The 57,120-nt window shown below is 64.8% G+C and carries 51 protein-coding genes, 1 tRNA gene, 2 pseudogenes and 1 other annotated feature (1 of these 55 cut by a window edge); of the genes and pseudogenes, 28 read left to right on the top strand and 26 right to left on the bottom strand.

Annotated elements, in window-relative coordinates; translation table 11 throughout:
• The 5 genes from HXX15_RS12590 to HXX15_RS12570 form a co-directional block, all read left to right on the top strand.
• Window positions 1-716: the 3' portion of a flagellar motor protein MotB gene (locus tag HXX15_RS12590; protein WP_296516401.1), read on the top strand. Its footprint begins 109 nt before the window's first position; the window shows 716 of its 825 coding nt (coding positions 110-825); the start codon falls outside the window, past its left edge; it ends in the stop codon at window positions 714-716.
• A 292-nt stretch (window positions 717-1,008) separates the two neighbouring features.
• Complete coding sequence (locus HXX15_RS12585) at window positions 1,009-2,934, top strand: potassium transporter Kup (RefSeq protein WP_296516400.1); 1,926 nt, start codon at window positions 1,009-1,011, stop codon at window positions 2,932-2,934.
• A 193-nt stretch (window positions 2,935-3,127) separates the two neighbouring features.
• Window positions 3,128-3,463, top strand: coding sequence for a rhodanese-like domain-containing protein (locus tag HXX15_RS12580; protein WP_296516398.1), 336 nt, complete (start codon window positions 3,128-3,130; stop codon window positions 3,461-3,463).
• Window positions 3,464-3,471: 8 nt separating this feature from the next.
• A complete protein-coding gene (locus tag HXX15_RS12575; protein WP_296516397.1) occupies window positions 3,472-4,626 on the top strand; it encodes an aminotransferase in 1,155 nt (384 codons plus the stop codon).
• A gap of 10 nt (window positions 4,627-4,636) precedes the next feature.
• Window positions 4,637-5,749 carry a polyamine ABC transporter substrate-binding protein gene (locus HXX15_RS12570; RefSeq protein ID WP_296516396.1) on the top strand — a complete coding sequence of 371 codons (1,113 nt, stop codon included), beginning with the start codon at window positions 4,637-4,639 and terminating at the stop codon, window positions 5,747-5,749.
• Here HXX15_RS12570 and HXX15_RS12565 read toward each other — a convergent pair whose 3' ends face one another.
• The 12 genes from HXX15_RS12565 to serB form a co-directional block, all read right to left on the bottom strand.
• Window positions 5,750-6,682 carry a lipid A biosynthesis lauroyl acyltransferase gene (locus HXX15_RS12565; RefSeq protein ID WP_296516394.1) on the bottom strand — a complete coding sequence of 311 codons (933 nt, stop codon included), beginning with the start codon at window positions 6,680-6,682 and terminating at the stop codon, window positions 5,750-5,752.
• Window positions 6,682-7,704 carry a zinc-binding dehydrogenase gene (locus HXX15_RS12560; RefSeq protein ID WP_296516392.1) on the bottom strand — a complete coding sequence of 341 codons (1,023 nt, stop codon included), beginning with the start codon at window positions 7,702-7,704 and terminating at the stop codon, window positions 6,682-6,684. The genes HXX15_RS12565 and HXX15_RS12560 overlap by 1 nt, the downstream gene beginning before the upstream one ends.
• A gap of 103 nt (window positions 7,705-7,807) precedes the next feature.
• On the bottom strand, window positions 7,808-9,088 hold the full coding sequence (locus HXX15_RS12555; protein WP_296516391.1) for a beta-ketoacyl-ACP synthase: 1,281 nt from the start codon (window positions 9,086-9,088) through the stop codon (window positions 7,808-7,810).
• A gap of 28 nt (window positions 9,089-9,116) precedes the next feature.
• On the bottom strand, window positions 9,117-10,325 hold the full coding sequence (locus HXX15_RS12550; RefSeq protein WP_296516390.1) for a beta-ketoacyl-ACP synthase: 1,209 nt from the start codon (window positions 10,323-10,325) through the stop codon (window positions 9,117-9,119).
• Window positions 10,318-10,791, bottom strand: coding sequence for a 3-hydroxyacyl-ACP dehydratase FabZ family protein (locus HXX15_RS12545; protein WP_296516388.1), 474 nt, complete (start codon window positions 10,789-10,791; stop codon window positions 10,318-10,320). Before HXX15_RS12545 ends, HXX15_RS12550 begins: the two co-directional genes overlap by 8 nt.
• 11 nt (window positions 10,792-10,802) lie before the next feature.
• Entirely contained in the window at window positions 10,803-11,084 is a 282-nt protein-coding gene (locus HXX15_RS12540; RefSeq protein ID WP_296516387.1) for an acyl carrier protein, read from the bottom strand.
• Window positions 11,085-11,262: 178 nt separating this feature from the next.
• Complete coding sequence (locus HXX15_RS12535; protein WP_296516386.1) at window positions 11,263-11,595, bottom strand: hypothetical protein; 333 nt, start codon at window positions 11,593-11,595, stop codon at window positions 11,263-11,265.
• An 89-nt stretch (window positions 11,596-11,684) separates the two neighbouring features.
• Complete coding sequence (locus tag HXX15_RS12530; RefSeq protein ID WP_296516385.1) at window positions 11,685-12,569, bottom strand: ion channel; 885 nt, start codon at window positions 12,567-12,569, stop codon at window positions 11,685-11,687.
• A 28-nt stretch (window positions 12,570-12,597) separates the two neighbouring features.
• Entirely contained in the window at window positions 12,598-13,095 is a 498-nt protein-coding gene (locus HXX15_RS12525) for an MgtC/SapB family protein (protein WP_296516384.1), read from the bottom strand.
• 16 nt (window positions 13,096-13,111) lie between these two features.
• Window positions 13,112-13,690 carry a peroxidase-related enzyme gene (locus tag HXX15_RS12520; RefSeq protein ID WP_296516383.1) on the bottom strand — a complete coding sequence of 193 codons (579 nt, stop codon included), beginning with the start codon at window positions 13,688-13,690 and terminating at the stop codon, window positions 13,112-13,114.
• A gap of 52 nt (window positions 13,691-13,742) precedes the next feature.
• Window positions 13,743-15,494, bottom strand: a complete 1,752-nt coding sequence (locus HXX15_RS12515) for a DUF87 domain-containing protein (protein WP_296516382.1) — start codon at window positions 15,492-15,494, stop codon at window positions 13,743-13,745.
• Window positions 15,495-15,770: 276 nt separating this feature from the next.
• A complete protein-coding gene (serB, locus tag HXX15_RS12510; RefSeq protein ID WP_296516381.1) occupies window positions 15,771-16,661 on the bottom strand; it encodes a phosphoserine phosphatase SerB in 891 nt (296 codons plus the stop codon).
• Between serB and miaA the strand changes: the two genes are divergently transcribed.
• From miaA to ilvC, 6 genes are all read left to right on the top strand, one after another.
• Entirely contained in the window at window positions 16,639-17,598 is a 960-nt protein-coding gene (gene miaA, locus HXX15_RS12505) for a tRNA (adenosine(37)-N6)-dimethylallyltransferase MiaA (RefSeq protein WP_296516380.1), read from the top strand. The two genes, serB and miaA, sit on opposite strands and share 23 nt — an antisense overlap.
• A gap of 304 nt (window positions 17,599-17,902) precedes the next feature.
• Window positions 17,903-19,693, top strand: a complete 1,791-nt coding sequence (locus tag HXX15_RS12500) for an acetolactate synthase 3 large subunit (RefSeq protein WP_296516379.1) — start codon at window positions 17,903-17,905, stop codon at window positions 19,691-19,693.
• Window positions 19,694-19,900: 207 nt separating this feature from the next.
• Complete coding sequence (gene ilvN / locus HXX15_RS12495; RefSeq protein ID WP_296516378.1) at window positions 19,901-20,443, top strand: acetolactate synthase small subunit; 543 nt, start codon at window positions 19,901-19,903, stop codon at window positions 20,441-20,443.
• A 142-nt stretch (window positions 20,444-20,585) separates the two neighbouring features.
• Window positions 20,586-21,458, top strand: coding sequence for an EamA family transporter (locus tag HXX15_RS12490; protein WP_296516377.1), 873 nt, complete (start codon window positions 20,586-20,588; stop codon window positions 21,456-21,458).
• 9 nt (window positions 21,459-21,467) lie between these two features.
• Complete coding sequence (locus tag HXX15_RS12485; protein ID WP_296516376.1) at window positions 21,468-22,070, top strand: LysE family translocator; 603 nt, start codon at window positions 21,468-21,470, stop codon at window positions 22,068-22,070.
• Window positions 22,071-22,217: 147 nt separating this feature from the next.
• Window positions 22,218-23,237: a ketol-acid reductoisomerase gene (gene ilvC / locus HXX15_RS12480; protein ID WP_296516375.1), complete on the top strand. Its 1,020-nt coding sequence runs from the start codon at window positions 22,218-22,220 to the stop codon at window positions 23,235-23,237.
• Between the two features lie 60 nt (window positions 23,238-23,297).
• Here the strand turns inward: ilvC and HXX15_RS12475 are convergent, their stop codons facing one another.
• The gene (locus tag HXX15_RS12475) at window positions 23,298-23,768 is read right to left on the bottom strand and encodes a lipocalin-like domain-containing protein (protein ID WP_296516374.1); all 471 of its coding nucleotides are present in this window, start codon (window positions 23,766-23,768) and stop codon (window positions 23,298-23,300) included.
• A 187-nt stretch (window positions 23,769-23,955) separates the two neighbouring features.
• On the opposite strand from HXX15_RS12475, the gene HXX15_RS12470 reads away from it, so the two are divergent.
• Window positions 23,956-24,495, top strand: coding sequence for a hypothetical protein (locus tag HXX15_RS12470; protein WP_296516373.1), 540 nt, complete (start codon window positions 23,956-23,958; stop codon window positions 24,493-24,495).
• Between the two features lie 99 nt (window positions 24,496-24,594).
• Window positions 24,595-25,449: an SDR family oxidoreductase gene (locus HXX15_RS12465; RefSeq protein WP_296516372.1), complete on the top strand. Its 855-nt coding sequence runs from the start codon at window positions 24,595-24,597 to the stop codon at window positions 25,447-25,449.
• 9 nt (window positions 25,450-25,458) lie between these two features.
• On the opposite strand, the gene HXX15_RS12460 is transcribed toward HXX15_RS12465, so the two are convergent.
• Together HXX15_RS12460 and HXX15_RS12455 are read right to left on the bottom strand one after the other, a co-directional pair.
• Entirely contained in the window at window positions 25,459-27,018 is a 1,560-nt protein-coding gene (locus tag HXX15_RS12460) for an ABC transporter permease/substrate-binding protein (RefSeq protein ID WP_296516371.1), read from the bottom strand.
• Window positions 27,015-27,806 (bottom strand): ABC transporter ATP-binding protein, encoded by a 792-nt coding sequence (locus tag HXX15_RS12455; protein WP_296516370.1) that lies wholly within the window; start codon window positions 27,804-27,806, stop codon window positions 27,015-27,017. The genes HXX15_RS12460 and HXX15_RS12455 overlap by 4 nt, the downstream gene beginning before the upstream one ends.
• Before the next feature lie 105 nt (window positions 27,807-27,911).
• Between HXX15_RS12455 and HXX15_RS12450 the strand changes: the two genes are divergently transcribed.
• The 6 genes from HXX15_RS12450 (at window position 27,912) to HXX15_RS12425 (ending at window position 34,500) form a co-directional block, all read left to right on the top strand.
• Window positions 27,912-28,733: an ABC transporter ATP-binding protein gene (locus tag HXX15_RS12450; protein ID WP_296516369.1), complete on the top strand. Its 822-nt coding sequence runs from the start codon at window positions 27,912-27,914 to the stop codon at window positions 28,731-28,733.
• A gap of 241 nt (window positions 28,734-28,974) precedes the next feature.
• A complete protein-coding gene (locus HXX15_RS12445; RefSeq protein ID WP_296516367.1) occupies window positions 28,975-29,763 on the top strand; it encodes an ABC transporter permease in 789 nt (262 codons plus the stop codon).
• Between the two features lie 55 nt (window positions 29,764-29,818).
• Window positions 29,819-30,847, top strand: coding sequence for an ABC transporter substrate-binding protein (locus tag HXX15_RS12440; RefSeq protein ID WP_296516366.1), 1,029 nt, complete (start codon window positions 29,819-29,821; stop codon window positions 30,845-30,847).
• A 17-nt stretch (window positions 30,848-30,864) separates the two neighbouring features.
• Window positions 30,865-31,575 carry an NUDIX hydrolase gene (locus HXX15_RS12435; protein WP_296516919.1) on the top strand — a complete coding sequence of 237 codons (711 nt, stop codon included), beginning with the start codon at window positions 30,865-30,867 and terminating at the stop codon, window positions 31,573-31,575.
• Window positions 31,576-31,642: 67 nt separating this feature from the next.
• A complete protein-coding gene (locus tag HXX15_RS12430; protein ID WP_296516365.1) occupies window positions 31,643-32,677 on the top strand; it encodes a polyphosphate kinase 2 family protein in 1,035 nt (344 codons plus the stop codon).
• A 131-nt stretch (window positions 32,678-32,808) separates the two neighbouring features.
• Window positions 32,809-34,500, top strand: coding sequence for a methyl-accepting chemotaxis protein (locus HXX15_RS12425; protein ID WP_296516364.1), 1,692 nt, complete (start codon window positions 32,809-32,811; stop codon window positions 34,498-34,500).
• Between the two features lie 21 nt (window positions 34,501-34,521).
• On the opposite strand, the gene bioB is transcribed toward HXX15_RS12425, so the two are convergent.
• Complete coding sequence (gene bioB / locus HXX15_RS12420) at window positions 34,522-35,529, bottom strand: biotin synthase BioB (protein WP_296516363.1); 1,008 nt, start codon at window positions 35,527-35,529, stop codon at window positions 34,522-34,524.
• A gap of 472 nt (window positions 35,530-36,001) precedes the next feature.
• On the opposite strand from bioB, the gene HXX15_RS12415 reads away from it, so the two are divergent.
• The 7 genes and pseudogenes from HXX15_RS12415 to HXX15_RS12385 form a co-directional block, all read left to right on the top strand.
• Window positions 36,002-37,567 (top strand): 2-isopropylmalate synthase, encoded by a 1,566-nt coding sequence (locus HXX15_RS12415; RefSeq protein WP_296516362.1) that lies wholly within the window; start codon window positions 36,002-36,004, stop codon window positions 37,565-37,567.
• Between the two features lie 186 nt (window positions 37,568-37,753).
• On the top strand, window positions 37,754-38,755 hold the full coding sequence (locus tag HXX15_RS12410) for a TRAP transporter substrate-binding protein (RefSeq protein WP_296516361.1): 1,002 nt from the start codon (window positions 37,754-37,756) through the stop codon (window positions 38,753-38,755).
• Between the two features lie 207 nt (window positions 38,756-38,962).
• Entirely contained in the window at window positions 38,963-39,538 is a 576-nt protein-coding gene (locus tag HXX15_RS12405) for a TRAP transporter small permease (protein WP_296516360.1), read from the top strand.
• Window positions 39,535-40,860, top strand: coding sequence for a TRAP transporter large permease (locus tag HXX15_RS12400; RefSeq protein ID WP_296516359.1), 1,326 nt, complete (start codon window positions 39,535-39,537; stop codon window positions 40,858-40,860). Before HXX15_RS12405 ends, HXX15_RS12400 begins: the two co-directional genes overlap by 4 nt.
• A 125-nt stretch (window positions 40,861-40,985) precedes the next feature.
• Window positions 40,986-41,591: a Spy/CpxP family protein refolding chaperone gene (locus HXX15_RS12395; RefSeq protein WP_296516358.1), complete on the top strand. Its 606-nt coding sequence runs from the start codon at window positions 40,986-40,988 to the stop codon at window positions 41,589-41,591.
• Window positions 41,592-41,758: 167 nt separating this feature from the next.
• A tRNA-Lys gene (locus HXX15_RS12390) sits at window positions 41,759-41,834 on the top strand.
• 297 nt (window positions 41,835-42,131) lie between these two features.
• Window positions 42,132-43,084 (top strand): annotated as a pseudogene (locus tag HXX15_RS12385) (IS3 family transposase); the annotation flags it as partial.
• Window positions 42,416-42,532: a sequence feature (AL1L pseudoknot), on the top strand. Its footprint overlaps the pseudogene before it by 117 nt.
• Here HXX15_RS12385 and HXX15_RS12380 read toward each other — a convergent pair.
• Window positions 43,077-43,358: a hypothetical protein gene (locus tag HXX15_RS12380; RefSeq protein WP_296516973.1), complete on the bottom strand. Its 282-nt coding sequence runs from the start codon at window positions 43,356-43,358 to the stop codon at window positions 43,077-43,079. The pseudogene HXX15_RS12385 and the gene HXX15_RS12380 overlap by 8 nt on opposite strands.
• A gap of 62 nt (window positions 43,359-43,420) precedes the next feature.
• Here HXX15_RS12380 and HXX15_RS12375 point away from each other — a divergent pair, with 62 nt between their 5' ends.
• Entirely contained in the window at window positions 43,421-43,696 is a 276-nt protein-coding gene (locus HXX15_RS12375) for a hypothetical protein (protein WP_296516356.1), read from the top strand.
• A gap of 814 nt (window positions 43,697-44,510) precedes the next feature.
• Here the strand turns inward: HXX15_RS12375 and HXX15_RS12370 are convergent.
• A pseudogene (locus HXX15_RS12370) lies at window positions 44,511-44,962 on the bottom strand (LysR substrate-binding domain-containing protein); the annotation flags it as partial.
• Window positions 44,963-45,133: 171 nt separating this feature from the next.
• The gene (locus HXX15_RS12365; protein WP_296516355.1) at window positions 45,134-47,473 is read right to left on the bottom strand and encodes a Tex family protein; all 2,340 of its coding nucleotides are present in this window, start codon (window positions 47,471-47,473) and stop codon (window positions 45,134-45,136) included.
• Window positions 47,474-47,716: 243 nt separating this feature from the next.
• Between HXX15_RS12365 and HXX15_RS12360 the strand changes: the two genes are divergently transcribed.
• A complete protein-coding gene (locus HXX15_RS12360; protein ID WP_296516354.1) occupies window positions 47,717-48,970 on the top strand; it encodes an Hsp70 family protein in 1,254 nt (417 codons plus the stop codon).
• Between the two features lie 327 nt (window positions 48,971-49,297).
• Here HXX15_RS12360 and HXX15_RS12355 read toward each other — a convergent pair whose 3' ends face one another.
• The 7 genes from HXX15_RS12355 to HXX15_RS12325 all read right to left on the bottom strand — a co-directional run bounded on the left by HXX15_RS12355 (window position 49,298) and on the right by HXX15_RS12325 (window position 57,105).
• On the bottom strand, window positions 49,298-50,551 hold the full coding sequence (locus HXX15_RS12355; RefSeq protein ID WP_296516353.1) for an ABC transporter substrate-binding protein: 1,254 nt from the start codon (window positions 50,549-50,551) through the stop codon (window positions 49,298-49,300).
• Between the two features lie 77 nt (window positions 50,552-50,628).
• Window positions 50,629-51,435: an ABC transporter ATP-binding protein gene (locus tag HXX15_RS12350; protein WP_296516352.1), complete on the bottom strand. Its 807-nt coding sequence runs from the start codon at window positions 51,433-51,435 to the stop codon at window positions 50,629-50,631.
• A gap of 13 nt (window positions 51,436-51,448) precedes the next feature.
• Window positions 51,449-52,522, bottom strand: a complete 1,074-nt coding sequence (locus HXX15_RS12345; RefSeq protein ID WP_296516350.1) for a branched-chain amino acid ABC transporter permease — start codon at window positions 52,520-52,522, stop codon at window positions 51,449-51,451.
• A gap of 4 nt (window positions 52,523-52,526) precedes the next feature.
• Window positions 52,527-53,414 (bottom strand): branched-chain amino acid ABC transporter permease, encoded by an 888-nt coding sequence (locus HXX15_RS12340; protein WP_296516348.1) that lies wholly within the window; start codon window positions 53,412-53,414, stop codon window positions 52,527-52,529.
• A gap of 3 nt (window positions 53,415-53,417) precedes the next feature.
• Window positions 53,418-55,343, bottom strand: a complete 1,926-nt coding sequence (locus HXX15_RS12335; RefSeq protein ID WP_296516347.1) for an AMP-binding protein — start codon at window positions 55,341-55,343, stop codon at window positions 53,418-53,420.
• Window positions 55,330-56,121 carry an ABC transporter ATP-binding protein gene (locus tag HXX15_RS12330; protein ID WP_296516344.1) on the bottom strand — a complete coding sequence of 264 codons (792 nt, stop codon included), beginning with the start codon at window positions 56,119-56,121 and terminating at the stop codon, window positions 55,330-55,332. Before HXX15_RS12330 ends, HXX15_RS12335 begins: the two co-directional genes overlap by 14 nt.
• Window positions 56,122-56,340: 219 nt before the next feature.
• Window positions 56,341-57,105: an enoyl-CoA hydratase/isomerase family protein gene (locus HXX15_RS12325; RefSeq protein ID WP_296516343.1), complete on the bottom strand. Its 765-nt coding sequence runs from the start codon at window positions 57,103-57,105 to the stop codon at window positions 56,341-56,343.
• Window positions 57,106-57,120 lie beyond the last annotated feature (15 nt).

Here is a 57,120-nt window from a genome sequence, read left to right as displayed (position 1 = left end):
ATTCCACCCAGGACAAGGTGAAGCTGATGATCGTCGCCGGCTCAATGCGGGAGGCGTTCGGCGTGCAGAGCGAGTCGCGCTATTCGGGCATCATCGAATCCGACGGCTTGCCGACCCGCGGCAAGGTGAAGAACGCCGAGCACGTGTTGCCCGAGCACTCGACCAACAATCCCAGTCCGGGCGAGATCAGAAAAGACGAAGGCGTGAAGACCAAGGTCGATCGCGAATTCGCGCTGGCGTCGGCGTCGCTGCGGCAGGCGTTGCAGGACATGCCTGAGATCGCCGAAATTTCCAAGAACATCATGTTCGAGGAGACCAAGGACGGCCTCAATCTGGAAATCATCGATCAGGACGGCCGTTCGATGTTCGCCGAGGGCTCCAAGGTTCCCTATGAGCGCACCCGGCAATTGATCCAGAAGCTGGCGCCGCCGCTGCGGGCGACGCCGCTGCGGGTCTCGATTGTCGGTCACACCTCGGCCGGACTGCTGCCGCCGCGCAGCGACTACAACGCCTTCGATCTGTCGTCCGACCGCGCCAACGCGGTGCGCCAGATTCTGGAACGCGACGGGCTTCCGACCTCCCACATCTTCGCGGTGTCGGGCAAGGCCGACAGTCAGCCGCTGTTTCCCGACGACCCGTCGATGGCCGCGAACCGGCGCGTGACCATCACCCTGATGCGCGAGAGTCCGCCACTGCCCCCGGGCCTGAAACCGTAGTTGCCGCGCAGTCGGTGATGCCGTGCTGGCGGAACCACCTATTCATCGCGCTCAGCCGCTCGGCGACAACGCCACCGACTGTTTCCAGATCCCGATCGGGCGGGTCGTCGAGGTCGGCACCCCGGCTACGATCTGACCGACGCAGAGCCGGGAGCCTCTTTATAGGATTCCTATATCGTCGCGACGGGGCTCACCTCGAAATCCTATGACCGACGTGCCAATTCGTGATACGGGCCCACTGGAACAGGACCTTCCTTTATAGTGCGACCGAGCGATTCGAGGCGCTTTCAACATGTCGAGTGACACGATCGGACCCGCGGCGGACCCGCCGGCGGCGAACGGCCATGCCGACGCGCATTCGACCGCCAGTTTTAGCGCTCTGCTGATCGGCAGCATCGGCGTCGTCTATGGCGACATCGGCACCAGCCCGCTCTATGCGTTCCGTGAGGCGGTGGTCGCTGCCGAACGCGCGGTCGCAACCTCGGCCACCGACGCGGTGCTCGGCGTGCTGTCGCTGATCTTGTGGGCGCTGATCATCGTGGTCACGCTGAAATATGTGCTGATCCTGTTGCGTGCCGACAACCACGGCGAGGGCGGCACGCTGGCGCTGATGGCGTTGGCGCAGCGCGCGGTCTCCTCTGGCGGCGGCGTGATCGTGATGCTCGGGATCATCAGTGGCGCGCTGTTTTTCGGCGACGCGGTGATCACACCGGCGCTCTCGGTGCTGTCGGCGATCGAAGGCGTCAAGCTGGTGACGGCGGCATTCGAGCCCTATGTGGTGCCGCTGACGGTGGTGATCCTGGTACTGCTGTTCGCGGTGCAATCCCGCGGAACCGCGCGAGTCGCCGCCTTCTTTGGGCCAGTGATGTGTCTTTGGTTCGTCGTCATCGCCGTGGCGGCGGTTCCGCCGATCATCAGCCGGCCGGAAGTTCTGCTCTCGTTCAACCCGCTCTACGCCGTCTCCTTCATGATTCATCACGGCCTGATCGGGTTCATTACGCTCGGCGCAGTGTTTCTGGCAGTGACCGGCGCGGAGGCGCTGTATGCCGACCTCGGGCATTTCGGCAAGCGGCCGATCCAGGCCGCCTGGCTGGTGATCGTGCTGCCGTCGCTGGCGCTGAACTATCTGGGGCAGGGCGCCTTGGTGCTCGGCAATCCGGCCGCGGTCGAGAACCCGTTCTTCCTGATGTTTCCGGACTGGGCGCTGCTGCCGATGGTGTGTCTGGCGACCGCCGCCACCGTGATCGCCAGCCAGGCGGTGATCACCGGGGCGTTTTCGCTGACCCGGCAGGCGATCCAGCTCGGCCTGTTGCCGCGGGTCGAGATCCGCCACACCTCCGAAGCGCATTCCGGCCAGATCTTCGTGCCGCGCGTCAACATGATGCTGCTGGGCAGCGTGCTGTTGCTGGTGCTGCTATTCCGCTCCTCCAGCGCGCTGGCGTCGGCCTACGGCATTTCGGTGACCGGAACCATGGTGGTCACCGCGATGATGGGGTTTGTGGTGATCTGGAAGGTCTGGAAGTGGTCGCCGCTCGCCGCCGGCGCGCTGATCGCGCCGTTCCTGTTCCTCGACCTGACCTTCCTGACCGCCAACCTGCTGAAGGTGTTCGAGGGCGGCTGGGTGCCCCTGGTGATGGGCTCGGCCGCGATCCTGATGATGTACACTTGGCGCCGCGGCAGCCGGCTGTTGTTCGAGAAATCGCGCAAGCTGGAGTTGCCGCTGCTCGATCTGGTGGCGATGCTCGAGAAGCGGCCGCCGCAGCGGGTGCCGGGCACCGCGGTGTTCCTGACCAGCGATCCGACCAGCGCGCCGACCGCGCTGATGCACAGCCTGAAACACTACAAGGTGCTGCACGAGAAGAACGTCATTCTCACCATCGAGACCGCGCCGACGCCGCGGGTCGATCCGGCCGACCGGGTGCGGATGGAGCAGATCAGCGCCACCTTCTCCCGGGTGACGCTGCGGTTCGGCTTCGCCGAGTCGCCGAATGTGCCGCGGGCGCTGGCGATCGCCCGCAAGCTCGGCTGGCAGTTCGACATCATGTCGACCTCGTTCTTCCTGTCGCGTCGCTTGCTGAAACCGGCGGCGCATTCCGGGATGCCGCGCTGGCAGGATCTGCTGTTCATCGCGCTCAGCCGCACCGCCAACGACGCCACCGACTATTTCCAGATCCCGACCGGGCGGGTCGTCGAGGTCGGCACCCAGGTGACGATTTAATCGGGTCGCGATTTGATCTGGTCACGGATGGTCGGGCTGCGATTCAGGCTATCATTCAAGAATAATGGCGAACCTGTTGCGGAGCTTGATTTTCGTTGCGCAAGGCGCGACTTTGGCATGGCAATGCCAGGGTGCCGCCGTCCTCGTGGTTGCGGAATTGGCTGCGAGTCGCGCGACCGCCGGGGAGGCAAGAGTGAGTGTTCAGGGTCTTCGAGTTCACGATTTGACGGCGGATGAAGTCGCCAAGGGGATCGCCGAGGGGCACTATTTGCTGGTGGATGTCCGGGAACCCAATGAGGTGGCCGCCGAGGCCTATCCGGACTCCGTCGTGATTCCGCTGTCGAGCTTCGACCCGAAGCAGATCCCTGATCCGCAGGGCAAGCAGGTGGTGTTCGCCTGCCGTTCCGGCAAGCGCTCGGTGACGGCTTCGTTGGCCGCCCAGACCGCGGGGCTGGCCTACGACAAGCATTTGGCCGGCGGAATTCTCGGCTGGAAGGCGTCGGGCCTGCCGACCAAGCCTGGCCGCTGATCCGAGCGATGAACAAGGTCTTTGCCGATCTTCCCGTCACCGTGTTCGAGGCGATGTCGCAGCTCGCCCGCGACAACAACGCCATCAACCTCGGCCAGGGATTTCCTGACGATCCGGGCCCGGAAGACATCCGCCGCGCCGCCGCCGAAGCGGTGATGAACGGCAACAACCAGTATCCCTCGATGATGGGGATCCCGGAACTGCGTCAGGCCATCGCCACCCATTACGCGCATTGGCACGGCGTCAGTCTCGATCCGATGACCGAAGTGATGGTGACGTCGGGCGCTACCGAGGCGCTGGCCAGCGCGATTCTCGCCGTGGTCGAGCCCGGCGACGAGGTGATCGTGTTCCAACCGGTGTACGATTCCTATCTGCCGATCATCCGGCAGGCCGGCGGCATTCCGCGCCTGGTGCGGCTGGAGCCGCCGCACTGGCGCATTACCGAAGAGGCGCTTCGGAAAGTCTTCAGCCACAAGACCCGTGCGATCATCTTCAACAATCCGCTCAATCCCGCCGCCGTGGTCTATCCGCGCGAGGACCTCGAACTGTTGGCGCGGTTCTGTCAGGAGTTCGACGCGATCGCGATCTGCGACGAGGTCTGGGAGCACGTCACCTTTGACGGCCGCGCCCACATCCCGCTGATTGCGATCGATGGCATGCGCGACCGCTGCATCAAGATCGGCTCAGCCGGCAAGATCTTCTCGTTGACCGGCTGGAAGATCGGCTTCGTCTGCGCCGCCCCGCCGTTGCTGCGGGTGGCCGCCAAGGTGCATCAGTTCTTGGCCTTCACCACCGCGCCCAACCTGCAGGTCGCGGTCGCCTACGGGCTCGGCAAGGCCGACGATTATTTCCTGCAGATGCGCAAGGATCTGGCGAAAAGCCGGGATCGACTGGCGCAGGGGCTGTCGCAGATTGGTTTCCCTGTGATCCAATCGCAGGGCACCTATTTTCTCACCGTCGATCTCGCGCCGCTGGGGTTGAACGAAACCGATGAGGCGTTCTGTAAGCGCATCGTCACCGACTACAAGGTCGCCGCGATTCCGGTATCGGCGTTCTATGAGGAGGACGCCGTGACGTCGGTGGTGCGGTTCTGCTTTGCGAAGAAGGACTCGACGCTCGACACCGCCCTCGAGCGCCTGTCGGACGCGGTTCACGGGCGCTAGGACGACGACCATGCGTCGCAGGATTTTCCAGCCAGTGCGAATTGTGGGGGCGGTGTTGTGTCTGTTCGGTTTGCTCGCGCTGCCCGCGCAGGCGCAGGACCGTACCGTCAATTTCTACAACTGGTCGAACTATATGGCGCCCGGGGTGCTCGACGAGTTCACCCGCGAGACCGGGATCAAGGTCGTCTACGACACTTTCGACGCCAACGAGACGCTGGAAACCAAGCTGCTCGCGGGCAAGTCAGGCTACGATGTCGTGGTGCCGACCGCCTATTTCCTGCAGCGGCAGATCGCCGCGAAAATCTTCCAAAAACTCGACAAGTCGAAGCTGCCGAACCTGAAGAACGCTTGGGACACCGTGACCAAGCGGCTGGCGGTTTACGATCCCGGCAATCAATACGCCGCGAACTACATGTGGGGCACCACCGGCATCGGCTACAACGTCGCCACCATGAAGAAAATCATCGGCGAAGCCGGCACGATCGACAGCTGGGATCTGATCTTCAAGCCGCAGAATTTGGCGAAGTTCAAGGACTGCGGCGTGCACATGCTGGATTCGCCGGACGATATATTGCCGGCAGCGCTCAACTATCTTCATATCAATCCAAATTCCACCAATTCCGACGATCTCGAAAAGGCCGCCGACCTGATTGCCAAGGTGCGGCCGTCGGTGCGCAAGTTTCACTCCTCGGAATATCTGAGCGCGCTGGCGACCGGCGAAATTTGCCTGGTGGTCGGCTGGTCCGGCGACATCAAGCAGGCGCAGAGCCGCGCCGCCGAGGCCAACAACGGGATCACGATCGGCTATGCGATTCCGAAGGAGGGCGCCCAGATGTTCTTCGACAATCTGGCGATTCCCGCCGACGCCAAGAACGTCGCCGAGGCGCATGAGCTGATCAATTTTCTGTACCGGCCGGAGATCGCGGCGCGGAATTCGGACTTCCTGTCCTATGCCAACGGCAATCTCGCCAGCCAGGAATTCATCAATCCAAGGGTGACCAACGACAAAACGATCTATCCCGACGAGGCGATGCAGGCGCGGCTGTTCGTCATCACCGCCCGCGACGCCGCCACCCAGCGCACCATCAACCGGCTGTGGACCAAGGTGAAGACCGGGCGATAGTTATCGCCAGCGCCGATGCAGCCACAGCCACTGCTCGGGATGTTCGCGCACCCAGCCTTCGATCACCGAGGTCACCGCCTGCATGGTGCCCTGAATGTCGATCCGGCCATTGGCGTCGCGCGCCGGCGGGATTTCCTCGGACAGTTCGGCGCGGAAGCGGTTGTCCGGCAGCCGCACCAGCCGGACGCCGTGGATCGGGCACTCGATCTGCCGCAGCAGTCGGGCCAACATCGGATTGGCTTTCGCCTTGCGGCCAAAGAACGTGACGTCGACGCCGTTGGAAAAATGCTGATCGACCAGCATCGCGACATGCTTGCCGTCCTGCAGCGCCTGCGCCAGCTTGAACGGCGCACTGCTGCCTGCGGCGACCAGCGTTCCCATCTTCACCGCACGCAGCTCCTGGATGATGCGGTCGACCGAGGCGATGTTGGGGCGGCGAAACAGCACCGCGGTGTCGAGACCGTGCGCCACTGCGGCCACCGCGGGCAGCTCCCAATTGCCGAGATGGCTGGCGAAGATCAGCGCCGGCTTGCCGTCGAGCCGCAACTGCTCGAACAATTCGAGCGTGCGCGGCGTGATTTCGACCCGGCCGCGCTCGGGATGATCGGGATCGTAGTCCCAGACATGGTCGAGATGAGCGAATTCGGCGGCGACGCGGCCGAGATTTTCCCAGACGCCGGCGAGGATCGTCTCGATCTCCGCGGGCGATTTGTCAGGGAATGCGGCGGCCAGATTGGCGCGGCCGATCCGCTGCTCCGGCAGCAGCGGTCCGAACCGGCGGGTCAGGCCGCCGAAGAAATTCGCGGTCTTGATCGGATCGAAATGTCGGGTGAGGCGCAGCATCCCGATCGCCAGCCCGCCAACCAGAGACCCGATCACCGGCTTGATCGCCTTCTTGGCGCGCAGCTTGGCGCGGAGCAGTTGCAGTCGCATCAGAACCTGACGACGATCTTGCCGAACACCTGACGGCTCTCCATTCGCTTCAGCGCGGAGCCGACGTCGTCCAGCGACACTTCGGTATCGATCACCGGCAGCATCCCTGCCGCCATCTTGTCGAGGCTTTCGGCGATGTTCTTCATGGTCGCGCCGAACGAGCCGAAGATGCGGTATTGCTGCTGGAACAGCTGCATCAGATTGATGGTCGCGGTCGGGCCCGAGGTCGAGCCGCAGGTGACGAGGCGGCCGCCGCGCTTCATCACCAGCAACGAACCGTTGAAGGTGTCGGCACCGACGTGTTCGAATACGACGTCGACGCCTTTCTTCTTGGTGATCTTGCGGGTCTCGTGCTCGAAGCGATCGGTGCGATAGTTGATCACATAATCGGCGCCGAGCTTCTTGACGCCCTCGATCTTGGAATCATCGCCGACCGTGGTGATTACGGTGCAGCCGATCGCCTTCGCCATCATGATCGCGACGGTGCCGATCCCGGAGCCGCCGGCATGGACCAGGATGGTTTCGCCGGGCTGCAGTTTCGCATTGTCGAACAGCATGTGCTGCACGGTGGAGAACGCGATTGGCGCGCAGGCGGCGTCGCGCAACGACACCCCGGCGGGGACCGGGATCACCAGCCGTTCCGGCATGTTGAGCAACTCGCGGGCGAAGCCATCGACGTGGAAGCCGACCAGGCCGCCGACATTCTCACAGAAATTGTCGCGGCCTTCCAGGCAGGCCTTGCAGTGGCCGCAGGTCAGCGCGCCGTACATCACGACATCCTGGCCGGGCGCAAAGCGGGTGACGCCGTCGCCGACCGCGACGATGGTGCCGGAGGCTTCGGCGCCGACCACGATCGGCAGCTTGCGCTTGACGAACGCCATGCCGCGAAAGCCCCAGACGTCGATGTGATTGAGCGCGACCGCGCCGACGCGGATCTGCACCTCGCCGGCCGCGGGCGGCGGGGGAGGCGGCATCTCCACGACCTCCAGCTGGCGGTCGGCGATCAGGGTGAGCGCACGCATCGATCGTGTCCTCGGCAGGAAATTGCAGGTCTCTGGCGCTGGCGTATCGCCGCCGCCGCCATGGCGTCAACCCGGCGACCCTGTGAACGCCTCGCAGTGGCGGTTAAATTGGTTCTCGGGTCAGAATCAGCGACGCGTTCTGGCCGCCGAAGCCGAATGAGTTCGACATCACCGCGGTGACGCGGGCGTCGCGGGCGACATTCGGCACCACGTCGAACGGAATCGCGGGATCCGGTACGTCGTAGTTGATGGTCGGCGGAATCCGCTGATGCTCGAGGGTCAGGAGTGAGAACACCGCTTCCACCGCGCCGGCGGCGGACAGCGTGTGGCCGACCATCGACTTGTTCGACGACACCGGAATCGTCTTGGCGCGCTCCCCGAACACGGTCGAGATGCCGAGATATTCCATCTTGTCGTTTTCCGGCGTGCCGGTGCCGTGAGCGTTGATGTAGTCGATCTGGTCGACGCCGAGCCCGGCATCGGCCAGCGCGTTCTTCACGCAGCCGACGATCGGTTTGCCGTCGGGGCTGGAGCGGGTGCGGTGAAACGAATCCGCGAGTTCGCCGCAGCCTGCGACGATGCCGAGGATGGTCGCGCCGCGCGCGGTGGCGGCCTCGAGGCTTTCAAGCACCAGCGCGCCGGCGCCTTCGGCCATCACGAAGCCGTCGCGGTTCTTGGCGAACGGTTTGACGGCGGCCTCCGGCGGATCGTTCTGGGTCGACAGCGCCGACAACAGCGAGAACCGGATCAGCGCCTCGGGATTGACCGAGCCGTCGGTGGCGACGCACAGCGCGGCATCGGTCTCGCCACGGCGGATCGCTTCGACGCCGAGCTGAATCGCGCTCGCACCGGAGGCGCAGGCGGTCGACACCGAAATCGGCGAGCCCTTGGTGCCGAAGCTGTCGGCCAGATGATCAGCGACCGAGCCGAACATGAACCGATGGTGATAGGGCGCGAACCTGCCGCCGCCGGCGACGCGCAGCAACGCGTCGTAGTCGATCGCCGTATTGGCGCCGCTGGCGCGCGCCACGTCCTGGCGCGGCAGCCATTCGAGTTCGACCGGCGCCACGGCGAGAAACAGCGGGCCGGGGAAATCGCCCTTGCTGCCGATACCGGCCTGCGCCACGGCTTCCTCGGTGGCGATGTCGGCCAGCTTCTCGCCCAGCACGGTGGAGGAGAACGGCTCGACCGGCACGAAATCAATCGCGCCTGCCATGGTCGATTTCAGGCCTTCGGTCGGAAACCGGGTGATGGTCTTGATGCCGGATTCGCCGGCGGTCAGTCTGGCCCAGTTGTCGGTCTTGCCGATGCCGAGCGACGTCACCACGCCCATGCCGGTGACGACAACGATTGGTCTGCCAAATTTATCGCGCGTTACGGTCATGACGTCCCCATCGGTCGGGTGGTCGGATTCAACGAACGGCCTCGACCAGCGCCATGCCTTCGCCGCGCCAGTGCCCGGTCCCGGTCACCACAATCTGGGTCGGAGCGGCGGACATTTCAATCTCAACCCCGGTCGGATCGTTCGGTGGGAACAGCGCGCCGTGCGAGAGCGACAAGGCCGCCAGCGCGATGCCTAGCGGAAACTGCGCTTCCACGATCTGGCCGAACGCGGTCGCGGTGGCGCGTACCGGATGCTCCGGGTGCTGGCGCAGAAATGCGCGCTCCTCGGCGGTCGCGGGTTCGGTTCCGGGCGCGCCGGAAATGATGGCGGCGTCGCTGTGCACGGGGCCGAGCTTCGACCACAGCTTGTCCAGCGTCGCTGTGATCTCGCCGGGGTGCTGGCGCCGAGCCAGGTCGGACACCACATTGGTCAGCCGTGCATACGGCTTGGCGCTGCGCGCCTGGGCATGGGCCTTCGACTCGATCACCAGGAAGGCGCCGCCGGAGCCGAGCGCGAAGCCGCCCTTCGGTTCGCGCGCCCAGACCGGCTGGAACGTGTCCTTGAGATTGAAGTCGCCGAACTCGTAGAGCATCAACTGATCTTTGCGCTCGCCATTGTGCGCCGCGCCGACCAGCGCGATGTCACTCTGGCCGGCGGCGATCCGTGCCAATGCGATCCGCACGGCATCGACGCCCGCGGCCTCTTCGCCCATGAAGGTGCGCGATGAGCCGGTGACGCCATGGACGATGGCGATGTTGCCGGCCAAGAGGTTCGAGAGCTGCGCGAGAAACAGCGTCGGCCGCAGATCGTTCACCAGCCGCTCGTTGAGATAGCCGGGCGACGAATTACCTTGGGCTTCTGAACTCAGAATAGCGGAGTCCACCGCGAGATCGCGCTCGCCGCCGCCGGCGGCGACGATCATGTCCATCTTCGACAGGATGTCGGTGTTGCCCTTGATTCCGGCCGAATCCAGCGCCAGCCCAGCGGCATAGGTGCCGATCCGCTGCCAGGCTTCCATCTGGCGCTGATCGCCCTTTTTCGGGATCTGCTGGTCGAAGATGACCGGGGCTAGCGGATGCACCAGATAGGGCGCAAACGTCGTTGCATCGACGTTGATGCGACGCTGCGCCAGCGCATCCCAATGCGCGTCGAGCCCTTCGGCCAGCGAGGTCGTCAGGCCGATCCCGGTGATCCAGGCTTCAACCGGTTCGGCGCGGGTTTTTTCCATGTCAGCCATCGGTCATCGCCTGTTCCGGAAAACCAATACGCTTGGCCATCACGTCCATGTAGCCGCGCAACTCCGGGTTCGGGAACGGAACGTGCCGGAACGTCAGCGTCGCATTGCAGGCCAGCTTGCCGCCGCTCATGATGTTCGCCTTGGTCATGGTGAAACCCGATCCCTCGTGAATGATGGAGGCATCGATCGTCAGCTTTTCGCCGGGCGTGACGAAGGTTCGCATTTTGGCTTCCTTGACCGCCGCCAGAAACGGCATGCGCTGGAATTTCATCAGCGCGATCAGCAGCCATCCCGAAGTCTGTGCCATCGCTTCGATCAGCAGCACGCCCGGCATCAGCGGATAGCCGGGAAAATGCCCCTCGAAGATGGTGCTTTGCTCCGGCACGTTGGCTTCGACCGTGATGGTCCGATCATCGAGGCTGAGTCGGGCGATGCGATCAATCAGATGGAAATATTCGAGGTTCATGGCGCGGGCGACTAGGCGCCCTTGGCGGCGACCAATTCGTCGATGCGCGCGCTGAGATTGCTGAGGACGAAGTACTGCTCGGTGGTCGCCTTGCCGTCATTGACCTCCTGGGTCCATCTTTCCAGCGGCAGCTTGATACCGAACGCCTTGTCGATCGCGAAGGCGATGTCGAGGAAATCGAGACTGTCGATCCCGAGATCGTCGATCGCGTGGCTCTCCGGGGTGATCGTGTCGCGCGGGATGTCGCAGGTTTCCGCGATGATGGTGGCGACCCGATCGAATGTGGAAGTCATCATTAAGCCTTTGATAAGCTGAGGTAAATCGCCATCGGGCTGCGCCGGATCTGGCGCTTGGCCGGCCGCGTGGGGACAGGTGAATGCCCGTATATCGGAGCGCTGCCCTGAGTTCAATGGCGCGGAAAACAGGCATTCCGCCTGGTTCTGTATCTGCCAGCGCCGGCTAGGCTGGAACTCAACCTTGCGGCGAGGAAATATGGGCGCAATCCCGGCGGCCCATCAACACGCAATCCTGGTTTCGTCGCAAGTCGGCGATGCTGGTGGCGAGCCAGATCCCGATCGCGGTGAGCGCTACGGTGAAGGCGAAGGCCGCCGCGTTCGCCAGCATCCGGTGGCGGAAATCGTCCGGCTCGTCGCGGCCGCGCTCGTAGCGCGAGAGGTCGTTCTGCGGCTGCGGCCTCTGGAGCGGCATCGACTCGGGCGCCGCCGACGACCGCGCCGCATGGCTCGGCCGGAATTGGAGCACGCGGTGCTCGTCGTCGGGAATGCTTGAGCGTTGGTTCTTCATGGCCGCCCCGCGGCATTGGTTACAGCTTGATACCACATCGCGTCGGGTCAGGTCAGGAAAACTCGGCATCGCGCGAATTCGCCAATGGTCTACTCCAGCTCGGTTTGATGGAACCGGCCGTAGTCGATCCTGACCCGCCCGTCGTCGGTCGCGCCGACGATGTCAGCATAGCGGTGACCGTGGCGGATGTCGCGGCAGTCGTAGGTCTTGCGCGCATGAATGGTCTGGGCGGCGATCTCGTCATAGCCGGAGATCAGAACGATGAAACTGGCGTTCGACTCGCTCAGCTCCTCGGATCCCAGGCCATCGAGCGGGCTTTGCTCGTCGATGACATGAAACAGCGTCCAGCTCAGCGCCAGCGCGGGGCTTTCGCTGCGCAGCAGCGCCAGTTCGGAGAAGCGTCGAAACGTGCGTGATTCCGCGGTCGTCTCGGTCCTGACCATCCACAATCGCGCGGTCGCGTTGCTGATGATGTTGTGGCGCTCGTTAGCGAACCGTATCATCAGGGTCGGCAGGCCGTCGTGGATCGAGATCACCGGATGTTCGGCGAACAGCAGCCGTGCGTTCGGCCGCGAGAACCGCGCGAAAATCAATCCGGTCATCAGCGACATCGAAAAGATGCCGGTGAACAGCTCGATGGTGGCGATGAAATGTCCGTAATGGGTCTGCGGGTGCATGTCGCCGTAGCCGGCGGTCGAGAGCGTCTCGATGCTGAAATACAGATAGTCGATATAGGCGCCGCCCGGGACGTTCGAGATCGGGTTGTCGCCAATCCAGTAGAACGTCGCGAAGATCGCGTTGAACACCACAAAGATCACCGCCGCGCCGGCGATGAAACCCGGCCACGAGGCGGTCATGCAGCGGTGGCTGATGTCGGCCCAGAAATTCAGGTGCAGGCCCTCGGTGATCACCTCGCGATCGCCGAAGCGGATCACGTGCGGTTTCGCCGTCCTGGAATGCGGTGCCTTGCTCATGATGCCCGATCTTCGACGCCGTGCGGCGTCACAGCGGCGGCGGTTCGGTGGACGCCGGCTTCGGCGCCTTGTCAACGCCGTCGTCCTTGCCGCCGAGCAGGCGGTGCAGCGCGCGTTCGGTGGGGCCGCCGACGATCAGCACCACGAAGGTGATTGCCAGCGCCACCGTCACGATCTGCCATTGGCCGATGCCACAGGCGACGCCGACGCAGGCGGTGAGCCAAGTGCAGGCGGCGCTGGTCAGGCCGTGAATCCGGGCATGGTGTTCGGCGCGGAAGATGACGCCGGCGCCGAGAAAGCCGATGCCGGTGACGATGCCCTGGATCACCCGGCTGGTGGCGTCGGTGATCGCTCCGAGACGGCCGGAGGGATCGGCGATCATCACGATCATCGCGGTGGCGAGACTGACCAGCCCCAACGTGCGCAGGCCGATCGGCTTGCCGCGCAGGTCGCGGTTGAGGCCGATCGCGCCGCCAGCCAGCGTCGCGACGCCAAGACGCAAAACAATGTCCGGCCAGTCGAGCAATGTGAAATCTCCCGGCCTATTTCGGCAGCCGTCCCATCAGATAGAACTCGTCATTCGGGCGCATGCCGGTGACGTTGGCCATCCGGTTCGACAGCGCGAAGAACGCCGCGACCGCGGCGATGTCCCAGATGTCGTCGTCGCTGAAGCCGTGGCGGCCGAGCTCGGCGAAATCCGGCTCCACGACGGTCTCGGCGGCGCGGCTGACCTTCATGGCGAAGTCGAGCATCGCCTTCTGCCGCGGCGTGATCTCGGCCTTGCGGTAGTTGATCGCGATCTGGTCGGCGAGCAGCGGGTTCTTGGCGCGAATCCGCAGGATCGCGCCGTGGGCGACGACGCAATACAGGCACTGGTTGGCGGCCGAGGTGGCGACCACGATCATCTCGCGCTCGGCCTTGGTGACGCCGCTGTCCTTGTCCATCAGCGCGTCGTGATAGGCGAAGAAGGCGCGGAATTCGTCGGGACGAAACGCCAGCGACAGGAACACGTTCGGCACGAAGCCGGATTTTTCCTGCACCGCGAGGATGCGGGCGCGGATGTCCTCGGGCATGTCGGCGAGCGAAGGGGTCGGAAAGCGTTTCGCGGCAGGTTCGGTCATTGGCGGTTCCGCAGCGCGTGATGCGCGGCGGAACCTTAGGCCATCGAGAGGCTCAGCGCAGCGGCTTTTTCAACAGCGAGAAGCGATCCGGGTCGAGTCCCAGCGACGGCTGCAGCATCGGCGCTTCCACCGTGCGCGCCAGCGGCCGCTCCATCGGGCCGGGATCGTTCGGTACGTCGCGATGCGAGGTGGCGCCACGCCAGCGCTCGAGCACGGCGCTGACAAAGTGCATGTCATGGCCGGCCGCCGCCGACGGCACCGTCGAGATCGCGGCTTCCGAGCGCGGCAGCTGATGCAGCGGCACTTCCTTGAAGCGCAGCCTCGTCGGCAGCGCCACGCCTTCGCCGAACGCCAGCACTTCGCGGGTGCCGAGCGAGGGGACGAACGACAAGAGATTGGCGGCGGCGTCCGACACCGCCGAGCGCAGCAGCGCCTGGTCGCGATCATTGGCGAGCCGCATCGCGAACAGCGTGTTGCATTGCGAGATGATGGTGGCGTCGAGTTCGGCCGGGCGCTGCGTCACCAGCCCGAGATAGACGCCGTATTTGCGGCCTTCCTTGGCAATCCGCGACACCGCCTTGCGGGTCGGCCCGAAGCCGATGTTGCGGTCGGCGGCGGCGTAGCGATGCGCTTCCTCGCAGACGAACAGCAAGGGCGAGACGCCGTCGCTCCACAGCCCGAAATCGAACGCCATGCGGCACAGCACCGAGACCACGGAGTCGACGACTTCGGCGGGGAAGCCGGCGAGCTGCATGATGGTCATCGGCTTGCCATTGGCCGGCAGCCGGAACAGATAGCTGATCACTTCCGCCATGGTGTCGCCGCCGACATTGGCGTTGTCGAACATGAAGGCGTAGCGCGGATCGTTGCGCACGGTCTCGATCCGCGAGATCAGCTTGTGATAGATGATCCGCGATGAGCGATTTTCCAGTTTGCCCATTCGCTCGTCGATCAGCGAGATCAGGTCGACGAGGCGATAGGGCACCGGGGTGTCGGCGGTGTAGCCGATGGTCTTCGGATCGATCCGCTTCAGCCCGATGCGGTCGGCGTTCTGATACTGGGTGTAGACGCCCTTGGCGATCGGCACCACTTCGGCCAAAATATCCAGCTCTTCCGGTACGCCGGGTCGGCCGGCGAACAGCACGTCGACGATTTCCTCGAAATTGAACAGCCAGAACGGCAGCTTCAGATTGCGCGGGTTCAAGACCAGGGCGCGGTCGCCGAAGCAGCGGCCATATTCGTTGTGGACGTCGAGCAGGAAGATCCGCAGATTCGGGCGCGACTTGAGGATTTCGTTGAGCAGTAGCGAGACGCCGCTGGATTTGCCGACGCCGGTCGAGCCCAGCACCGCGAAATGCTTGGAGAGCATTTCCTCGATGTCGACATAGGCGATCACGGAGGGGTCCTGCTGCAGCGTGCCGACATTGATCTGGTCCGATCCGGTCGGGGCGTAGACGATCCGCAGATCCTCGCTGGAAATCAGGTCGACGGCGTCGCCGATGGTCGGGTAGTTGGTGACGCCGCGCTGGAATTTCGGACGCGTCCCGGTGTTGATGATCTCGCCGAGCAGATCGACCGCCGCGTTCGCGATATAGGGGTCGTTCGCCGGCATGTTCTCGCAGGAAACCTCGGTGATCATCGCGATGATGGTCGAGCTTGCGGTGCGAATGCTGATGAAGCGACCGACCGTCGCACGCACCGCCGAAGGCACCAGACGGCTTTCCGGCAGCAGGCCGACCCGAGCCAATGATCCACGGACGGAGATCACCTTGCCGAAGGATGCCAAGGGTGGGGTGTCTGCCATGTGATGAACTCGTATCGCTGGATTGCTGAAATCGGACTATGCCGATCGTTTGTTGGAGAAATTGTTAAGCGGCGGAGCTGCGGCATCCCGTGCGCGCGGGCGTTTGCAAACGCGCGGACGCCGGATCGGCGCAGCTTCCCGGCCCGGACGCCGCTTTCTGTGATGAAATGCCCCGATCGGTGCATTCCTCGTGGTCTCGGTCGTTCTCGGGATTAACTCTTTGTTGATCATGTCCCGAACTGAGTTCCACGGGTGCGCGCGCCAGCGCTGCACGCCTCAGTCGACGAACTCGCTGCGCTGATAGCCCTGCGCATAGAGCAGCGCGGTGAGATCGGCAAAATCGATCCGGCCGTGCGCGGCAACGGCGACCGCGGGTTTGGCGTGATACGCGATGCCGAGGCCGGCGGCCTGGATCATGCCGAGGTCGTTGGCGCCGTCGCCGGCGACCAGCGTGTCGATGGCGTCGAGGTCGTCGGCCTCGCGCAATTCCAGCAGCGTCGCCAGCTTGGCCTCGCGGCCGAGAATGGGTTCGGCGACGGTGCCGAGCAATTTGCCGTCGGCGACCAGGAGTTCATTGGCGCGGTGTTCCTCGAAACCGAGCCGGGCGGCGATCACCTGGGTGAACTGGGTGAAGCCGCCGGAGACCAGGCAGGTGCGGGCGCCGTGCGCGCGCATCGTCGCGACCAATTTGCGGCCGCCCGGCGTCAGCGTGATGCGTTTGGCCAGCACCTCGTCGATTACGCCGACCGCAAGGCCCTTGAGCAACGCGACGCGCTCGCGCAGCGCAGGTTCGAATTCGATCTCGCCATGCATTGCGCGTTCGGTGATCGCGGCGACATGCGCCTTCAGCCCGGCGAAGTCGGCGAGCTCGTCGATGCACTCCTGGCCGATCATGGTGGAATCCATGTCGGCGAGAAAAAGTTTCTTGCGCCGTGTCGCCGCAGGCTGCACGACAATGTCGATCGGCAGGTCGCCGCGCGCGGCGTGCAGCCGCTCGGCAAGGGCCTGAATATCGTCGGCGCTGGCGAAGGTAATATCGGCGGCGATGCCGTCGTGCAGCCAGGTCGCTTGGTTGGGCTGAGGCAGTACCGCGCGGGCGCCGTCGATCACGGTGGCATCGAGCGCGGGATCGTTCGGGTTGCAGATGAGCGTGGCGACGAGCGACATGGGAAAGCTGGGTCCTGAGCCGAAGGCGGTGCTTATCGCAGGGCCGACCGCCAGCGGCAAGTCGGCGCTGGCGCTGCGGCTGGCGCAGGCCCGCGGCGGCGTGGTGATCAATACCGATTCGATGCAGGTCTATCGTGACCTGCGCATCATCACCGCGCGGCCGACGCCGCAGGACGAGGCCGCCGCGCCGCACTGGCTATACGGCACCGTCGACGCCGCGGTGAATTTCTCCGCCGGCGCCTGGGTCACGGTCGCGACCGCGATGCTGGAGGTAGCGCGCGCGGAGAACCGGCTGCCGATCTTCGTCGGCGGCTCCGGCCTGTATTTCAAGGCGCTGACGCGGGGGTTGTCAGCGGTGCCGGCGATCCCGCAGCATGTTCGCGACGACGTCCGGGCCAGGCTGGAGCGCGACGGCGTTGGCGCCCTGCATGCCGAATTGGCGCAGCGCGATCCGGAATCGGCGATCCGGCTGCGGCCGGCCGACCGCAGTCGGGTGGCGCGGGCGCTGGAAGTGGTCGAAGCGACCGGGCGCTCGCTGACCGACTGGCATTCCGAGGGACTGCCGCCGCTGTTGCCGCCGGACGAGGTCACGGCGCTGTTTCTGGCGCCGGACCGCGATCAGCTTTACGCCCGGATTGACGCGCGGTTCGACGCCATGCTGCAGGCCGGGGCGCTCGACGAAGTGGCGGCGCTGAAGGCTCGAAACCTCGATCCGTTGTTGCCGGCAATGAAGGCGCACGGCGTGCCGGCGCTGATCCGGCATCTCGACGGCGAGATTTCGCGCGAGGAGGCAGCCGCGATCGGCAGCGCTGATACGCGGCACTACGCCAAACGGCAATTCACCTGGTTTCGGCATCAATTGCCGGAGTTTTGCTGGGTGAAGCCGGAAGAAGCGGGGGATTGGCTGGCGCAACAGTTTGAAGGCCTGCGCGCATAATTGAGTGCCGGCTTTTCCGGCTCGCGAAGCGGCAAAAACCCGGCTAAGGTCTGATCCTGCGCATGACTGTCCCGCCTTGACTTTCCCGGTTTGGCCAGTATGTTCCGCGCAACCTTTGGGAAGCCTGAGCCGCGATATGCGACATAAAATTACCGAACTGCTTATCGTCGTCGTACCCTGGCGCATCGCCGTGGGTGGCTGAGGCCATCCAGAACGGGCGGTGCGTGCCAGGGCCTCTCGGGCCCTTTTTTATTTTCCGAACCACTTGAGCAAGCCAGCGCGACCAGCGCATCCGGAGCAGCCAATGACCACCGCAGCCAGTGACACGAGCCACGACCCCAACCAGATGACCGGTGCGGCGATGATCGTCCGCGCCATGATCGACCATGGCGTCAAGCACATCTTCGGCTATCCGGGCGGCGCGGTGCTTCCGATCTATGACGAGCTGTTTATGCAGCAGGAGCATTTGCAGCACATCCTGGTGCGGCACGAGCAGGGCGCCGGCCACGCCGCCGAGGGCTATGCGCGCTCCACCGGCAAGCCCGGCGTGGTGCTGGTGACCTCGGGGCCGGGCGCCACCAACATGGTGACGCCGCTGGCCGACGCCTTGATGGATTCGATCCCGCTGGTTTGCATCACCGGGCAGGTGCCGACCCATCTGATCGGCAATGATGCGTTCCAGGAATGCGACACTGTCGGAATCACCCGGCCATGCACTAAGCACAACTGGCTGGTGCGCGACATCAAGGATCTCGCCCGCGTGTTGCACGAGGCGTTCTACGTCGCAACCAGCGGCCGGCCGGGTCCGGTGGTGGTCGACGTGCCGAAGGACGTGCAGTTCGCCACCGGGACCTATCATCCGCCGCGCAAGGCCGACGTCCATGTCAGCTACACGCCGCGGCTGAAAGGCGACGCCGCCCAGATCCGCAAAGCTGTGGCGCTCTTGGCCGGCGCCAAGCGGCCGATCATCTATTCGGGCGGCGGCGTGATCAACTCCGGCAACGAGGCCTCGAAACTGCTGCGCGAACTGGTCGAGGTCACCGATTTCCCGATCACCTCGACGCTGATGGGGCTGGGCGCCTATCCGGCCTCGGGCAAGAACTGGCTCGGCATGCTCGGCATGCACGGCACCTACGAGGCCAACATGGCGATGCATGATTGCGACGTCATGCTGTGCATCGGCGCGCGGTTCGACGACCGCATCACCGGCCGCACCGACGCGTTCTCGCCGAACTCCAAGAAGATCCACATCGACATCGACCCGTCCTCGATCAACAAGAATATCCGGGTCGACGTGCCGATCATCGGCGACGTCGCCAGCGTGCTCGGCGATCTGTTGTCCGTGTTCAAGGCCGAGGCCAAGAAGCCCAGGATCGATCCGTGGTGGTTCGAGATCGGCCGCTGGCGTGCGCGCAACTCGCTGGCCTACAAGAAGAACAACGACGTGATCCTGCCGCAATTCGCGATCCAGCGGCTGTACGAGGCGGTGCGCGGTCGCGACACCTACATCACCACCGAGGTCGGCCAGCACCAGATGTGGGCGGCGCAGTTCTTCGGCTTCGAACAGCCGAAGCGCTGGATGACCTCGGGTGGGCTCGGCACCATGGGCTACGGCCTGCCGGCGGCGCTCGGCGTCCAGGTGGCGCATCCGGACAGCCTCGTCATCGACATCGCCGGCGACGCCTCGGTGCAGATGACGATGCAGGAGATGTCGACCGCGGTGCAGTACGAATTGCCGATCAAGATCTTCATCCTCAACAACAACCATATGGGAATGGTGCGGCAGTGGCAGCAGCTGCTGCACGGCAACCGGCTGTCGCATTCCTATTCCGAGGCGATGCCGGACTTCGTCAAGCTGGCGGACGCCTATGGCGCGGTCGGCTTCCAGGTGTTCAAGCCGGCAGATCTCGACGGCGCGATCATGGAGATGATCAAGGTGAAGAAGCCGGTGCTGTTCGACTGCCGCGTCGCCTCGCTGGAGAACTGCTTCCCGATGATTCCGTCCGGAAAGGCGCATAACGAAATGCTGCTGCCGGCGGAAGCCAACGACGAAACCACCGCGGCCGCCTTCGCCGGCGGCAAGGCGCTGGTGTGAGGTGATTGTTACCAGGCGGCGCCTCATCTGATGCCGTCATCGCCCGGCTTGACCGGGCGACCCAGTATTCCGCAACGGCGCGGTTCACAACGAACGCCGCGGAATACTGGGTTCCCGCTTTCGCGGGGATGACGGGAGTGGATGAGGCGGCGCCACGCACAACCGATTAGTCCGACGGACCGGACCCAAGATTGACAGGGAATTCAGATGAACCAGCCCGCATCCGCCTACTTCATGGAAGAGCGCCACGATTCCAACGAGACCCACACGCTGTCGGTACTGGTGCAGAACGAGCCCGGCGTGCTTGCCCGCGTCATCGGTCTGTTTTCCGGCCGCGGCTACAACATCGAGAGCCTCACCGTCTCCGAGACCGAGGCGCAGAAGCACGTCTCGCGCATCACCATCGTCACCACCGGCACCCCGATGGTGATCCAGCAGATCAAGCACCAGCTCGACCGCATGGTGCCGGTCTATCGCGTGGTCGATATGACGCTGACCGGCCGATCGATCGAGCGCGAACTGGCGATGGTGAAGCTGCGCGGCACCGGCGAGCATCGCATCGAGGCGCTGCGGATGGCCGAAGCGTTCCGAGCCCGGGTGATCGACGCCACCACCGAGAGCTTCGTGTTCGAGATCACCGGCAACTCCGCCAAGATCAACCAGTTCATCGACCTGATGCGCCCGCTCGGCCTGGTCGAGGTCTCGCGCACCGGCGTCGCCGCGATCGGCCGCGGCGCTGAGGGGATGTGACTCTGGATTTTCGAGCGCGGCTGGAAGCGTTCCCGGGCCTTTCGTCCATGACGTGCGGATCAAGCTCGCGGCGCTGCTTGGGATCGAGTTCAGTGTCATCGCTGATGGGGCCGGCAATGCCTGACCGGTTCGATCGCGCAGCATGAAGCCATTCGATATCTTGCTGGCGCTCTGGGTCGCGGTGATCTGGGGGTTTGGTTTCGTGTTCACCCGCTACGCGCTCACCGAGATGACGCCGACGCTGCTGAATCTGGTACGGTTTGCGATCACCGCGCTGCCGTGCCTGCTGCTGCCGCGGCCGAAGCTGGCGTGGCCGGTGTGGATCGGCATCAGCCTGCTGTTGGTGTGGCAATATCTGACCCAAAGCTGGGGCATCGCGCAGGGCGTGCCGGCGGGCTTGACCGCGGTGATCGTGCAGAGCCAGGCGCTGTTCACCATCGCGTTTGCCGCCGTGCTGCTCGGCGAGCGCCCGACGCGGGTGCAGCTGATCGGGATCGGCGTCGCCGCCTGCGGGCTGCTGATGATCTGCTTCACCGTCGGCTATGATTTCAGCTTCTTCGCCTTCGCCGTCACCATGACCGCGCCGATCAGCTTCGCCTTCACAAATCTGTTGCTGCGCCGCGCCCGCGACGTGCCGATGCTCGATCTGTTCGCCTGGATCAGCCTGGCGTCGCTGCCGCCGCTGGCCGCGGTGGCGCTGCTGGCCGACGGGCCGGCGGCGATCGCGGCATCGTTGACGCAGCTGTCGCCGGGGGTGATGGCCGCGATGCTGTCGCTGTCGATTGGCAGCACGACGATCGGTTATTGGATCTGGGGCCGGCTGCTGCACGCCTATACGGCGGCGCAGGTGGTGCCCTTCGCGCTGTTGGTGCCGTTCATCGGGGCGGGGGCCTCCAGCCTGGTGTTCGGCGAGCAGTTCGGGCCGCTGCGCCTGTCGGGCATGCTGATCGTGGTCGCCGGCATCGCCATCATGCTGCTGTTCGGCCGTGCGCGGCCGCTGCCCGAAGTCGGCTGAGGGGCGCCGATGTCGCAGGAACTGCTGATCGCCTTCATCGTGTTCGCCGTCGCGACGCTGTTCACGCCGGGGCCGAACAACATCATGCTGCTGGCGTCCGGGCTGCATTTCGGCTTCCGCCGCACTGTGCCGCACATCGCCGGCGTCGCGATCGGATTTGCGGTGCTGGCCGCCGCGATGGGGCTGGGGCTGGGCGCGGTGTTCATAGCGTTTCCGCTGCTGCAAAGCCTGCTGAAATATGCCGGCGCGGCCTATCTGGTGTATCTGGCGGTGATGATCGCGATGGCGAAGCCCGCCGATCCGGGCGGCTTGGCGCAGGGCCGGCCGATGACTTTCACGCAGGCGGCGCTGTTTCAGTGGGTCAACGTCAAGGGCTGGGTGATCGCGATCGGCACCATAACGGCCTATGCGGCGATCGCCACCTATCCTTGGAACATCATGATCCAGGTGCTGACCCTGCTGCTGATCGGTTCGGTCTCCTCGACGACCTGGGCGGTGTTCGGCACTGCACTGCAAACGCTGCTGAAATCGCCCCGCGCGGTGCGCGCCTTCAATCTGGTGATGGCCGGGCTGCTGCTGGCCTCGCTGTATCCCGTGCTGCGGGAGCCATGAGCCCGGGGCAGGGGTAGAAATCACCGTCGCGGGCTTGTTTCGCGGCACCCGCCGCCCTAAAAACCGGCGGCAATTCAATGGTCGGCGCCTTAGGCCTGATCAATCGCAGGACTGGCGGCCGGGGGCCGTCGAAACAGAGGAACCACCATGCGGGTTTATTACGATCGCGACGCGGACATCAATCTCATCAAGGGCAAGAAGGTCTGCATCATCGGCTACGGCAGCCAGGGCCACGCCCATGCGCTGAACCTGAAGGATTCCGGCGTCAAGGACGTCGCGATCGCGCTGCGCAAGGGCTCGGCCACCGCGCAGAAGGCCGAGAACGCCGGCTTCAAGGTGATGGAAGTCGCCGAAGCCGCCAAATGGGCCGACGTCATGATGATGCTGACCCCGGACGAATTGCAGGGCGACATCTATCGCGAGCACCTGCACGACAACATGAAGAACGGCGCGGCGCTGCTGTTCGCCCACGGCCTCAACGTGCATTTCAACCTGCTGGAGCCGCGCGCCGATCTCGACGTGCTGATGATCGCGCCGAAGGGCCCCGGCCACACCGTGCGCTCGGAATATCAGCGCGGCGGCGGCGTGCCCTGCCTGATCGCGATCAGCAAGGATTCCTCCGGCAACGCCCACGACCTCGGCCTCAGCTACGCCTCGGCGATCGGCGGCGGCCGCGCCGGCATCATCGAGACCTCGTTCAAGGAAGAATGCGAGACCGATCTGTTCGGCGAGCAGGTCGTGCTGTGCGGCGGCCTGGTCGAACTGATCAAGGGCGGCTTCGAGACCCTGGTCGAAGCCGGCTACGCGCCGGAGATGGCCTACTTCGAGTGTCTGCACGAGGTGAAGCTGATCGTCGACCTGATCTATGAAGGCGGCATCGCCAACATGAACTACTCGATCTCCAACACCGCCGAATACGGCGAATACGTCACCGGCCCGCGGATCGTCACCGCCGAGACCAAGGCCGAGATGAAGCGCGTGCTGGAGAACATCCAGAGCGGCAAGTTCGCCCGCGACTGGATGCTGGAAAACAAGGTCAACCAGACCTCGTTCAAGGCCACCCGCGCCCGTCTCGCCGCCCACCCGATCGAGGAAGTCGGCGCGAAACTCCGCGACATGATGCCCTGGATCAAGAAGGGCGCGCTGGTCGATAAGAGCAAGAACTGAGTGTCAACGGCGGCTGGAGCGATCCAGCCGCCGTTCTGCTTCGGCGCTGTCCGCGCGCCGCTACTTCACTTTTTCCCAAATCAAGGTCGTGATGCTGACCTTGCCGTCGCCGGAGAACGGCGCCGGCCGCGTGGTGTAGATCAGCCGGTCGCCATCCTTGACGATGTCGCGAACGGTGGTGGTCCCGGTCCACATCTGATTGTACGACACGTCGATGTGGTGTTCGACCTTCTTGCCGTCGAACTTGTACGTGCCGCCATACGACATCATCGAATTGTAGAGCCCGACCTTGTCCGCGTCGGTGACCTTGGCGATATCGGCGGGCGCCTTTCTGTTGTCATAGGTGATCAGCGCGAGCATCCGGCCGTCGTTGCCGTACATGATGAAGCCGACGGGATTCTTGCCGTAGGTGTCGAGCACCTCGCCGGTGTCGACGATTTTGCGCTGGCTGCTGATCAGTCTGTAGGTGCCGGCGATGTTTTCCTCGGCCAGCGCTGCCGCGGCAAAGGTCGAGGTCGCAATGGCGCACATGATGGCGGTCCTTGAAAAATGCCTGGTCATCGTTCCTCCGAAGCCCTGTTCTTGTTGTCTCGCGGGGCCTTGGGCAAGGTGATCGCATCGCCCGGCGCGATTGTAAATCGGGTCACTCGCGGCGACGCGGTCGGGTTTGTCGCCGCGCGGTCTTGCTGCCGGCGCGCCGCGCCGGGTAGCATTCGGGATGAAGCTGATTTTCCTGCATGGCAAGCCGGCAAGCGGCAAGTTGACGGTGGCCCGCGCGCTGCTCGGGCGCGTGCCCGGGCGGCTGTTCGACAATCATGCGGCGATCGATTTCGCCCGCACCCTGTTCGAGTTCGGCGCGCCGGGATTTTGGGAGCTGGTGCACGAGGTCCGGCTGGCCGCGCTGGCGGCGGCGGTGCGGCAAAGCGTGCCGCTGGTGGTCGCGACGTTCTGCTATGCCGAGCCCGACGACCGGGTGGCGCTCGAGCAATTCGAGGCCACGGTGCAGCCGGGCGGCGCCTTGCTGCCGGTGTTTCTGCATTGCGATGCCGCCGAGACCGCGCGGCGGGTCGGCAATCCGGACCGCGTGGCGCGGCGCAAGATCAGCTCGATGCAGGGCCTCGATGCGTTCTGCGCCGGCTACAATCTGACACCGGTGCCGCGCGACGACTGCCTGATGCTGGATACGGCGGCGCTACCGGCGGAGGCGGCGGCGCAGACGATCCTGCGGCATTTCGGGCTCGATGGCGCGGATGGCTGACGACGGCGCGGCGCCTCCGCTTCTTGGCCGGTGGCTCTCGACCGCGGCGGCCGGCGCAGGCTAGCTTGGGCCGGCAATCGGCAGGGCAGGAGTTTTCCCATGCGATCCATCGTCATTACCGGCGTCTCCACCGGGATCGGCCACGCCGCCGCAAAACTGCTGCTTGAGCGCGGCTTCGCGGTGTTCGGCAGCGTGCGCAAGGCCGCCGATGCCGAGCGGCTCAAGGCCGAGTTCGGCGCGCATTTCACGCCACTCGTTTTCGACGTCACCGACGAGGCCGCGGTGCTGGTGGCGGCGCGCGAGGTGCGCGCGGCATTGCACGGCGAGACGCTGGCCGGCCTGGTCAACAATGCCGGGATTTCGGTGGCCGGTCCGGTGCTGGAATTATCGGCCGATCAGTTCCGCCGCCAGTTCGAGGTCAATGTGATCGGGCCGATCGTCGCGACACAAGCGTTCGGGCCGCTGCTCGGCGCCGACCGCGCGCTGAGCGGCCCGCCGGGCCGGATCGTGATGATCAGCTCGGTGGCCGGCAAGATCGGCAATCCGCTGATGGCGGCCTATTCGGCGTCGAAGCATGCGCTGGAAGGGCTGAGCGAAGGCCTGCGCCGCGAGCTGATGCTGTTCGGCATCGACGTCATCATTATTGGTCCCGGCGCGGTGAAGACCCCGATCTGGGCCAAGGCCGAGCAGGAGGATTTTTCCGCCTACAAGAATTCGCCGTTCTACCCGGCGCTGCAGCGGATCCTGCAATTCCTGCCGCAGATGGACGCCAGCGGACTGCCGCCGGAGCAAATCGCCGAGCGCATCCACTTTGCGCTGACCGCGGACAAGCCCAAGGTGCGCTACGCGATCTCGCCGTCGCCGCTGCGGCATCTGCTGATGATGTGGCTGCCGGCGCGGCTGGTCGACCGGATCATCGCCAAGCGGCTCGGGCTGTTGCCGCCGCAGCCGTGACGCATCGCGTCAGCGTTGGCCGATTCTGTCCCACAGCCAGCGCGCCACCGCGTCTTGCGAGCTCGCGCCGTCGCCGCCGGCGGCGCGCAGATTGGCCTGCCGCATGGTCGCGATGTCGATGCGGCCGAGCAGTGGCTGCAGCGCGGCGCGCAGCGCCGCGTCGCCGGCGCGTTGCGGTGCCAGCAGCACGATCGCGTCATAGGGCGGGATGGCGTGCCTGGGATCGTCCAGCACCACCAGATCATATTTGGCGATCAGCCCGTCCGAGGTGTAGCCGGCGATGACGTCGACCTCGCCGGAGCCGGCCGCCGCATACATGAAGTCCGGCTGCATCGTGCGCTGGGCGTGAAACGCCAGCCCGTAGGCCCGTTGCAGCCCGGCCCATTCGGGTCGCGAGAAGAATTCATAGTCGCCGGCGATCGACAGCGTCGCGGCATGCGCCGCCAGATCGGCGATCGAGCGGATCTTCAGCGCCTCGGCGCGGGCGCGCGGCATCACCAGCGCATAGGCGTTTTCGAAGCCGAGCTCGCCGAGCAGGGTGACCTTGGCTTTCGCCAGTTCGAGCTTCAGATCGGCGAGCAATTCCGCGCGCGGCTTGATATCGCTGTGATGAAACTGATTGGCCCATAGCGTGCCGGAGTAATCGACATAGACGTCGATATCGCCCGACGCCACCGCGTCATAGATCACGTTGGAGCCGAGTCCCTCGCGCGTCGTCGCCGACAGGCCGGCTGCGCGCAGCCGCTGCGCGATCAGCGCCGACAGCACATATTGCTCGGCGAAGGTCTTGGCGCCGACCATATAGCTCGACTTCGTCTGTCCCCATGACGGCGCCAGCGTCGCGGCCACCAGGGCGACGATGCCGATTCCACCGAGCGCGGCGCGGGCGCGGCTGCGCAGCCGCAATCCGGTTTCGACCAGCGCCAGCAATTGATCGACCGCGAGCGCCAGCACGGCGGCTGCGGCGCAGCCGAACAGCACCAGCACCCAGTTCTGGGTTTGCAGGCCGGCGAAGATATAGTTGCCGAGGCTGCTCTGGCCGATCGGCGTCGACAGCGTCGCGGTGCCGATCACCCACACTGCGGCGGTGCGGATCCCGGCCATCATCACCGGCAGCGCCAGCGGTAGCTCGACCATCGTCAGCGTTTGGCGCGGCGTCATGCCGACGCCCTGCGCGGCCTCAATCAGCGCGGGATCGACGCCGTTCAGGCCGGTGATGGTGTTGCGCAGCACCGGGAGCATCGAATACAGCGCCAGCGCCAGCACCGCCGGCAAGAATCCGAACGCCGAGAAGCCGACGCCGAACCATTGCAGCGACAGCGCCGCCAGCGCCAGCAGCAGCGGATAGAACAAGGCGAGCAGCGCCAGCCCCGGCACGGTCTGCACGATGCTGGCGAAGCCGAGCAGGGTGGCGCGCAGCGCCGGCCGGTTGCGCGCGATGATCGCCAGCGGCAGGCTGACCGCGAGCCCGAGCGCCAGCGCCGCGATGCTGACGCGGACATGGTTGCCGAGATAATCCGGCAGATGCGCCAGCGCCTCGCCCCAGCGTGGATCGGAGAACGGGTTCATGCGCGGTCGTCCCGCGGCAACAGCTCCGCCAGCCGTGCGGCCTGGCGGCGCGGCGTGCGCAGCAATTCGCCGACATAAGCGTCATCGCTGTGCGACAGCTCGGCGGGCGTGCCCTGCGCCAGCAATTGTCCGCCGCGCATCACGGCGACCCGGTCGGCCAGCAGCAGCGCCTCGGTGATGTCATGGGTGATCATGATGGTGGTGAGGCCGAGCCGTTCGTGCAGCGCGCGAAAATCCTCGCCCAGCGCGTCGCGCGTCAACGGATCGAGCGCGCCGAACGGCTCGTCCATCAGTACGATCTGCGGCCTCGCGGCGAGCGCCCTGGCGACGCCGACGCGCTGGCGCTGGCCGCCGCTCAGTTCCTGCGGAAAGCGGTCGCGGTGCGCGGCGCGGTCGAGCCGCACCAGATCGAGCAATTCGTCGACCCGCGCGGCGATGGCGCGCGCCGGCCAGCCCAGCAGTTTCGGGGTGATTCCGATATTGGCGGCGACGCTGAGATGCGGAAACAGCGCGGCGCTCTGGAACACATATCCGATCCGCCGCCGCAGCGCGATCGGGTCGGCGGTGCGAATGTCTTCGCCGGCGATTCGAATTTGGCCGCGGTCGGCGTCGATCAGCCGGTTGGTGAGCCGCAACAGAGTGGTCTTGCCGCTGCCGGAGCCGCCGACGATGGCGAGGAACTCGCCGGCGGCAACGCCGAGCGACACCGCATCGACGGCCTTAACGCGGCCGCCGTCGAAACTTTTGTCGAGATCGGCATAGGCGATCATTAGCGGGGCGTCGCTCATGCGATCCGCAATTATCACACCCTGCCGCATCGACAAAGCGACGCGGCGCTTGCATGTTGCGGCCAGCCGTGGATTCTGCGCACCACAGACCAGCGGGGGATACGCGTGCGGACAGGCGAGGCATCGACGGCGGTCGCGTTGCACGACGCGACGGTGGCGTTTCGCCTCGCCGATGCGCGGCTCTACACCGCGGTCGAGCAGGCGCGGCTCGCTGTCGCTGACGGCGAATTCGTCGCCATCGTCGGACCCACCGGTTGCGGAAAATCGACGCTGCTCAATGTCGCCGCCGGATTGCTGACGCCGGCCTCGGGCACGGTGCGGATCTTCGACGCGCCGCTCACGGGACTCAATCGCGAGGCCGGCTATCTGTTTCAGGCCGACGCGCTGTTTCCCTGGAAGACCGCGATCGATAATGTGGCGATCGGGCTGGAAATCGCCGGCGCGCCGCGGACGCACGCGCTACAGCGCGCGCAGGGCTGGCTGGAGTCGGTCGGGCTCGGCGGCTTCGCCAACCGCTATCCGCACATGCTGTCGGGCGGCCAGCGCAAGCGCGTTGGCCTGGCGCAGGTGCTGATCCGCGATCCGAAGATTCTCTTGATGGACGAGCCGTTCGGGCCGCTCGACGCCCAGACCAGACAGATCATCGGCAATCTGCTGCTGCAATTGTGGACCGCCGACCGCAAGGCGGTGCTGTTCGTCACCCACGATCTGGAGGAGGCGATCGCGCTGGCCGATCGCGTGGTGATCATGTCGGCGGGGCCGTCGTCGCGGATCATCGGCGACTGGACGGTCGCGCTGCCGCGCCCGCGGGACAATTTCGAGATCCGGCTGACCCACGAATTCCACGCCCTGCATCGCGAGATCTGGGCAGTGCTGCGCGACGAAGTGATGAAGGGCTACGCCCAGGCCGGCGAGGCGGTGGGATGATGGGCTCCATGTTTGCAGCGGTGGCCACTGGCGCAGAGATACCCCTCCCCCTTGCGGGGAGGGTCGGCCGAGCGACGGCGATGCGCAGCATCGACGGAAGCGGAGGCCGGGGTGGGGGTGCCGCGAGCACCGCCCCCGCGGCTACCCCCACCCCCGACCCCTCCCCGCAAGGGGGAGGGGAGAAGGGCGCGCTGCGGCGAGCCTGCGCTATGCGACCTTCAGCGGGCAGAGGAGCCTCGCGATGTCCCGCGTGACGTTGCTCGCGCTGCAGGTGCTAGTCGCCGTGGTGGTGCTGGGGCTGTGGCAGTTCTTCGCCTCGGTGCCGGTGTTCGGCAAGATGCTGCTGCCGCCGTTCTTTTTCTCCAATCCGGTCGATGTGGCCAAGCAAATCGTCGCCTGGTTCGTCTCCGGCGTGATCTGGAAACATCTCTTGATCACGCTGTGGGAATCGATTCTGGCGTTCGCGATCGGCTCGGTCGGCGGCGTACTGGTCGGGTTCTGGTTCGCGCGGCAGCCGCGCGTGGCGCAGGTGTTCGACCCCTACGTCAAGATGGTCAACGCGCTGCCGCGCGTGGTGCTGGCGCCGATCTTCACGCTGTGGCTCGGGCTCGGGATCTGGTCGAAGGTCGCGCTCGGCGTCACGCTGGTGTTCTTCGTGGTGTTCTTCAACGTCTATCAGGGCGTCAAGGAGACCAATGCGACGCTGGTCGACAATGCGCGGATGCTCGGCATGAGCGAACGGCAATTGGTGCGCCACGTGTTCTGGCCCTCGGCGCTGTCGTGGATGTTCTCGTCGCTGCACACCTCGGTCGGCTTCGCCGTGGTCGGCGCGGTGGTCGGCGAATATCTCGGCTCCGCCGCCGGCCTCGGCTATCTGATCCAGCAGGCCGAGGGCGTGTTCGATGTCGCCGGCGTCTTCGCCGGGATGTTCGTGCTGTCGGCCTTCGTGATCCTGATTGATCTCGGGGTCACGCTGGTGGAGCGCCGGCTGCTGGTGTGGAAACCGAAACTCGCAGAGCATGGCGGCTAGAGTCTCGGCCGAACTTGCACTATCGTCCGCGCGACCGGGACACAGGGAGAACGCCATGAGGATCGATCTGACCAGACTGCTCGCGCCGTTGCTGGCGCTGACGCTGACGAGCGGCGTGGCGACCGCGCAGAGCAAGGTCACCATCGCGGTCGGCGGCGGCGCCTGCCTGTGCTATCTGCCGACGGTGCTGGCGAAGGAACTCGGCGAATACGACAACGCCGGCCTGGCCGTCGAACTGGTCGATCTCAAGGGCGGCTCGGATGCGCTGAAGGCCGTGCTCGGCGGCAGCGCCGACGTAGTGTCGGGCTATTTCGATCATTGCGTCAATCTCGCCGCCAAGAAGCAGGAGATGCAGTCCTTCGTGGTCTATGACCGCTATCCCGGTCTGGTGCTGGTGGTGTCGCCCGGCCACACCGCCGAGATCAAGTCGATCAAGGATCTAGCCGGCAAGAAGGTCGGCGTCAGCGCGCCGGGCTCCTCGACCGACTTCTTCCTGAAATATCAGTTGAAGAAGAACGACGTCGACCCATCGAGCGTTGCGGTGATCGGCGTCGGCCTCGGCGCCACCGCGGTGGCGGCGATGCAGCAGGGCCAGATCGACGCCGCAGTGATGCTCGATCCGGCGGTCACGGTGCTGCAGGGCGCCCACAAGGATCTGCGGATTCTCAGCGATACCCGCACCCAGCACGACACCCAGGCGGTGTTCGGCGGCGATTATCCGGGCGGCGCGCTGTACGCGACCACGGCCTGGATCGGCGGCCACGCCAAGGAGGCGCAGGCGCTGACCAACGCCATGGTGGCGACGCTGAACTGGATCCATGGCCATTCGCCGGAGGAGATCGTGGCGAAGATGCCGCCCAACATCGTTGGCCCCGACAAGGCGCTGTATCTCGCCGCATTGAAGAACACCCTGCCGATGTATTCGCAGACCGGGCTGATGGACCCGAAGGGCGCCGCGGCGGTGCTGGCGGTGTTCAGCGAGAGTTCGCCGGACGTCGCCAAGGCCAATATCGACGTCACCAAGACCTACACCAACAAATTCGTCGAGCAGGCCGCCGCCACCATCGGGATGAAGGCGAAATAGTCCGGCAAGCCATGACGATGACCGAGCCGGTCGCGATTCATCGGGTGACCGAGCTCGACCTGGTCTGCGACGACTGGGTCTGGCCGTTCGCGACCGCGCGGCGCGCCGAGATCGACGCGCATTTCGCCGCCCGACAGGTCGAGAAGCCGAAGCTGTGGAACGGGCGCGTGCTGCTCGGGCGTAATACGGTGTTCAGCGCGGATCGGCTTCGCGCCGATTACTTCGAGACCGACTTCGCCAGTTTCCTGGCGTGGCGCGATTGGGGCTTTCCGGATCGTGACGTGTTCAACGGCTTCGGCATGGGCGCGCTGCGCGGCAGCGACGGCGCCTTCGCGCTCGGCGAAATGGGAAGCCACACCGCCAATGCCGGCCGGGTCTATTTCCCGGGCGGCACCCCCGACCGCAACGATCTGCGCGGCGCCGCGGTCGACATCGCCGCCAGCGTGGCGCGCGAGGTGGAGGAGGAAACCGGGTTCGCGCCGGCGGATTATCGCGCGGCCGGGCACTGGGACTGCGTCGTCACCGGCGCGCTGGTGGCGATGGTGCGGGTGCTCGACGTCGACCTGCCGGGCGCGGCGCTGCGCGACCGGATCGAGGCCAATCTGTCGCGGCAGAATTCGCCGGAACTGGCCGCGATACATCTGGTACGCGACCGCGCCGATTTTGCGCCGACGATGCCGCGCTTCGTCACCGCCTTCATCGACGCCACGATGGCGAACGGCGGCTGACACCTAACTAGCGGACGACGCGCCCACGCGGTAGCGTTGCCTCGATTGACCCGGAGCGCCGTCCACCATGAGCACCAAGAACAAATCCTCGCGATCGCTCGCTGCGAAACTGAAGCCCTATGTGGCGCCGTTCCGGGTCGACGGATCGCAGCGGTTTCGTCTCAAATCGCACAAGCCGGACGAGAAGGGCGGGCTCGACAAGGACAAGGCGGAGAAGATCATCGAGGCCAACCGCAAGCGGCTGAACGACTTCCAGGAGATGCTGTACGCTCAGGACCGCTGGTCGCTGCTCCTGATCTTCCAGGGCATGGACGCCGCCGGCAAGGACACCGCGATCAAGAGCGTGTTCGACGGCGTCAACCCGCAGGGCTGCGAGGTCTATACGTTCAAGACCCCGACCGCGCACGAACTCGATCACGACTACATGTGGCGCGCCGCCCAATGCCTGCCGGAACGCGGCCGGATCGGGATCTTCAACCGCTCCTACTACGAGGAAGTGCTGGTGGTGCGGGTGCATCCGGAGATTCTTGCCAGGCAGAAGATCCCGCCGTCGCTGGTGACCAAGAAGATCTGGCGCCAGCGCTTTTCCGACATCGCGTCATTCGAGCAGTATCTGGCGCGCAACGGCACCGTGGTGCTGAAATTTTTCCTCAACGTCTCCAAGGAGAAGCAGCGCGAGCGTTTCCTCGAACGGCTGGACGAGCCGGCCAAGAACTGGAAGTTCTCGATGGCCGATGTCACTGAACGTGGGTTGTGGGATCGCTACCAGGCGGCGTATCAGGACATGATCGCGCACACCTCGAGCTGGAGCGCGCCGTGGCACGTGGTGCCGGCAGACCACAAATGGTTCGCCCGGGTGGTGATCGGCTCCACCATCGTCAGCGCGCTCGAAGGATTGAACCTGCGGTTTCCGATCACCGACCCGGCGTCGAGACCTGAACTGAAAGCGGTACGCAAGGCGTTGGAGCAGGAAGGCAAGCGGCCGGCGAAGCCGCGCAAGGTGGCGTTGGCCCAGCCGTCGGCGAACTCGGCCAAGTCTGCTAAATCAGCCAAGTCCGCGAAATCGGCCGCTTCGAAAAAGGTCGGGTCGGGCGCCCGGTAATTCTACCAGGCGCAATATTAACCCTGCGTTGTCCGTGGCGGCCGATAGTCAATCTCTGCCGGCCTCATCATTTTCGATCATGCGAAGTCGTTCCGGTCGCAACACCGCTGCCGCTAGCCCAGGATTCAAATATGCGCGCGTCGCTCTCGATCCGTACCAAGATCACCATTGTGGTCTCGTTCCTGTTGCTGGCATTGGCCGGCATGGGTCTGCTGGCGATCGTCAATATGAGGGCTATCAACGCCGGCGCCGTGGACATCCAGTCCAACTGGCTGCCCAGCGTGCGCAGCCTTGGCGATCTGCGGTCGGGAACGATCACCTACCGCAATCTGGTCCGCAAACACATGCTGGGGGAAACCCTGGAAGAAAAGGCCAAGGCGCAGAAGCGACTGGACCAGACCGTCGGCGAGATCGTCAGCATCCGCAAGACCTATGAAACGCTGATCAGCGGGGCGAAAGAGCGGTCGATGTACGACCAGTGGAGCGCGGAGTGGGCCAACTACATCAAGGGCAGCGATCAAGTTCTGGACTTGTCGCGCAACAGCATCGGCAAGATCCCCCACGACGCCAATCAGCTCAACGAAACGGCGGTCAATAGTTTGGGCATGAAGGCCGACGATCTGCTGGACAAGATGATCGAATTCAACCGCGCCGGCGCTGACGTGGCGAGCGCGGCCGGGACCCGGACTTACGATACCGCGTTCCTGCTGATCGTGACGATCCTCGGCGTCGCCGTGGTGTTCGGGGTCGGCGTCGCGGTCTATCTGGTCCGCGACGTCTCCCGCGGCATCGCTTCGATCGTCGCGCCGATGCAATCGCTCGGCTCCGGCGACCTGACCGCGATCGTGTCGCATCAGGGCGAGACCACCGAGATCGGCGCGATGGCGGATGCGCTGCAGCTGTTCAAGCAGGCGCTGATCGCCAAGAAGGCGGCCGACGAGGCGGCCGCGGTCGAGGCCGAGGCCAAGATCGAACGCGGACAACGCGTCGACCGGATCACCCGCGACTTCGAATCGACGATCGGTGAGATCGTTGAAACGGTCGCTGCGGCCTCGACCGAACTGGAGGCGTCGGCGGGTACGCTATCGGCGACTGCGGTACGGGCCGAGGAATTGACCATCATGGTGTCCGCAGCTTCGGAAGAAGCGTCCACCAACGTGCAGTCGGTGGCGTCGGCGACCGAGGAGATGTCGTCGTCGGTCAACGAGATTAGCCGCCAGGTTCAGGAATCCGCGCGGATCGCCAGCGAGGCGGTGGAGCAGGCGCAGACCACGAACGACCGGGTCGGCGAGCTGGCGAAGGCGGCGGCGCGGATCGGCGACGTCGTCGAACTGATCAACACCATCGCCGGCCAGACCAATTTGCTGGCGCTGAACGCCACCATCGAGGCGGCGCGGGCGGGCGAAGCCGGCCGCGGCTTCGCCGTGGTGGCGTCGGAAGTGAAGGCGCTCGCCGAACAGACCGCGAAGGCCACCGGCGAAATCAGCGCGCAGATCGGCGGCATCCAGACCGCGACGCAAGATTCGGTTTCGGCGATCAAGGAGATCGGCGAGACCATCGGCCGGATGTCGGAGATTTCCTCGACCATCGCCTCGGCGGTGGAAGAGCAGGGCGCCGCGACTCAGGAGATCTCCCGCAACGTCCAGCTGGCGGCGCAGGGCACCCAGCAGGTCTCGTCCCACATCACCGACGTGCAGCGCGGCGCCAGCGAAGCGGGCCAGGCCTCGGGCCTGGTGCTGACGGCGGCACAGTCGCTGGCCGGCGACAGCTCCCGGCTGAAGACCGAGGTGCACAAATTCCTGAGCGCGGTGCGGGCCGCCTGACGCGGTCGCGCTGGCAGCGATCTAGCTCCGCTGCACGCCGCGATCGTCGCGCGGCGTGATGCCGAGGCGGTCGAACAGGTTGCGGTCCTTGTCTTCGCCGGGATTCGGCGTGGTCAACAATTGATCCCCGATGAAGATAGAATTGGCGCCAGCGAGGAAGCACAACGCCTGCATCTCGTCCGACATCGCGGTGCGGCCGGCGGCGAGGCGGACGTCGGACTTCGGCATCAGGATTCGCGCCAGCGCAATGGTGCGGACGAAGGCGATCGGATCGACCGGCGTCGCGATCTGCGCAATCGGCGTGCCCGCGATCGGGATCAGCATGTTGATCGGCACGCTCTCCGGATGCTTCGGCAGGTTGGCCAGCGTGCGCAGCATCTCGACGCGATCGGTCGGCTTTTCGCCGAGGCCCAGAATGCCGCCGCAGCACACCTTGATGCCGGCGTCCTGGACCCGCTGCAGGGTGTCCAGCCGGTCGCCGAAGCTGCGGGTCTTGACCACCGACGGATAGAATTGTTCGGAGGTGTCGATGTTGTGGTTGTAGTAGTCGAGGCCGGCCTCGGCGAGTTGCCGGGCTTGGTCGTCGCTCAGCATGCCGAGCGTCATGCAGGTCTCCATGCCGAGCGCCCGCACGCCCTTGACCATCTCGATCACCGGCGCCATGTCGCGGTCCTTCGGCGAGCGCCACGCCGCGCCCATGCAATAGCGCGTGGCGCCCCCGGCCCGCGCGGCCTTGGCGGCTTCAATCACCTCGGCCGGGTCCATCAGTTTCGACGCCGGCAGCGCGGTGTCGTGATGCGACGACTGGCTGCAATAGCCGCAATCCTCGGCGCAGCCGCCGGTCTTGATATTCAGCAACTGATTGCATTGCACCTGGTTGGGATCGAAGCTTTGCCGGTGAATGGTCTGCGCCCGATAGATCAGGTCCATGAACGGCGCATGATAGATTGCGGCGGCTTCGCTGCTCGACCAGTCGTGGCGGATTGTCGGGGTGGCTTCCGCCAGAGACGGCAAATCGATCGTGTTCAACTGATGCTCCGCTGCTTCGACAATACACTGGCGCGACCAATAGGGGATTTGCCAACCCGTTGAAACCCCGATGCCGACGCGCTGGACTCGCCGGAAATGGGACCGTTAGGTCAGCCTCACTGCCCATCTTTTGGCGTTGCGGGGATGCGCTATTCTCGTCTAGAAAGGCTGCGGTACGCCGTCGTCAACGAACCTTAAATGGTTGTGGCCGACGATGCGGGCCTGAAGGTGTGGCAATGCTGATTCGCGGCGACAGGGTTGGAGTTCACGGGATGGCGGTTCGCACCGCTCCCGAAGCGATTCCGGCTGCGCCCGAGTCCACCGTTAAGTCCAACCTTCCTCTTGGCGGGCTGCTGCTTCTTATCTGCCCCTGAGGGCCGACTGGGCACTTGTGCCTGGGCGCTCAGGGGTTCGCGAGACAGCCAGACCCCTTCAAGCGCCCGAACGGCGCCCTGACCAAAGGAATTCTTCCATGACCACCGAACCGAAGTCCGCCAAGGACCGCGTCGTCATATTCGACACCACCTTGCGCGACGGCGAGCAGTGCCCCGGCGCCACCATGACCTTCGAGGAAAAGCTCAAGGTCGCCGCGATGCTGGACCAGATGGGTGTCGACGTCATCGAGGCCGGCTATCCGTTCGCCTCCGACGGCGATTTCGAGGCCGTCCACGAGATCGCCAAGCGCTCGAAGAACGCGGTGATCTGCGGGCTGTCGCGCGCGGCGCACAAGGACATCGACCGCTGCGCCGAGGCGATCAAGCCGGCCGAGCGCGGCCGCATCCATACCTTCCTGTCCACCTCGCCGGTGCACATGAAGTACAAGCTGCAGATGGAGGCGGCGCAGGTCTACGAGATGGTGATCTCGTCGGTGACCCGCGCGCGCAACCACACCGACGACGTCGAGTGGTCGGCCGAGGACGCCACCCGCACCGAGTTCGATTTCCTGTGCCGCTGCATCGAGGCCGCGATCAAGGCCGGCGCCACCACCATCAACCTGCCGGACACCGTCGGCTACGCGGTGCCGGAGGAATATTGCGACCTGTTCAAGCGGGTGCGCGAGACGGTGCCGAATTCCGACAAGGCGATCTTCTCTGTGCATTGCCATGACGACCTCGGCATGGCGGTGGCGAATTCGCTGGCCGGGGTGCGCGGCGGCGCGCGGCAGATCGAATGCACCGTCAACGGCATCGGCGAACGTGCCGGCAATGCCGCGCTGGAAGAACTGGTGATGGCGATGCGGGTGCGGCAGGACAAGATGCCGTACTGGAACAACGTCGACAGCACGATGCTGACCCACGCCTCCAAGACGGTGTCGGCGGCGACCTCGTTCCCGGTGCAGTACAACAAGGCGATCGTGGGCCGCAACGCCTTCGCGCACGAGAGCGGCATCCACCAGGACGGCATGATCAAAAACGCGCAGACCTACGAGATCATGCTGCCGGAAACCGTCGGCGTGAAGGGCACCTCGCTGGTGATGGGCAAGCATTCCGGCCGCGCCGGGCTGATCCACAAGCTGGAGGAACTGGGCTACAAGCTGTCGCGCAACCAGATCGAGGACGTGTTCGTCCGTTTCAAGACGCTGGCCGACCGCAAGAAGGACGTCTACGACGAGGACATCGAGGCGCTGGTCGACGAGCAATTGCTGCACGGTCACGACCTGATCAAGCTGAAGTCGCTGACGGTGATCGCCGGCACCCACGGTCCGCAGCGCGCCACCATGAAGCTCGACGTCGACGGCCAGATCCGGATCGAGGAAGCCGAAGGCAACGGTCCGGTCGACGCGGTGTTCAACTGCATCAAGGCGCTGGTGCCGCACGAGGCCAAGCTGGAACTGTACCAGGTCCATGCCGTCACCGAAGGCACCGACGCGCAGGCCGAGGTTTCGGTCCGGCTCGCCCATGAAGGCCGCTCGATGACTGCGAGGGCGGCGGATCCCGATACGCTGGTGGCGTCGGCGAAGGCCTATCTCGGCGCCTTGAACAAGATCGTGATGAAGCGGCAGCGCGACATGCCGGCAGTTGCTGCTGCTGCGAGTTGATTGCTACAATCCAAAGCAGTGCCGTGCAGAATGCAGACGCAGCGCCATGGCGCTGCGTTTTGCGTTGCAGCAAAACACAAAGACCCTGCTAACGGGCAATGGCGTTTGCCCGTCGGTGACTGTAAGGGGTTGGGTCAGGGAGATAGAGCCGGTTACCGGTGGCTCAGAAAGTTGCAAGGAGGTTTCATGCGCAAGTTGATTCTGGCCGCGGCGTCGGTTGCCGTGCTGGCTCTGGTTGGGCCCGCGTCGGCGCAATCGCCGATCGTCATCAAGTTCAGCCACGTCGTCGCGCCGAACACGCCGAAGGGCCTCGCCGCGGAAAAGTTCAAGGAATTGGCGGACAAGTACACCGACGGCAAGGTCAAGGTCGAGGTCTACCCGAATTCGCAGCTCTACAAGGACAAGGAAGAACTCGACGCGCTGCAGCTCGGCGCGGTGCAGATGCTGGCGCCGTCGAACTCCAAGTTCGGCCCCAGCGGCGTGCGCGAATTCGAGGTGTTCGATCTGCCCTATATCCTTCCCGACCTCGCCACCCTGCGCAAGGTGACCGACGGCCCGCTCGGCGCCAAGCTGTTGAAGCTGCTCGAGCCCAAGGGCATGACCGGGCTGGCCTATTGGGACAACGGCTTCAAGGTGATGAGCGCCAACAAGAAGCTGGTGGCGCCGGAAGACTACAAGGGGCTGAAATTCCGGATCCAGTCGTCGAAGGTGCTGGAGGCGCAATTCCGTTCGCTCGGCGCGATCCCGCAGGTGATGGCGTTCTCCGAAGTCTACCAGGCGCTGCAGACCGGCGTGGTCGACGGCCAGGAGAACACGCCCTCGAACATGTACACCCAAAAGATGCACGAGGTGCAGAAGTTCACCACGCTGACCAATCATGGCTACATCGGCTACGTCGTGGTGGTGAACAAGAAGTTCTGGGACGGCCTTCCGGCCGACATCCGCGGCCAGCTCGAGAAGGCGATGAAGGAAGCCACAGCCTATGGCAACGGCCAGTCGGCCAAGGAAAACGACGATGCGCTGGAAGAGATGCGGAAATCCGGCAGGACCGAACTGGTGAAGCTGACGCCGGAGCAGGACGCCGCGATGCGCAAGGCGATGGAGCCGGTCTACAACGACGTCGCCTCGCGGGTCGGCAAGGCGCTGATCGAAGAATTCGTCAAGGAAACCAAGAGCACCACCAACTGAGGCCGATCGACATCCATCGCCGTCATTCCGGGACGCGCGCGGTCGGCGAAGCCGATTCAGGCGTGATCCCGGAATTCATTTGCTCCACAAGGGATATGGATTTTGCGCTGGCGCGCTGCTTTCTGCCCGGCGACGGCGGCGGAGTCGGCGCAAGAAAATGAAGATCGCCATACGGCGACACGCGGCTGATCCGCATGGGGGGACTTGATGTTTCTGCGCATCCTCGACCGGCTTGAGGAGCTCCTGATCATGACCATGATCGGGGCGGCGACCCTGATCATCTTCGTCGCGGTGGCGCACCGCTACCTGGTCGGGATTCCGCTGTTCTATCCGCTGCTGTTCCCGATCAACCTGTCCTGGGCGCAGGAATTGTGCATCTACATGTTCGTGTGGATGGCGAAGTTCGGCGCCGCCTATGGCGTGCGCACCGGCATCCATGTCGGCGTCGACGTGCTGGTGAACATCATGCAGCCGCGCTGGCGCAAGGCCACAATCATGTTCGGGTTGCTGTGCGGCGCGTTCTTCACCTCGGTGATCGGCACCATGGGGGCGAAATTCGTCTACGGCCTGATCGACACCAACCAGACCTCGCCCGATCTCGAACTGCCGAGCTGGATCGTCTATCTTTGCATTCCGCTCGGCTCGTTTCTGATGTGCTTCCGCTTCTTGCAGGTCGCCTGGCATTTCTGGCGCCATGACGAACTGCCGCATCACGACCATGCCTATGTCGAGGGCATCGAGGCGGAGATCCCACCCACCGGCGGGCGGGAGGTGATCCTGTGAACAGCGCCCTGATCTTCACCCTGCTGATCGTCCTGATGCTGACCGGGATGCCGATCTCGATCGCGCTCGGCCTCACGGTGCTGTCCTTCGTATTCTTCATGACCAACGTGCCGATTGAGGCGGTGTCGCTGAAGCTGTTCACCGGCATCGAGAATTTCGAGATCATGGCGATCCCGTTCTTCATCCTGGCCGGCAATTTCCTGACCCATGGCGGCGTCGCCCGCCGGATGATCAATTTCGCCACCTCGATGGTTGGGCACTGGTATGGCGGCCTGGGGCTGGCGGGCGTGGTGGCCTGCGCGCTGTTCGCGGCGGTGTCGGGATCGTCGCCCGCGACGGTGATCGCGATCGGCTCGATCATGCTGCCGGCGATGGTGAAGCAGGGATTTCCGAAGCGGTTCGGCGCCGGCGTCATCACCACCTCGGGCGCGCTCGGCATCCTGATTCCGCCGTCGATCGTGATGGTGGTCTATGCGGTCGCGACCGGCGGCAGCGTCGCGCTCGATCCGAACGGGGTACGCGTATCCTCGGCCTCGGTCGGACAATTGTTCATGGCCGGTGTGATCCCCGGCATGATGCTGGCGACGCTGCTCGGCCTCACCACCTTCTACCGGGCCTGGAAGAACGACTATCCGCGGCTGCCGCGCGCGACCTGGGCGGAGAGCTTCGTCGCGTTCCGTAAATGCATCTGGGGATTGTTGCTGATCCTGATCGTGCTCGGCGGCATCTATGCCGGCGCCTTCACGCCGACCGAGGCCGCGGCGATGAGCGCGGTCTACGCCTTCGTGATCGCGGTGTTCGTCTACAAGGACCTGTCGCTGCGCGACGTGCCGAAGGTGCTGCTCGGCTCCGCCAATATGAGCGCGATGATCCTCTACATCATCACCAATGCGGTGCTGTTCTCGTTCCTGATGGCGAACGAGAACATCCCGCAGCAGATCGCCAACTGGATGTCGAGCGCCGGCGTCAACTGGGTGGTGTTCCTGTTGGTGGTGAACGTGCTGCTGTTGCTCGCCGGCAATGTGATGGAGGCGACCTCGATCGTGCTGATCATGGCGCCGATCCTGTTTCCGGTCGCGGTCAAGCTCGGCATCCATCCGGTGCATCTCGGCATCCTGATGGTGGTGAACATGGAGGTCGGGATGTGCCATCCGCCGGTCGGGCTGAACCTCTACGTCGCCTCTGGCATCGCCAAGATGGGGATCACCGAACTCACCATCGCGGTGATGCCGTGGCTGCTGACGATGATCGCGTTCCTCGGCCTGGTTACCTACGTACCGGAGCTGTCCCTGTGGCTGCCGCGCATGCTGGGGATGCTGTGAGGGTTTTCGAGTATCGCGATAGCGGCAACATTACATCTTGGTAACACGGGGCTTTCTGTCCAAACCTTAAGTTGAACGGGTGCGGCGGAGCGCTCATCTTCAGGCGACCTTCAAAGGAGGCTCGCATGAAGAAAGTCATTCTCGCCAGCGTGGCCGTGCTGGTGCTCGCCGGCTCGACCGCGGTCTATGCCCAGCATCGGCCGTGGTGGTTCAACCACGGCATGTCGCGGATGAATCCGGAGGATCGCGTCGCCTTCGCCGATGCGCGGATTGCTGCGGTCAAGGCCGGCCTCAAACTGACGCCGGACCAGGACAAGCTGTGGCCGCCGGTCGAAGCCGCGGTGCGCGATTTCGCCAAGCTGCGGATCGAGAGCGCCAATGCCCGGATGAAGGCCTGGCGCGACGACGACGACAGCGGCAAGCCGGTCGATCCGGTGGCGAAGCTGCGCGAGCGCGCCGACACGATGGCCAACAGTTCGGCGGCGCTGAAGAAGATCGCGGACGCGGCAGAGCCGCTCTACAAGACCCTCGACGACGGCCAGAAGCGCCGGCTCGCGGCGTTGACCCATATGGACGGCCGGTTCGGCGGCAGGCACTGGCGCGGCCACGGCATGATGTATCGGGGCGATGACCGCGGCGACGACGGCGATCGTGGGCGCGGCCCCGGTCGTGGCATGATGGGTCGCGGCCCCGGCATGATGGACGGCGGCCCCGGCCCGGACCGGCTATAACACCGCGCCATTGCCCCAACATTTCAGAAAACCGCCGGTTTCCGGCGGTTTTTTCGATCTGGCGAAGATTTGCAAATCCCCCCGGAATATCCCGCCAGCTTTGCTGGACATCCCCGGTCCGCTTTGCTAAACGACGCCGTCCCGCAAGGGATTTCCGGACTGGTTCCGGGCGCATAGCTCAGTTGGTAGAGCAGATGACTCTTAATCATCGGGTCCCAGGTTCGAGCCCTGGTGCGCCCACCAAGCTTAAGCCTTTTGGGCGCAAGGCTTTTTAAGAAATACCCTCACAGAACAAAGCGGAACGGACAATGCGGTTTGCACCGTAGTTTGCAGTTCTCGTTCACGAACCGTACTGCGCGACCAGCTTCACGATGGCCTGATCCGCAAGCTCCGCCTGACCGCCCATGTAGTTTGCTTCAAGGATCGTCTCAACGTCCTTCAGGCTGTGACCGGTGATCGCGGCTATCTGCGGAACGGTGCAGCCGGCGAGTGAACCGCCCCGGGTTTTCCGGAGGCTCCAACTCCTGAGAGGATGGGGCCATGACAAGCAAGACGACGAACAAATTTTCACCCGATGTCCGGACCCGTGCGGTTCGGATGGTTCTGGATCACGCGAGCGAGCACCGCTCGCGCTGGGCGGCAGTGACATTGATCGCGGCCAAGATCGGCTGCACGCCGCAGACGTTGCATGACTGGGTCAAGAAGGCCGAGGTCGATAGCGGAAAGCGGGCTGGCGTTCCGAGCGACATGGCCGACAAGCTGAAGGCCCTTGAGCGGGAGAACCGCGAGCTTCGGTAAGCCAACGAGATTCTGCGCAAGGCAAGCGCTTATTTTGCGACGGCGGAGCTCGACCGCCGGTACAAGCCATGATCGCCTTCATTGACGATCATCGCGGGGCGCATGGGGTCGAGCCGATCTGCAAGGTCTTGCCGATCGTCCCCTCGACCTACCATGCACATGTGGCCAAGCGGCGCGATTCCGCCAAGCTGTCGGCGCGCGCGAGGCTGGATGCCAGGTTGAAGATCGAGGTTCGGCGCGTCTTCGATGAGAACTTCCGGGTCTATGGCGTGCGCAAGGTCTGGCGACAGCTCAAGCGCGAAGGCTTCGGTGTTGCCCGTTGTACGGTGTCGCGACTGATGCGGACCATGGGCCTACAAGGGGTAATCCGCGGCAAAACCGTCAAAACCACGATCAGCGACAAGGCCGCGCCATGCCCGCTGGATCAAGTCAACCGCCAGCTCAAGGCGCCAAGGCCGAATGTCCTCTGGCTCTCCGACTTCACCTATGTGGCGACCTGGACCGGCTTCGTCTACGTCGCCTTCGTGATCGATGCCTATGCCCGTAGGATCGTGGGTTGGCGAGCATCATGAACGGCGCACGCCGGCTTCGTGCTCGATGCGCTGGAGCAGGCATTGCATGATCGACGGCCGGTCCATCGCGGCGGCCTCGTGCATCATAGCGACCGGGGCAGCCAGTACCTCTCGATCAAATATGCTTGCGGTCGATGAGCTTCAGCGCTCCCTCAAAAACCTTTCCCGTCGTTCCGTCGATCGAAACCTGATCCCCCTCCAGAAATTGCCTTCCTTCGATCGTGCAATTCCGTCGCTCCAAATCGATCTCGATAGGCCGCTGAACCGCCCCGGGTTTGCCGGAAGGGCGGATGTGATGAAGCCGATGCGCAGGGAGCAGAGGCCGGTTTTTCAATGGCGTATCAAGCTGAGGCTGCGGCGACGCTCTTGCTGGCGTGAGCCTTGTGCTTGTCGTCATAGCTTGCCTGCTCGGCCGCCGAAACCTTGCCGTCCTGGTTCGTGTCCGCGGTATCATAGACCTTGTTGCTACTGCTCGATCCAGAGCTGCTGCTGGACTTCGAGCTGTCGCTGCTTCCCGCGCCCGAGCTCGTATCGCCGCTGCCGGATGCCGAACTCTTGCCGCTTTCCGAGCTACCCGGGCTCGCGCCGGTATCGCCACTGGATGTCGATGCGCTGGAACTGCCATCGGCGCCGCTACTGACGGCGACGCTGCCGGCCGTGGCGGACGACGAACCGTCCACCGCGCTGGACGCCTGCGCATCCAGCAGTACGCTCATCACGGCGCTGCTGACCTGACCCGATGGGCTCGACGCCGTAGCGCCCGAGCTCGACGAGCTTGCGGTACTCGCCGCTGCACTCGATTGCGTGTTGGCATCCGCCGACGCTTGCGTCGTCTCAGTTGCGGACGTGCTGTTGGCAGTGGTCGTATTGAGCAGCGTCAAGAGAGCATTTGCTGCGCTGGAAGAACTCGCACCGGTGACCGACATATGTTGCTCCCACGAAACCATCTTCACGAATGGACAGAATCTTTCCGACCTGTCTCGGTCGTATAAGCCAAGCTGCTTAAGGAACCGTCTCGTTGGTGGGGGCTGGGCGCTCGGAAAGCCATCCTCGACGGAATCGATAGCGCCCCGCGCGAACGATCATTTCTATTGATGTATTAATGTTTCGATTTGTTGCTTAAGGCGCGTCAGCCTTTGCGATGATGGAATCTTCTGGCATGCTCGCGCGTGTGAAGCGGAGGTTGATCATGGGCAGGCTAGCTCTCGCAATTGCGATTACGTTGTGCGTGACGAATGGCGCACTGGCTCAGCCGTTTCCGCCGCCGGTCGGACCTCCGGGATTCGGGCCACCTCCGCCCCCACGTCCTCCGTTGAGGTGCGTGGCGCTTCCTCCTGGGCCGCCGGGACCACCCCCGATCATTTGCCGTGCGCCTCCAGCACCTCCTGGCGCGCCGTGCCGATGTCGCGGTCCGTTCGGGCCGATACCCGGGGTCGTTCAGTAGCGCGGTGCCGATGTCGGTCTCGGGCGTTGTGTCTCCGGGATTTGACCTGCCGATCGAGTCGCTGAGTTCAGGCGGACGATTGCTCAATCGTGAGTCCGGGCGCCGTCACTTTCGCTTCGGGCGCACGGAAGTCCGGGTGATCCGGACCCGGCCATGGGTTCGCGGCAGGAACTGGGCGCCGCGCGCAGCCAAAAATTCCAGCATCGCGCGGGCCGGCGGCAGCAGTACCTTGTCCTTGCGCGCGAGCACGAACCATTGCCTGACGACGGGCAGGCCCGCCACGTCCAGCGTCACCAGCCGCCGTTCGTCGAGTTCGGTCGCTACCGTGTGCGCGGAGATGAAGGCGATGCCAGGCCTGCGATGACAGCCTGGGTGATAGTTTCGTTGCTGCTCATCGCCATGCCGAGGTTCGGACGGACACGTGCGGTTTCGAACAGTTGTTCCATCCGGCCGCGGGTGCCGGAACCGGGCTCGCGCAACAGAAATGTTTCGCCGGCGAGATCGCTCAGGGCGAGGCGGGGTTTTCGCGCCAGCCGGTGGCTGGTCGGTGCGATGATGGATTGGACCGACTGAGGATTGACGCAGCGTTCTTCATAACGCGCGGGGCTTCCCAGGTTCGAGCCCTGGTGCGCCCACCACCTGAACCACTATCATCCAAAATTCTAGGCCACAGAGGCGGCCACAACCGCCTTGAGTCGCCTCGCATGTTTGCCGCGGTGCCAAAGCCGTTAGCGCGGTCCGCTCTTGCCGCTCTCGGCCGCCTTCTGAAACGCCTCCGCGAACGGGTTGCTGCTGGCCGCTTGCTTCTGCGCCTTGTGCTGCGCCGCGGCAGGGCGGGCATTGCCGCGCGGGGCTTGCGCCGCGCGATCCGGCTGGCGATCCGGCCGGGCGCCGAGCTCGTCGTCGAGACGCAGCGTCAGCGCTATCCGCTTGCGCGCGACGTCGACCTCCAGCACCTTGACCTTGACGATGTCGCCGGGCTTCACCACCTCACGCGGGTCTTTGATGAAGGTCTTCGACATCGCCGAGATATGCACCAGCCCGTCCTGGTGCACGCCGATATCGACGAAGGCGCCGAACGCCGCCACATTGGTGACCGCGCCCTCCAGGATCATACCGGGCTTGAGGTCCTTCAGCGTCTCGACGCCGTCCATGAACACCGCGGCCTTGAACGCAGGTCGCGGATCGCGGCCGGGCTTTTCCAGCTCGCGCAGGATGTCGGTCACGGTCGGCAGACCGAAATGATCGTCGACGAAATTCTGCGGCCGCACTTGCCGCAGGATCTCCGCATTGCCGATCAACGCCTTGATATCGCTCTTGGTCGCCGCAAGAATCTTTCGAACTACTGGATAAGCTTCTGGATGTACCCCGGAATTGTCCAGCGGGTCCTTGCCGCCGGCGATCCGCAGGAAGCCGGCGCATTGCTCGAACGCCTTGGGCCCGAGCCGCGGCACCTTCTTCAGCGCGCTGCGCGAGTCGAACGGGCCGTTGGCGTCGCGATGCTGCACGATGCTTTGCGCGAGGCCTGCGCCGATGCCGGAGACGCGCGCCAGCAGCGGCGCCGAAGCGGTGTTTGCGTCGACTCCGACGGCGTTGACGCAGTCTTCCACCACGGCGTCGAGCGAGCGCGACAGCTTGGCTTCGCCGAGGTCGTGCTGATACTGACCGACGCCGATCGACTTCGGGTCGATCTTGACCAGTTCGGCCAGCGGATCCTGCAGCCGCCGCGCGATCGACACCGCGCCGCGCAGGGTGACGTCGAGATCGGGCAATTCCTCCGAGGCGAAGGCCGAGGCCGAATAGACCGAGGCGCCGGCCTCCGACACCACGATCTTGGCCATCTTCAGCTCCGGCAACTCTTTCACCAGTTCGGTGGCGAGCTTGTCGGTCTCGCGCGAGGCGGTGCCGTTGCCGATCGCAATCAACTCGACGCGATGCTCGCGCGCCAGCTTGGCCAGCACCGCCTTGGCTTCGTCCCAGCGCTTCTGCGGCTCGTGCGGGAAGATCGCCGTGGTGGCGACCACCTTGCCGGTGGCGTCGACCACCGCGACCTTGACGCCGGTGCGGAAGCCCGGATCGAGCCCCATCGTCGCCCGCGCGCCAGCGGGCGCCGCGAGCAGCAGGTCGCGCAGATTCGAGGCGAACACCCGCACGGCTTCCTGTTCGGCGGCGGTCCACAGCCGCATCCGCAGATCGATATTGAGATGGACCTGGATCTTGGTGCGCCAGGCCCAGCGCACCGTCTCCAGCAGCCAGCGGTCGCCGGGGCGGCCGCGATCGGAAATCGCGAAGCGGTTCATGATCCGCAATTCGAACAGGCTGACCGGCGCCGGCGTCGCCGACACCGGCTCGGGCAGCACGTGCAGATCGAGGATCTCTTCCTTCTCGCCGCGGAACATCGCCAGAATCCGGTGCGACGGCAGCTTGTGTAAGGGCTCGCTGAAATCGAAATAGTCGGAGAATTTCGCGCCGGCTTCCTTCTTGCCGTCGCGCAGCTTCGACGTCATCAGCCCGGCCGACCACATCTGCTCGCGCAGGCTGCCGATCAGGTCGGCGTCCTCGGCGAAGCGTTCGACCAAGATCGCGCGCGCGCCGTCGAGCGCGGCGGCGACATCGGCGACGTTCTTGTCGGCATCGACGAACGCCGCCGCTGCCGTCTGCGGATCGCTCTCGGGCGTGGTCAGCAGCAATTCGGCCAGCGGCTCGAGCCCGGCTTCGCGGGCGATCTCCGCCTTGGTGCGGCGCTTCGGCTTGTAAGGCAGATAAATGTCTTCGAGCCGGCCCTTGCTGTCGGCAGCGAGGATCGCGGCTTCCAGCGTGGCGTCGAGCTTGCCCTGTTCGCGCACCGAATTCAGAATTGCGGTGCGGCGCTCCTCGAGTTCGCGCAGATAGGTCAGCCGCTCTTCCAGCGTGCGCAATTGCGCGTCGTCGAGCGCGCCGGTGGCTTCCTTGCGATAGCGCGCGACGAACGGAACGGTGGCGCCGCCGTCGAGCAGCGCGACGGTGGCTTCCACCTGCTGCTCGCGCACACCGAGCTCGTTAGCGATCTGTCGAATGATATTTGCCACGCGCGAATCTTTCGTCGAGAGAGCGAGGCCGGTGAACCGAACGCCCGGGGAGACGGCTTATGGACCAAAGCCGGCCCACGCATCAAGCCCGTTGCGATGCAGTCGCCAGAGCTGTGGATGGCGTGGCTTCGCCTTGAAAATGCATGCCGTTTGGCGCCATTCGCGCCCGCAATTGAGGCAAAAATATAGTTCTGGATCGCCGACTGCGATGTGTGTAGACGAACGTTCCTTTTGGGATCGCTGATGTCGTCGTGTGGATTGGACTTTGGAACATCGAACACGACGCTCGGGAGCATCATTGGCGACGCGCCGGTGCTGTGCGCGCTGGAACCCGGACACAGCACGATTCTCAGCGCGATCTTCTACGAGGTCGATGGCGCGGTCCTGATCGGACGTAAGGCGATCGACGCCTATGTCGAGGGCGCGCCCGGCCGCCTATTGCGCAGCCTGAAATCCGTACTCGGCACCTCGCTGATCGACGAGACCACCATGGTGGGCCGCCAGCGCACCGGGTTTCGCGACATCATCGCCTATTATATCGGCGCGGTGAAACGCCGCGCCGAACAGGCGAGCGGCCGCGAATTGCGCAATCTGGTGCATGGCCGTCCGGTGCATTTCGTCGACAACAATCCGCTGGCCGACCGCAAGGCGGAAGCGACGCTGCGCGAGATCGCGCGCTCGGTCGGCTTCGACGAGGTCACTTTCCAGTTCGAGCCGATCGCCGCGGCGCTCGATTACGAGCGCGAGGTGACGCGCGAGGAAATCGCGCTGATCGCCGATATCGGCGGCGGCACCTCGGACTTTTCCATCGTACGTTTGAGCCCGGAGCGCCATCTCAAGGCCGACCGCAAGGCGGATATTCTGGCCAATGACGGGGTGCGGATCGGCGGCACCGATTTCGACCGGCAGCTCAGCCTTGGCACGGTGATGCCGCTGTTCGGCTTTCGCAGCCCGATGAAACGCGCCGGCCTCGACGTGCCGTCCGGCTACTTCCACGATCTGGCGACTTGGGCCAACATCAACCGGATGTACGACCCGAAGGTGATGATCGAACTGCGTCAGGTGCGCCACGAGTCAAAACATCCGAAGCTGCTCGACCGCCTGGTGCGGGTGCTCGACGAGCAGCGCGGCCATACGCTGGCGATGGAGGTCGAAGCCGCGAAGATCGCGCTGGCGGATGCCAAGACGGCGGCGATTCCGTTCGAATGGGTCGAGCCGGGATTGAACGTGGCGATCGCGCGGCCCGACCTGGTCCGCCACACCGCGCAATTGGCGAAGCGGATCGGCGCCCGCATCGACTTGTGCCTGGGGCAGGCGCAGCTCGCCGCGGACGGGGTCGACGCGGTGTTCCTGACCGGCGGCTCGGTACGGCTCGCGCATGTGCGCAAGGCGATCACCGCGGCACTGCCGGCGGCGCGCGTGGTCGAAGGCGACACCTTCGGCGCGGTCGGCAAGGGGCTGACGATCGAGGCGTCGCGACGCTACGGGCCGGGTTAAGCGCCTCGTTGAGTCAGTCGACTCGCCTCAAAAGCTCGCGGTCATTCCGGGGCGCGAGCCCATCGGGCGAGCGAACCCGGAATCTTGCGACAAGGCACGGCACCTGAGCGAGATTCCGGGTTCGCTCGCAGCAAAGCTGCGCGCGCCCCGGAATGACGGCGTTTTTCGATCAAGGCATCGAAATGCACTAAGCACCGGGTTCCTTGGCGTGCAATGCGGCGATTGCAGAACAACAATGTGACAGCGCCGCCGGAGCGATGCTCCGACGGCGCAGCGTCGATCTTGCATGGTTGACTCCGAAGCAGGGGCTTCGGACTCGGGTCCTTGCTACTTGTTGGCTTCCGACTTGGCGTAGTCGGCCGATTGCTGCTTCACGACGCTCCAGACTTCGTCTGGAAAGCCGGCGATCCAGTCGGTCTGCGGCACCCATTTGGTGCCGTCCCATTCCTCGATCCGGGTCTTGCCGCCACCACCGTGATCTTCCGGGGTGACGGTGATCGGCGCCATCAGGCCGTTGGCGTCGTAGTTCTTCAGGCTCTCGAAGCCGTTCTTCAGCTTTTCCGGCGTCAGCGGCCAACCGTCCTTCTTGATCGCGAGCCGTGCGCCCTCGAAGACGATCGAATAGATCGCCAGGCCGGTGTTGTAGTAGACGTCCTCGGTGAACTTGCGGTCGCCGTTGCCCTTGCCCTTGTCGTAGACCTCTTTGAGGATTTCCTGCACCAGCGGTTGGTTCGATCCGCCGGCGACGTTGGTGCCGCGCTTCAGACCCTTGGCGGCGTCGGCGCCGATGTTCTTGATGTCGACCTCGTTGAACCAGTTCACCGCGATGTACTTGCTGATCGGGATGCCGTTCCGGGTCATCTCGCGCGAGGCGATCACGTGCATGTTGGACAGGCTCCAGCTGATGATCCAGTCCGGATTGTTGCGACGGATCTGGGTCCAGGCGGAGGCCTGGTCGTTGCCGGGCAGCGGGTAGGGCACCAGCTGCAGGTCGAAACCTTCCTTCTCGGCCAGCGTCTTCAGGATACCGATCGGTTCCTGGCCGAACGGATAGTCGATATACAGGAAGGTGATCTTCTTGCCCTTCAGGCTGCCGCCTGATTTCTGCTTGATGTATTCGACGTCGTTGGCGGCCTGGCCCCAATAGGTCGGGCCGATCGGGAACACCCATTTGAATACGGTGCCGTCGATCGCGTCGCCGCGGCCGACCAGCGACTGGATCAGGATGTTGCCGTCCTTCATGATGCGCGGCAGCACCGCGCGCGACACCGGGGTCGACAGCGTGTCGAACACCATCACGCCCTCGCGTTTCAGTTTTTCATAGCATTCGATGCCACGCTGCGGCTCGTTGCCATGGTCCTGCACGATGATCTCGACCGGATGGCCTTCGATGCCGCCCTTCTGGTTGACCAGTTCGGCGTAGTCGCGGGCTGACTGGGCGATCTGCGGCGTGATGAACGTATAGACCTTGCTGAGATCCAGACACATCGCGAAGCGGACCGGATCGGCGGCGTTGGCCGGAAGCATGCTCATCAGACTGAGCGCCAGTCCCGATGTGAGCGAAGCCAGTTTCAATTTCATAAGTAGACCCTCCCTTGCTTGGATCCGGCATTCTCTGCCGTATCGGTTTGGTAGCGTGTCCCGGCGATGGGCCGGCGTCAGGTCAGCCAGCGTTTGCGGCGGCTGTAGTGCTTGATGTCGCGGAAGTCCTTGCCCTTGGCGCCGCCCAGATAGAACTCCTGGATATCCGGGTTTCGCTTCAGCGCCTCCGTGCTGTCGTGCATCACGATGCGGCCGTTCTCGATCAGATAGCCGTGCGACACAATATCGAGGGCGGCGACCGCGTTCTGTTCCACCAGGAGCACGGAAAGTCCTTCGTCCTTGCTGATGGTGCTGATGATCTGGAAGATTTCCGCGACCAGAAACGGCGCCAGCCCCAGGCTCGGCTCGTCGAGCATCAGCAATTTCGGTTCGGTCATCAACGCCCGGCCGATCGCCAGCATCTGTTGCTCGCCGCCGGAAAGATAGCCGGATGCGACGCCGCGTCGCTCATGCAGCCGCTTAAAATATCCGTAGACCCGGTCCATGTTGCGCTTCATGACGTGGCGGCTGCGCACCGCCGACGCCGCCACCAGGTTTTCTTCCGGCGTGAGATGTTCGAAAACCCGCCGGCCCTCGAGCACATGGGCTATGCCGAGCTTGACGCGGTCCTGCGGCATCATTCCGCTGATGCTTTGTCCGAGAAATGTCACCTCGCCGCGGCGGACCTCGCCACGTTCGGCGGTCAGCAAACCGCTGATCGCCTTCAGCGTGGTGCTCTTGCCGGCGCCGTTGGCGCCGAGCAGCGCCACCATGCCGCCGGTCGGCACCTCGATCGAGACGCCCTTGATCGCCAGCGAGACGTAGTCGTAGATCACCTCGACATTGTTCAGCGACAGGATCGGTGCGACGCTCGGCTGCTCCATCGGTGGTCCTCCGCTATTTCTTCACGTAGCCGAACGGCCACACCAGCAGATAGTCGCGGACGTTGTTGTAGATCTTGCCGAGCCCCAGCGGTTCCACCAGCAGAAAGCCGATGATCAGCGCGCCGTACAGCGCCTGCGGCAGATGGGCCAGGGTCTCGATGCCGAGCGAGAGGCCGAACTGGGCGGCGGCCCAGGAGATGAAGGTGTTCATCGCGCCCGGCATCAGCAGGATGAAGCCCGCGCCGAAATAGCTGCCGATGATGCTGCCGAGCCCGCCGACGATTACCATCGCCAGCGCCTGGATCGAGACGTCGACCGAGAATTGTTCGGGTGTCACCGCGTGATAAAAGGTGTTGACCAGGATGGCGCCGGTGACTCCAGCGATGAAGGACGAGGTCGCGAACGCCACCAGCTTGTAGTAGAAGCTGTTCACGCCGATCACGGCGGCGGCGTAGTCCTTCTCGCGGACCGCGACCAGCGCGCGGCCGAGCGCGGTGCGGCGCAGATTCAGCATGAAGGTGGTGACCAGCAGGCACCACACCAGCGCGACGTAATACAGCCCGGCGTCGGAGGTCACCGGCCAGCCGAGCAGGCGGATATCCGGCGCCTGCAGCGTCGCCTGGGTGCCGCCGCTGATCGCCGGCACGTGCGAGATGGTCCAATCCATCACGAATTGCAGCGCCAGCGTGCTCAGCGCCAGATACAGGCCCTTGACCCGCAGCGCCGCGAACGCGAAGCCGATGCCGATCACCGAGGCGGTGAGCCCGCCAAGGATCACCGCGATTTCCCAAGGAATGCCGTGGCGAACGCCGTGTACCGCGGCGTAGGCGCCGATCCCCATCACCGCCGCGTAGCCGAGGTGGAACTGGCCGGCCCAGCCCAGCACCAGATTGAGCCCCAGCGCGCCGGCGGTCCACACCAGCCAGGGCAGCATGTAGCTGCTGAGATACAGCGTGTTCATGAACAGCGGCGCTGTCGCCGCGAGCGCCAACAGCGTGCCGACCATCCAGCGGTCAGCGGGAATTGGAAACAGCGCCCGGTCGGCTGCGTAGTTGATGTGGAAGATTCCGGCCTGGCGGAAGAACATGAGCTCAGATCCTCTCGATGTCGTGGCGGCCGAACAGGCCGTGCGGCCGGATCAGGATGGTGAGGATCAGCATCGCCGCGTCGACGAGATCGCGGCTGGCGCCGCCGAGCAGGGGATCGAGAAAGCTGCCGGCGACCCCCTCGACGATGCCGAGCAGGAGGCCCGCGAGCAGCGCGCCGCCGATGCTGTCGAGCCCGCCGAGCACCGCGACGGTGACAGCCTTCAGCAGCAACAGCGCCAGCGACTGGTCGACGCCCTGCACCGAGCCCCACAGCACCCCGCCGATGGTGGCGACCACCGCCGCCATCGCCCAGGACAGCGCGACGCCGCGCTCGACCGAAATTCCCACCGACCAGGCCGCGGTGTAGTCGTCGGAAATTGCCCGCAACACCACGCCGGTGCGGGTGCGGAAGAACAGCACGAACAGGCCGAACATCGCCAGCGCGACCACCGCGCCGAAGGCATAGGCGCGGTTGATCAACAATGGGCCGAGAAACAGTGGCGCGTCGCTGATGCCGAGCGAGATCGGCCGACTGGTGCCGCCCCAGATCGTCATCGTACCGGCGCGCAGGAAGATCTCGATTCCCAGCGTCATCATCAGGATCATGATCACCGGCCTGCCGGCGAGGCGGCGCAGCGCCAGCCGTTCGATGCCGATGCCGACGAAGAACATCACCCCGATCGCCAGCGGGATCGCCAGCCAGATCGGCGCGCCGACTCCGGTGGAGATGGCCAGCACGATATAGGCACCGAGCATGGTCATCGAGCCCTGCGCCAGATTCGGCACCGAGGAGGATTTGTAGATCAGCACGATGCCGATCGCGACCAGCGAATACATCAGGCCGACCAGCGCGCCGTTGACGGCGGATTCCAGCAACAGGACGGCGTCCATCGCTCAGGCCTCCTGCACGGAGAGGGTGCGCTCGATCACCCCGACCTCGCCGGATTCATAGGTGATCTCGGCGCGCATCAGCACCGCGCTCCGGCGATCATAGATCGCGTCGATGATCGGCTTGTAGCGCTGCTCGACCACGTTGCGCCGGATTTTGCGGGTGCGGGTGATCTCGCCGTCGTCGGCGTCGAACTCCTTGTGCAGACAGACGAAGCGTCGCAACTGCAATCCTTCCGGGAGCGTACTGTTGACGTGTTTCACCGCGCCGGCGATCAGCTGGATCACTTCCGGCTTCTGCGACAGGTCGGCATAGGAGATGTAGGAGATGCCGCGCAGCTCGGACCACAGTCCGACGGCGTCCTTGTCGATGCAGATGATCGCCGCCAGCGTATCGCGGTCGCGCCCCAGCACCGCGGCGTCCTTGACGTAGGGGCTGAATTTGAGCCGGTTCTCGATGTAGTTCGGAATGTAGCGCTCGCCCTTGGCGGTGTGCACCACGTCCGACAGCCGTCCCAGCACCACCAGATGGCCGTCGGGCTCCAGATAGCCGGCGTCGCCGGTGTGCAGCCAGCCGTCGACCAGGGCGTCGCGGGTGGCGTCGTCCTGCTTGAAATAGCCGCTGAACACGCTGCCGGAGCGGATCATGATCTCGCCGGCGTCGCTGATCGTCATCTCGACCCCGGGTAGCGGCCGCCCGACGGTGTGCAGCCGGACCTCGTCGGGTCCCTGAATCGCGTTGTAGGCGCTGGTTTCGGTCTGGCCATAGAGCTGGCGCAGCTTGATGCCGAGCGCGCGATAGAACACGAAGGTGTCTTCGCCCATGGCCTCGCCGCCGGTGAAGGCGCCGCGCAGCCGGGTCAGCCCGAACTGGTCCTTGATCGGCCCGTAGACCAGAAATTCGCCGAGCGGCGCCAGCAGGCGCTGCCGCAGGCTCGGCTGGCCGCCGTCGAGCCGGCGCTTTTCCGCGGCGATCGCGGTCGACATGAAGAAATCGTAGATCCGCTTCTTCAGCCAGGACGAATCTTCCATCCGGACCTGGATCGTGGTCAGCAGATTGTCCCAGCTGCGCGGCGCCGCCAGATACATGGTCGGCGCGATTTCGCGCAGATTATGCAGCACGGTCTCCTGACGCTCCGGGATGTTGATGGTGAAGTGCAGCGCCACCCCGGCGGCGATCGAGAAGGCGAAGTCGCCGATCCAGGCGATCGGCAGATAGGCCAGGATATCCTCGCCGAAGCCGAAGGCGCCGCCGCGATAGGCGTTGCGCACGCCGGCCAAGAGATTGGTTTGCGACAGCACGACGCCCTTCGGCTTGCCGGTCGAGCCCGACGAATGCACGAAGATCGCCGGACCCTCGGGCTTGGCGCGGTCGATCAGCGCTGCGCGCAATGACGGGGCGGCAGCCAGCTGTTCGACACCGCTGGCCTGGATGGTTTCCCACGAGATCAGCCCCGGCTGCGGATAGGTCGCGAGCCCGCGCGGATCGTCGTACAGGATGTGATCGATCACCGTGCCCTGATCGCGCAGCTCCAGCAGCTTGTCGACCTGCTCCTGATCCTCGGCCAGCGCGAAGCGCGCGCCGGCTTCGCTGACGAAATGCCGCAACTCGTCGAGCGTCGCATCCGGGAACGCCGGCATCGGGTAGCCGCCCAGCGCGCCGGTTGCCAGCATCCCGGCGTAGAGCCGCGGCCGGTTGTCGCCCAGCACCAGCATCACGTCGCCTTCGCGAAATCCCAGCCGCTCGAGCCCCGCGGCGCAGCACAGCACACTGTCGAGCAGCTGCCGCCAGGTCATCTCGTTCCAGATGCCGCGGGCCTTTTCGCGCATCGCCACACGCTCGGGGAACGCCTCGGCGTTGCGCGCCAGCACCCGGATCAGCGTGGTGTCGATCTCGAAATTCCAGGCCGCGGTGGGCTCAGCGCGCCGCATGCGCGCCTCCGATATAGGCTTCGACGACGCGGGGGTCGGCGACCACATCGGCCGGGATGCCGGTGCCGATCATCGCGCCGTAGTTCAGCGCCAGCATGCGGTCGCAGATCCCGGTGATGACGTCCATGTGGTGTTCAATTAGCAGCACGGTGACGTTGCGCTCGTCGCGCGCGTCGAGAATGAACCGCGCCATGTATTCCTTTTCTTCCTGGTTCATGCCGGCCATCGGCTCGTCGAGCACCAGCACGCTGGGTTCGGCGGCTAGCGCCCGGGCCAGCTCGACGCGCTTCTTCAGGCCGATCGGAATGCCGTCGACCAGTTCGTCGCGCACGCTTTCGAGCTGCAGGAAGTCGATCACGTCCTCGACCACGGCGCGGTGGGCGATCTCGTCGCTGCGCGCCAGCCACCAATACAACGCGGTGCGTATCACGCCGGGCTTCATGTGGACGTGGCGGCCGAGCATGATGTTGTCCAGCACGCTCATGCCGTTGAACAGCGCCAGATTCTGGAAGGTGCGGGCGACGCCCAGAGTGGCGACGTAATGCGGCGCCAGCCCGGTGATGTCGCGGCCGTTGAGCACGATGGAACCGCGCTGCGGCGGATAGAAGCCGGTGATGGCGTTGACCAGCGTGGTTTTGCCGCAGCCATTCGGCCCGACCAGGCCGAAGATTTCGCCGCGCTCGATCCGCATATCGATGCCGTTCAGCGCGACAATGCCGCCGAACCGTCGCTCGACGGATCGGCATTCGAGCGCCGGACCGCTGTTGTCCCCAGCCAAACCCAACTCATTTCCTCCGCACGTGGTCGACCATCTGGCTCCGCTTGCGCGGGCCGGGCGCGTTGAATTCTGCGCCTTCTGTCGGTCGATCGATTTTCAGGCTAACCAACGTTAGAAATCCATGCAAGGCGGTTGTCCCTGCAGGGCGTGTTTACTTCGCTCGCATGCTCGATTTGCGTTCAGTGGCTGCTCGTTTGCATCTCAGGGTGGATGCGCCGGCTAGGGTTTGAAACGCGGCTCGCGCTTCTCGCGAAAAGCCGAGATGCCCTCGCGGGCGTCCTCGTGCATGAACAGGAATGGAAAGCCGTCGACGACGTGGCGCATTTCGTCGCCGCCGAGCCCGCGATTGTAGAACGACTTCGCCATCTGCACCGCGAGCCGCGGTTTCGCGGCGATCCGTTCGGCGAAGGCGATGGCCTCGGGGAGCAATTGCTCGTGCGGCACCACCCGCAGCACCAGACCGAGCCGGCAGGCTTCCTCGGCGCTGATCGGCTCGCCGAGGATGCTCATTTCCTTGGCCTTGGCGCGGCCGACCATGTCGTTCAATCGCACGATCGCGAAACCCGGCAGCAGGCCGAGCTTGATCTCCGGCACCGCGAAGCGGGCGCGGTCGGAGGCGATGATGAAATCCGAGGCAATCGCCAGCTCGAAGCCGCCGCCATAGGCGATGCCGTTGACTGCGGAGATCACCGGCTTGCGGGTGTTCTCCGGCGCGGCCAGCACCTCCAGCGCCGCGACCATGAAGGCACGGGCCTTTTCCGGATCGAAATCGAAATTGCCGATGTCGGCGCCGGCGCAGAACGCCTTCTCTCCGGCTCCGGTGATGATCGCGACGCGGATCTCGTCGTCGGCGTCGGCTCGCTTCAGCCCGGCGAGAATGCCTTCGCGGATGCCGACGCTCAGCGCGTTAAGTCGGCTCGGCTCGTCGAGCGTCAGGATCGCGATCCGACCCTGGGTTTCGTAGTTGACGCTTCCCAATCGCATTGCCGTCTCCCTAAA

Origin of the sequence: Rhodopseudomonas sp. (genome assembly GCF_013377015.1) — a bacterium.
Classification (GTDB): Bacteria; Pseudomonadota; Alphaproteobacteria; order Rhizobiales; family Xanthobacteraceae; genus JARJEH01.
Note: the sequence above shows the minus strand (reverse complement) of the source record. Positions and strands in the feature narration are given on the sequence as shown.

Excerpts from the sequence above, each read along its gene's own strand:
- HXX15_RS12520 (WP_296516383.1), bottom strand. The coding sequence starts at position 13,690 with ATGACCGAACCTGCCGCGAAACGCTTTCCGACCCCTTCGCTCGCCGAC.
- HXX15_RS12555 (WP_296516391.1), bottom strand. The coding sequence starts at position 9,088 with ATGACCGTAACGCGCGATAAATTTGGCAGACCAATCGTTGTCGTCACC.
- HXX15_RS12435 (WP_296516919.1), top strand. The coding sequence starts at position 30,865 with ATGACCGAGCCGGTCGCGATTCATCGGGTGACCGAGCTCGACCTGGTC.
- HXX15_RS12425 (WP_296516364.1), top strand. The coding sequence starts at position 32,809 with ATGCGCGCGTCGCTCTCGATCCGTACCAAGATCACCATTGTGGTCTCG.
- HXX15_RS12440 (WP_296516366.1), top strand. The coding sequence starts at position 29,819 with ATGAGGATCGATCTGACCAGACTGCTCGCGCCGTTGCTGGCGCTGACG.
- HXX15_RS12460 (WP_296516371.1), bottom strand. The coding sequence starts at position 27,018 with ATGAACCCGTTCTCCGATCCACGCTGGGGCGAGGCGCTGGCGCATCTG.
- HXX15_RS12395 (WP_296516358.1), top strand. The coding sequence starts at position 40,986 with ATGAAGAAAGTCATTCTCGCCAGCGTGGCCGTGCTGGTGCTCGCCGGC.
- HXX15_RS12335 (WP_296516347.1), bottom strand. The coding sequence starts at position 55,343 with ATGCGGCGCGCTGAGCCCACCGCGGCCTGGAATTTCGAGATCGACACC.
- HXX15_RS12570 (WP_296516396.1), top strand. The coding sequence starts at position 4,637 with ATGCGTCGCAGGATTTTCCAGCCAGTGCGAATTGTGGGGGCGGTGTTG.
- HXX15_RS12535 (WP_296516386.1), bottom strand. The coding sequence starts at position 11,595 with ATGAAGAACCAACGCTCAAGCATTCCCGACGACGAGCACCGCGTGCTC.
- HXX15_RS12515 (WP_296516382.1), bottom strand. The coding sequence starts at position 15,494 with ATGGCAGACACCCCACCCTTGGCATCCTTCGGCAAGGTGATCTCCGTC.
- HXX15_RS12380 (WP_296516973.1), bottom strand. The coding sequence starts at position 43,358 with ATGACGACAAGCACAAGGCTCACGCCAGCAAGAGCGTCGCCGCAGCCT.
- HXX15_RS12565 (WP_296516394.1), bottom strand. The coding sequence starts at position 6,682 with ATGCGACTGCAACTGCTCCGCGCCAAGCTGCGCGCCAAGAAGGCGATC.
- HXX15_RS12405 (WP_296516360.1), top strand. The coding sequence starts at position 38,963 with ATGTTTCTGCGCATCCTCGACCGGCTTGAGGAGCTCCTGATCATGACC.
- HXX15_RS12325 (WP_296516343.1), bottom strand. The coding sequence starts at position 57,105 with ATGCGATTGGGAAGCGTCAACTACGAAACCCAGGGTCGGATCGCGATC.
- HXX15_RS12410 (WP_296516361.1), top strand. The coding sequence starts at position 37,754 with ATGCGCAAGTTGATTCTGGCCGCGGCGTCGGTTGCCGTGCTGGCTCTG.
- HXX15_RS12585 (WP_296516400.1), top strand. The coding sequence starts at position 1,009 with ATGTCGAGTGACACGATCGGACCCGCGGCGGACCCGCCGGCGGCGAAC.
- HXX15_RS12560 (WP_296516392.1), bottom strand. The coding sequence starts at position 7,704 with ATGCGTGCGCTCACCCTGATCGCCGACCGCCAGCTGGAGGTCGTGGAG.
- HXX15_RS12575 (WP_296516397.1), top strand. The coding sequence starts at position 3,472 with ATGAACAAGGTCTTTGCCGATCTTCCCGTCACCGTGTTCGAGGCGATG.
- miaA (WP_296516380.1), top strand. The coding sequence starts at position 16,639 with ATGAGCGTGGCGACGAGCGACATGGGAAAGCTGGGTCCTGAGCCGAAG.
- HXX15_RS12355 (WP_296516353.1), bottom strand. The coding sequence starts at position 50,551 with ATGAAATTGAAACTGGCTTCGCTCACATCGGGACTGGCGCTCAGTCTG.
- HXX15_RS12345 (WP_296516350.1), bottom strand. The coding sequence starts at position 52,522 with ATGTTCTTCCGCCAGGCCGGAATCTTCCACATCAACTACGCAGCCGAC.
- HXX15_RS12350 (WP_296516352.1), bottom strand. The coding sequence starts at position 51,435 with ATGGAGCAGCCGAGCGTCGCACCGATCCTGTCGCTGAACAATGTCGAG.
- HXX15_RS12430 (WP_296516365.1), top strand. The coding sequence starts at position 31,643 with ATGAGCACCAAGAACAAATCCTCGCGATCGCTCGCTGCGAAACTGAAG.
- HXX15_RS12545 (WP_296516388.1), bottom strand. The coding sequence starts at position 10,791 with ATGAACCTCGAATATTTCCATCTGATTGATCGCATCGCCCGACTCAGC.
- HXX15_RS12550 (WP_296516390.1), bottom strand. The coding sequence starts at position 10,325 with ATGGCTGACATGGAAAAAACCCGCGCCGAACCGGTTGAAGCCTGGATC.
- HXX15_RS12415 (WP_296516362.1), top strand. The coding sequence starts at position 36,002 with ATGACCACCGAACCGAAGTCCGCCAAGGACCGCGTCGTCATATTCGAC.
- HXX15_RS12500 (WP_296516379.1), top strand. The coding sequence starts at position 17,903 with ATGACCACCGCAGCCAGTGACACGAGCCACGACCCCAACCAGATGACC.
- HXX15_RS12465 (WP_296516372.1), top strand. The coding sequence starts at position 24,595 with ATGCGATCCATCGTCATTACCGGCGTCTCCACCGGGATCGGCCACGCC.
- HXX15_RS12475 (WP_296516374.1), bottom strand. The coding sequence starts at position 23,768 with ATGTGCGCCATTGCGACCTCGACCTTTGCCGCGGCAGCGCTGGCCGAG.
- HXX15_RS12470 (WP_296516373.1), top strand. The coding sequence starts at position 23,956 with ATGAAGCTGATTTTCCTGCATGGCAAGCCGGCAAGCGGCAAGTTGACG.
- HXX15_RS12490 (WP_296516377.1), top strand. The coding sequence starts at position 20,586 with ATGAAGCCATTCGATATCTTGCTGGCGCTCTGGGTCGCGGTGATCTGG.
- HXX15_RS12530 (WP_296516385.1), bottom strand. The coding sequence starts at position 12,569 with ATGAGCAAGGCACCGCATTCCAGGACGGCGAAACCGCACGTGATCCGC.
- HXX15_RS12360 (WP_296516354.1), top strand. The coding sequence starts at position 47,717 with ATGTCGTCGTGTGGATTGGACTTTGGAACATCGAACACGACGCTCGGG.
- ilvC (WP_296516375.1), top strand. The coding sequence starts at position 22,218 with ATGCGGGTTTATTACGATCGCGACGCGGACATCAATCTCATCAAGGGC.
- HXX15_RS12455 (WP_296516370.1), bottom strand. The coding sequence starts at position 27,806 with ATGAGCGACGCCCCGCTAATGATCGCCTATGCCGATCTCGACAAAAGT.
- HXX15_RS12340 (WP_296516348.1), bottom strand. The coding sequence starts at position 53,414 with ATGGACGCCGTCCTGTTGCTGGAATCCGCCGTCAACGGCGCGCTGGTC.
- ilvN (WP_296516378.1), top strand. The coding sequence starts at position 19,901 with ATGAACCAGCCCGCATCCGCCTACTTCATGGAAGAGCGCCACGATTCC.
- HXX15_RS12540 (WP_296516387.1), bottom strand. The coding sequence starts at position 11,084 with ATGACTTCCACATTCGATCGGGTCGCCACCATCATCGCGGAAACCTGC.
- HXX15_RS12445 (WP_296516367.1), top strand. The coding sequence starts at position 28,975 with ATGTCCCGCGTGACGTTGCTCGCGCTGCAGGTGCTAGTCGCCGTGGTG.
- HXX15_RS12485 (WP_296516376.1), top strand. The coding sequence starts at position 21,468 with ATGTCGCAGGAACTGCTGATCGCCTTCATCGTGTTCGCCGTCGCGACG.
- serB (WP_296516381.1), bottom strand. The coding sequence starts at position 16,661 with ATGTCGCTCGTCGCCACGCTCATCTGCAACCCGAACGATCCCGCGCTC.